This is a genomic window from Mesorhizobium sp. M1428 (assembly GCF_040317515.1).
Taxonomy (GTDB): domain Bacteria; phylum Pseudomonadota; class Alphaproteobacteria; order Rhizobiales; family Rhizobiaceae; genus Mesorhizobium.
The window spans coordinates 333675-390134 of sequence record NZ_JAMYKT010000002.1 but is presented as its reverse complement, the minus strand read 5'-3'; the positions used below and the strand labels follow the sequence as shown (position 1 = coordinate 390134).

Genomic DNA, 56460 nt, shown 5'->3' with positions numbered 1-56460 from the left:
GCCAAGAACGGACCGTCGCAAGCCGTGGATCAGCCGACCTCGATGTTCATCTCGGCGATCAGACGTTCACGCCCGGCTAGCGAGTTCAGCGCCTTGTCGCCGAGTTCCCGGGCGACAAGGTTGAGCAGCGCTTCGCAAAAAACGACATAAGCGCCCATGCTGTTCGAATAGAAGCTGCTGGCGTGAGGGATGAAAAAGGCATGCTCGGCAGGAGGAACGAGCGGCGAGGATCGGGAATCCGTGATCGCGATCACGGCCTGGCCATTCGCCGCCGCGATTCGAGCAACCTCTGCAACGCTGCGCGTATAGGGCGCACAACTTGCGACGATGACAATGTCGCCCCGATCAAGCTGCGACAGTGCTTCGGCGACGCCGAGCCGTGGCGCGTCCAGCAGTGCCACGTCGGAGCGCACCATGCCGAGGCAATAGGTGAGAAAACTGGCCAGGGAATGGAATTGACGCACGCCGTGAACGCGCACGCGGCGAGCGCTGGCCAGCAGCCTGGTCGCCCCCTGCAGCGAAACGCCATCCAACTGGCCGAGGAAGCCGTCGACATTTGCCGCCGTTTCCCGCGCCAGCCGCTCGAAGACCTCGATCTCCGCATTACCGACGGACCGCGTCGCTAGAAGTCGTCCGGCCTGGCGACTGTAGAAATACTGCTGGTCATTGGCGATGGCCTTGCGGAAGACGGCCTGGAAATCGCTGAAGCCTTCGAAGCCGAGACGCTTCGCCAGCCTGGTCAGGGTCGACGGATTGATGCCGAACTGATTTGCAAGTTCCGAAATCGAACGGACCGCCGACTGCTCCGGTGCTTCCACCAGCTTGGCGAAGACGTCGTGCGCCTTCGAGCCGAGTGAAAAGCCCGCCTGGTCACGGCCGACCGAGAGCGCGAGCGCCCTCAGATCCTCGATGGTGCGCGGCGGCTCGGCAACGGGTTCCTCTGGCATCGCACCGCTCCTGTTCACGTCGCGACAGGTACCAGCCCATCCCGCATTTCGAAGCGAGCTGCTTCATGCGGTCTATCGTAGACAGACCACTCGACCTTGTCAGCCCCGATGCGGAACACCGCGCTGGCCAGCGTGTTCTCGATGTCGCCGTCGTCCGGGTCAGTGCGGTAGATCGGCAATTCCGGGTCGACCGCGTCCCACAATATGCCAACGGCGCGCCTTTGCGGATCCGGCTCCGACGCTTGACCAAGCAGCATCTCGCCTCGCCGCTGGCGCGCGCCGGATGATCCGGTGACGACCTGCGATATGCGTCCGGTGTCGGCATGGATGAGATGGTTGGAATGGACGCGCGCCGCTTCGACCCGGTCGACGGAAAGCGCCTGAGCGGTGAATTCAACGCTGAGAAGCCGCTCGTCCCCGGCCTGGGCCAAGGTCAGGTGAAATGCGCCGGCGCGCGGCGCCGATTTGAGCAGCGCCGCCGCCGCGTCCAGGCTTGGCGCGTCGAGTATCGCCCGGGTCAGGACCATGCGCGGCGTGCCGGAGCCGCCAGCCAGCGGCCTGAGGTTGTTGACGGTCTGAACCAGTCCGGCCGACGTCGCGGCAAATGTGTGCCCAGGCAGCGAGCCGGGATAAACGAAAGCCGTGAACGTGCTGCCGCCTTCGCAAGCCACATGGGCCAGGGCACAGTGGCCGGCAAAGTCCGGGTCGCCATCCTCATTGTGCCCGACAACATGCGGGGAGCCGGGCAATTGCACGGTCGTGCAGCCATCCGGCGCCATCGCCCAGATGTCGCCGCGACAGTTCCACAGGAAGACATCGTCGAAAGGCAGTTCCAGGCCGACGGCAAGACCTTCCAACTCGGCCCAGCAGCGTGGAAACCGCTCGCGAACGATCGTTGCCATCAGGCCGATGCGCGGATCGGCGCGGCGTACGGTCAGTTCGCGCCATGCAGCAGAATGGCGCAAATGGCCATGCAGGGCGGCGCGACCGAAGCGACCGAGAGCCGCTCCGACATCATAGGGCGAACCTGCGACAGCGATAAAGGAAAGCCGGCGGCCGGCGTCAGGCGACATGCTGCAGAAACTCTTTCAAGCGCGGGTTTTGCGGGTTTTCGAGCAACTGCTGCGGCTCGCCGTCGACGGCGATCTTGCCGCCTTCCATGAAAATCAGCCTGGTTCCGACCTTGCGGGCGAAGGCCATCTCGTGGGTGACCACGATCATGGTCATGCCTTCCTCGGCCAGCGCCTGCATGACACGCAGTACTTCATGCCTGAGTTCGGGGTCAAGCGCCGACGTCGGCTCGTCGAACAGCATCAGCTTCGGCTTGACGGCCAGCGCGCGAGCGATGGCGACGCGTTGTTGCTGGCCACCGGAAAGCTCGCTCGGATAGTGGTGGGCGCGGTCGGAGAGCCCGACCTTGGCCAGCATCGCCATGGCCTGCTTGCGCGCCTCGTGGCGCGACTCGCCGCGCACGCGGTGCGGGCCAAAGGCAACGTTCTGAAGCGCCGTCATCTGCGGAAAGAGGTTGAACTGCTGGAAGACCATGCCGGCTTCCTGGCGGATCAGCCGGACCAAGCGGCCGCTGCCCTTGACGCTGATGCCGTCGACGATGAGATCGCCGCCATTGATCTCCTCCAGCGCATTGATGCAGCGAAGCAGCGTCGACTTGCCGGATCCGGAAGGGCCGATAAGAACGACCTTCTCGCCGGGCTCTATCGACAGGTCGACTTCGTCAAGGATCGTTACCTGACCGAAGCGCTTTGTGACTTTCCTGAACTCCACGATGCTCACAGGATGCGCATCCTCTTTTCGGTCACTCTCAGGATCAGCGTCAGCGCGCCGGTCATGATCAGATAGAGCAACGCCACGGCGGACCAGATTTCGACGGCGCGGAAGTTGGCTGCCATGATTTCCTGGCCTTGCCGCGTGAGTTCGCCGACGCCGATGACGATGAAGAGCGACGTATCCTTCAGGCTGACGATGAACTGGTTGCCGAGCGCCGGGATCATGCGACGGAAGGCGAGCGGGCCGATGATGTAGACAAGCACCTTCCAGAACGGCAGTCCAAGCGCCAGACCGGCTTCCCGCAATCCCCGGTGAATGGACAGAAATGTGCCGCGCACGATTTCAGCGATGTAAGCGCCGGCATTGACGATGATCGCGATGATGGCGGCTGCCAGAGGATTGATCCGGATATCGGCGAGCATCGGCAAGGCGAAATAGATGAACATCACCTGCACAATGATGGGGGTGCCTCGTATGATCTCGACATAGACGAAGGCCATGGCGTTGAAGACGACATTGCCGTAGGCGCGCGCCAGGCCGGCGGCGAAGCCGATCACCAGCCCACCGGCGAGCCCGGCCAGCGCGATCAGCACGGTGAGGCGAGCCCCTTTCAAAAGTTCCGGCAGGGCTTGCCAGATGACGGACCAATCAAAATCCATGAGAAGCTTTTCCTTCGAGGAAGGCGCGCCGGAATGCCGGCGCGCTGGGAAACCCTGGGGATCAGCTCTTCGGCGGCTCGGCGCCGAACCACTTCTTGTAGATGCTGGTATAGGTGCCGTCGCCCTTCAGCTTGACCAGCGAAGCGTTGACCTTGGCGACAAGTTCACTGCCCTTCGGAAAGGCAATGCCGTATTGCTGGGCCATCATCTGCGGACCGACGGTTTTCACTTTTCCCTGACCGTTGGTCTTGATGTAGTAAAGGACGTTTGGGGTGTCATGCATGGCGGCGTCGGCGCGGCCGGTCGCGACTTCGAGATAGGCGTTGTCGCTGTTCGGGAACAAGCGGAGTTCCGTTCCCTTGAAATTCTCCTTGGCGTAGTCGGTCGCCGACGTGCCGGTCTTGACGGCCAGCGTCTTGCCGACGAGATCCTCCGGACCTTTGATCTGGCTATCGATCGGCACCATCAGCAGGAAGCCGCTGTCGTAGTAGCCATCCGAAAAGTCGATGACCTTCTTGCGCTCGTCCTTGATGGTGATGCCGGCAAGTCCGACGTCGACCTGCTTGGTCTGGAGCGCAGGGATGATGCCGTTGAAGTCCATCGGCTGGAGCGTGTAGGTGACGCCGATATCCTTGGCGACGGCGTCCCACAGATCGATGTCGAAGCCGACATATTTGTCGCCCTCCTTGAATTCGAACGGGACGAAGGCGGTGTCTGTCGCAACGATCAGGTCGTCGGCACGGGCTGGCTGGCCAAGGATAAGCGTTGCCGCAACGGCGGCGGCGGTGAGACTTGCAAATGCGAACTTCATGTCCGGGTTCCCCTTTTTGTTGGAATTTGCGTTGAGAACCGTAACACCGTCACAATCGTCTCGCAAATGCAAAATGCATTGTCAAACCGTATGCATCAAATATTTGCATCGGACCCGGGTGAAAAACCGTCTAGGGAATCCGATGGTCTAGATGCCCGCCCAATGGACACGCAATGTGTCTGCGTCGGCGATCGCCAGCCCGCAGGCCTCGATTGCCTGTTTCGTGGCCGCTACCAGATCGTGATTGCCTGAGGCCAGCGCTCCATCCGGCAGGAACAGATTGTTCTCGAATCCAACACGCGCATGCCCGCCAAGCAGCGCGCCTGACGTCACGCACGCTGTCTCCTGCCGGCCGAAGGCACAGACCATCCAATGCCTGAATGCCGCAATGTCGGCCGCGAGGAACGGCAGCAGATCGGCGGGCCGGGACGTTTGCCCGACCGTGTAGCGACCGAGCACATAGAGCACCGGCAGGTTCTGGAAAGGAATCATGCCTCGCCTCGCGAGCGCCTGCAGATATGACGCCTCGCCGGCAGAATAGAGGATGATCTGCGGCACGATCCTCTCTGCGCGCAGCCATTCGAGGAACGATGAGAAACCCGCCTCATGCGTTTCGTCAGGCACGAATTCGCGCAATGCCAGCGAGACGGCTTCGGGACGCACCTCGCGCACCACCCGCATCTGCTGCTCGGGCGCGTAGACGCCCACGGCCTCGCTGGTGATCTGGATGACGAGCCTTTCGCCAATGCGAGCCCTGATCGCCGCGATCGAGGCCCGATAGGCCTCCGCGTCCAAGAGGTGGCGTCCGTCGCGGTCGCGGACATGGACATGGATCATGGCCGCCCCGGCATCGAGCGAGGCCGCGGCAACCCTCGCCAACTCGTCGGAGGTGATCGGCAGGGCGGGATGATCCGCCTTGGTGCGTCTGCCGCCATTCGGGGCGACGGCGATGGTGACGGGGTCTGCCTGCACGGGCGCCCCCGGTTGATTTGACGTATCGCTCACCGCCTGCTCCGTTTGTTGCATATGCAAAATTGATGCTACGTATGTTGCATAGTCTTGCGATCGCGTCTATGCTTGCGCCATGATCCGTGCGCCGCTCACCGATGCCATTGTCGAGGTCTTCGACACGTTGCCTACGCAGCTTCAGGGCGCGGCCCGCTATCTTCTCGACAATCCCGAAGACATCGCGCTGCTGTCGATGCGCGAACAGGCGCGCCGCGCCGGTCTGCAACCCTGGACGATGACACGTCTGGCAAAACGGCTGGGCTTTGACGGCTACGAGCCGCTGCGCTCGCTCTATGCCAACGCCATGCGGCAGGGGGAACTCGGCTTTGCCGGCAAGGCCGGCACGCAGCTTTCCCGACAAAAACAAGTCGGCGACCGGGCATTGGCCGCCGAGATGATCGCGTCGCTGTCAGCGCAGGTTGCTGGTCTCGGCGACCCAGACGTGCTCGATTCGCTGGCTGCCGCGGCTGGACAGCTTCACGCGGCGCGCCGGATATTCTGCCTTGGACTGCGGTCGAGCCACCCGGTTGCCGCCCACTTCGCCTATGTCATGTCCTTCCTCGGTGAAAAGGCAGTGATGCTGGACGCCGCAGCAGGAGCCGGCACCGACGCCATCCGCCTGGCCACCGCCAAGGATGTTCTGTTCGTCGTCGGCGTCGCCCCCTACACCAGGCTCACGGTCGATCTTGCCCGCCGTGCCGCGGCCAACGGCGTTCCGCTGATCGCAGTCACCGACAGCGTCGTGTCACCGCTTGCAACTCTGGCCGGGCTGTCGGTTCTGGTTTCGACAGACAGCCCGTCCTTCTTCCACACCATGTCGCCAGCCTTCATCATCGGCGAGATTCTCGCCGCACTGATCGCCGGCAAGGGTGGGGAAAAATCGCTCGCCGCCATTCGCCGCACCGAAGACCAGCTGTCGCAGCTCGACATCCACCTATTGCCACCGCGTGGCTGGAGAAAAGCATGACTCATATTCTGCACCGCCAGATACACGCCACGCTCCCCGTCGCCAGCGGCGGCAAGGGCATTGAACTGTTCGATACCGATGGCCGCGCCTATATCGACGCCTCTGGCGGAGCCGCCGTTTCGTGCCTCGGTCACGGCCATCCTGACATCCTCGCCGCCATGCACCGGCAAGCCGACACGCTGGCATATGCGCATACCAGCTTCTTCACCAGCGAGGCGGCGGAGGCCCTGGCTGACCGGCTTGTCACCAACGCTCCGGCCGGCATCAGCCGCGCCTATTTCGTCTCCGGCGGCTCGGAAGCGGTCGAGGCAGCGCTCAAGATGGCGCGACAATATTTCGTCGAGACCGGTGCGCCGCAGCGACGCAATATCATCGCGCGCAGGCAAAGCTATCACGGCAACACGCTCGGCGCCCTGGCGACTGGCGGCAACGAATGGCGGCGCGCGCAGTTCCGGCCACTGCTCATCGACACACACCACATCGATCCATGCTTCGCCTATCGCTTCCAGGAAGCCGGCGAGACGGACGAAGACTATGCCAGCCGCGCCGCGCAGGCGCTGGAGGACAAGATCCTCGAGCTCGGCCCCGAAACGGTGATGGCCTTCGTTGCCGAGACTGTGGTCGGCGCGACGGCGGGCGCGGTGCCGCCGGTGGCCGACTACTTCCGTCGGGTCCGCGACATCTGCGACCGCCACGGTGTTCTTCTGATCCTCGATGAGGTGATGTGCGGCATGGGCCGCACCGGAACGCTTCATGCCTGCGAGCAGGAAGGCATTGCCCCCGATCTGATGACGATCGCCAAAGGGCTGGGCGGCGGCTACCAGCCAATCGGCGCGGTTCTGCTCAGCCAGAAAATATTCGACGCGTTTTCAAGCGGCTCGGGTCTCTTCCAGCACGGTCACACCTATGTCTGTCACCCGATGGCCTGCGCGGCAGCACTTGCCGTTCAGGACGTCATCACCCGCGACAAGCTTCTCGACAATGTCAGAGCCATGGGCGTGCATCTGTCGCGTCGGCTTGGCGAGCGTTTCGACAACCATCCCAATGTCGGTGACATTCGCGGGCGCGGCCTGTTCATGGGCGTGGAACTGGTGGAGGATCGCTCGACCAAGGTGCCCTTCGACCCCAAACGGAAGCTGCACGCGGGGATCAAGAAGGAAGCTATGGCGCGCGGCCTCCTAGTCTATCCAATGGGCGGCACGATCGATGGGATCAATGGCGACCACGTGCTTCTGGCTCCGCCGTTCATTTGCGACGTACCGGCCATCGACGCGATCGTGGAACGGCTCGGCGATGCCATCGAGGCGGCATTGCGAACATCACCAAACTAGACCGGAACTGCGTTTGAAGGCAGCGACGTGACGTCAGCTCATCCACCGTTAGGCGACTTCGTTCTCCGGCCCCACTCAGGACCTCTGCACGCTCGACGTAAAATGTCCGTTTCTAGCGCTATCAATAGCGTCACGTAGCACACTGCAGGCGCTTCTCGTTCCGCCATCCTAGACGCCTTTGAGCGAGGCGCGTTTGGTGGGACAAAAACATTGAAAAATATTGGAACGGATTTGAATGCAGCGTGGTCCCACCGGATTCTAACTGCTTGATTTAGCTTCTTTTCCAAACATCCTCCGGGCCCACCATGACCATTGATTCCATTTATAAAAATTGGCGTTTGCCCACGGCTTGCCCACGCTTTGCCCACGGCGCGCTCAGCCAAGAAGAAGGCGACCAAAGGCGCTTTCACTAATCGCTTGGAGATTCCATCTCACCGCACGATCCGCAAATTCGCCCGCCGCTTCATCTGATCGCGCTTTTCCTCACGCTGGTTGATGGCTCTCGCTATGTCGACGGCTATCCGTTTCTTGTTAGCATCGCGCACATAGTCATCAGTCACCGTCATCGAGGAATGGCCCATAGCCTCCATGATGGCGCGCGCTTGGATATTGCATTCTGCCAAATAGGTTCCGAAGGTGCGGCGTAGTCCATGAAGCGTATAGCCGTCGGCGATACCTGCTTGCCGCGTCCAGTGCTGCATCATGCCTGTCAGGCTCTTTTCTGAAAACGGGTTGCCATAGCCGTTCTTCAAGACGGTTCCCCCCTTCGAGCGGTCTAGCGGGTCTAGCGCTGCCGCCAGCTTGTCCACCACAGGGATAAACATCTCCCGTCCGCCATGACGATTACGGTTCTTCTTTTGCCGGAAGGCGAACGCCTCGATCAATACCAAGGAACCGTCGAACAGTTCGATCTCCTCGGTCACGAGATCATCCCATTCAAGGTCAGCGATGTCGCCTCGTCGGTTGCCGAGCCAGAAACCAAGCGCATAGCACGTCCGAGCGGGCGTACCGATCGGATGCCGCTCTTCGTACTTTTCTCGGATCACAATTGGCCAAGCCGGGTTCTTGGTCGATTTGGGCACGCGTACGCGGATTGACAGCGACGGATCATCCTGCGGCTTCATCCATTTCTCGACTTCGATCGCCACCCACAGAAGCTTCTTGACGGCTACCAGCATGTGTTTGGCGACCGTCCGGTTTGTCTTGAAGATGCCTTCTATGATTGTGCGAAGCCTGTCGGCATCCATGAATTCGACCGGCACATCGCGCCATGCCAGCACATGCTGGGGCTCGACCGGCATATTGAGGAAGCGCTCAATCAAATTGCTGTTCTTGGCTCGGGTCGCCGGGTCGAAGTCAGCCCACTCCATTGTGGTTTCAAGACGCCGTGCTGCGTGCCCGAATGTGCGCGGCAGGACACGTCCAGGCATGTCGATGATTTCCGCCTTGCTTGTGCAACCTTCTATGGCACGCAGGTAAGCGGCCTCAAACGCTTCGTCGCCAGGTTGTCCAGGCAAGGCTATCTGCCGAGCATGGCGATTGGCACGAAAGCGCCAGTATTCCTTGCCGTTGACGACGCGGGACGAAGCCCCAGGGTAGTCAGGATGTTTAGCCATCAAACTCTCTTTCGAGGCTTCTGCCGGAGTTGCTCCCCACCCAGCACCTTCTCATGAACCAGGTCATGCGAAGCGGCGATACTTTCCATGGCGACGCGCAGAAGCACTGGGTACGGAAAGCCTCTGGCTTGCTCGATGCCTTCAAACGTGCGCTTCGGAATTCCCAGCACCTTGGCCGCGGCTTCGGCGGTGAATCCTCCCTTGGCCCGCCATTTCTTCACTTCTTGCGCAAGCTTCTCATTATCGTTCACGTCACACCATCTGCACAGGCGATCAATCCTACTACGCCATCAGCGTATATTCAAGAAAATTCGCTATGAACTCCTTGGCTCCCTTTTGCTTCGCTCCAGAAGTTCCTGCAGTCCATGGTTTTTGTCAGGCAAAGAGGTGAACGCCATATCCAGGGCCACGCGGTCCCAGACGGCGCGACTGTTGATGTGTTTAGGTCTCGGCATGCGTCCGTCAGCAACCATCTCGTCGAACAGCGTAGATCCGACACCAACATAGCGTGTCGCTTCAATACGAGAGAGGCCTCGCGGCGGGTACGAGATCGTGTCACTCCTCATAGGCGTCTCCTTGAGACTGCATGGCGCATGCGCGACGGCTGCCGTAGGTGGAAGTTCTTCGAAATGGCGTTGCTGCCGACAACGAACTTCACGCAGCTGCGCCTATAGCGCGAGCGTGTGCTGCCACATTCAGGGAACACGGCCTTGGGGCGGAAGTCCTGTCAACGGTTCGGTCGGCAATAGGAAGCTGTGGCGCGCAAATCGGATGAATGCCCGACCGGAATTTGCTTGCTGGCGGTGACTTGAAGGTCAGTGCCCGCGAGAGAGTGAGAGTGTGGAGCGGGTTTCCGCGACGGGTTGAAAGCCGGAGGAGAGGCCTCCGACGCCTGTCGCGGAGAACCGCGATGTCCAATCACGAAAATCCAGGCCGCGCCATTGCCGACCGGACCAACCTCTATGACGACATAACCAGGAAGATTATCGCCGAATTGGAAGCCGGTCGTTTCCCTTGGGTCCAGCCATGGGGAACCGCCGCCGCGAAGGCATCGCTGTGTCTGCCAAGGAATGCCAGCACCAGCAGGGCCTATAGCGGGATTAATGTACTTATCCTCTGGGGTGCCGTCGTCGAGCATGGTTTTCAAACGCAGAGCTGGCTGACCTTTCGACAGGCGCATGCGCTGGGCGGAAATGTTCGGAAAGGCGAGCGTGGCACCACTGTTGTGTTTGCGGATCGCTTCATTCCGGACGAGGAGAAAAAGCGCGCCAGCGAGATTGGCGAGGATGCCCGGGCGGTTCGATTCCTCAAGCGTTTCACGGTCTTCAACATCGAGCAATGTGAAGGTTTGCCCGACGGAATCGCAATTTCGCCTCCGCTGCCGGACGCGGGCCTGATCGAGCCACGTGTCGAAGCATTGATCAAGGCCACCGGCGTCGAATTCCGTATCGGTGGGAACAGAGCGTACTACATGCCAGCCTCCGACCACGTGCAGGTGCCGCCGCCACAGGCCTTTTTCGAACCAATCAACTGGCATCGCACGGCCTTGCATGAGCTTGGACATGCGACTGGTCATCGATCACGTCTCGCCCGCGATTTCTCCGGGTCTTTCGGCACCAGGAAGTATGCGTTCGAGGAACTTGTGGCCTTATCCTGACTCTGTAATCCTGTCTCAGAATCAGGCAATGGAAGCACCTTGCCGACGGTTCCGGTGAAGCTCGTCAGACGTCCGGGTCAAGCGTTCCCGCAGCGAAGCGAGGACAACGCTTTACGCGGCGGCGGCACCACAAGCTTGTTCATGGGGTGCAGGCTTAGTCCTGCACCCCTGCCACGCGGCGAGCGGGAGAGCGCGAGGGGAACCCCTCGCACATAAAGACAATAACTTGCGCCGCAGGCGCTCCGCTTAGGTCACGTGCGTGCAGCTGTACTTTACCGATCTTGGCGCCCTGTCGCGCCCGCTTCCTCTCGATGATTCCGCAACAAACCCCGCGCCCGGCGCGCTCGACGTGGCCGAGCGCGCCGGGCTGATCGACGGCATGCCGTTCATCCTGACGGATGACGGCAGCTACGATCTCAATCTCAACCGGTTCTTCCGGGCCTGTCCTGGCATGGGTGCGCGCTCGCCGAACACCTGGCGCTCCTACGCCCGCGACATCCTGGTCTGGGCGCGCTTTCTTGCCGAGCGGCGCGACGGCAAGACGGTCTGGCAGGCCGACCGCCACGATGTTCTGGCCTTTCATCGGGCACGACGCCTGGCGGCGGCTCCCTACCGCATCTCGGCGGCAAGCTGGAACCGAAGCATCGCCGCGCTCGACAAGCTCTATCGCTGGGCCATAGAGGAAGGGATAATCACCGTTTCGCCCTTCAGCTACGGCGTCACCCTTCGTAGGGCCGCCGGCAGCCGGGCCGTACTCGCCGTGACGGCGAACCGCGCCCGCGAGCGCGCAGCGCGCCGGCACGACACCCGCTATGTCGATCTCGGCCGTTATCTCCTGTTCCGCGACGTCGGGCTGCGCGGCCGGCTTCCCGACGGCTCTGAAGATCCGGCGTGGCGCGGGCGGAACGGCGAGCGCAATGCGCTCTTTGCCGAACTGCTGGTCACGACCGGTTTGCGGCTGACAGAGGCTGGCAGCCTGCTTCTGGCCGAGCTTCCGCGCCTGACCGAGCCGGGATCGCGCTCAGTTCCATTCGATCTTCCCGGTCCGATCGCCAAGGGCGGACGGCCACGTCGCATCCGCATTCCGCGCCGGGTGCTGGCGCTGATCTCCGACTATGTCGATCTCGAGCGCACCATCTCCGCCGCCCGCTCAAAGCCTTCAGTGCCCAATCCGCTCTGGCTGATGCCGGAGAGCGGGAAGGTCGCTGATGCGTCGGGTAAGCGGGTCCGGCTTGACCGCCTGACGCCGGGCGAACGACGCCGCGTGCTGATCGGGGCGCCCGGCCGAGCGCAGCAGGGCTTGCTCTGGCTCACCGAAGGCGGCCGGCCCGTGCCCTCGGCGACCTGGGAAGCGGTCTTCCGGCGCGCCTGCGTCCGCTGTCGCCGCTTCGGCATCGAGATCGAGGTGACGCCGCACACTCTGCGGCACACCTTCGCCGTCAACATGCTCTCCATGCTGATCCGCGAGCAGATCGGAACCGTGTTCGATCCGCACGACCGGCACGGCGCGGTCTATCGCCGGATGCTCGGCGACCCGTTGCAGAAGCTCCAGCAGCTCCTGGGGCACGCGAGCATTACCAGCACCTATATCTATCTCGACTGCCTCGCCGAGGCGCAGGAGTTGGTCGAAGCGGCCGCGGATCGCTGGGCCGACGATACGGCCGGTGATGCAGCATGACCGCCGTGACGACTGCCTCGGTACGGCGACCGGGTCGTCGCGCCCTCTTTCCCGAGGCGTTGCCCGATCCCGAGGGCGAGGCAGCCGCCGCGATCGCGTCGCTCCGCTTCACAGTCACGCTGGCGGACCGCAGCAGGAGGATCGATCTGACGATGCTCGCTGGCCGCAAGCCACTGGCCCGGACGTTTGCCGGCGCGCTTTGGCGCGCCTGCCAGGTCGGCGGTCCGGCCGGCTCAATCTCGACAGCCTATGCCTATGCCAGCGCGCTCAAGACATTCTGGCGCTATCTCGATTCCGCCAGAGTGCGCATCGTGTGCCTTTCCGACATGAGCGCTGCCTTGATCGACGGCTTCGACGCCTGGATGGAGGAGAGCGGCCTGCATCCCAATCACCGGCTGCATCGGATGAGCAAGGTGCTCAACCTGCTCCGCCTCGCCGAGGCGGCGGAGCCCGACCTTCTGCCACCCGATGCCTCGCGGCGGCTGATGCATACGAGCGACCGGCCGGGTGTGCGCGCCCGGCCGCGCGATGCCTATGGCGACGATGTCGCCACGGCATTGCGGATCGCCGCTCGCGCCGATCTCGCCGCCATCATCCGCCGCTTTGCCGTGGCAGATCGCATCCCGACCGTCGAGGATGCCGATCGGAGCCGCGTTCTGGCGGGGGCGCATGAACAGGTGATGGCGGTGATCGACGGGGAAGGCGTCATCGGGCACCGGCACCCGCTCTTCAAGCGCCTCTACACGCTGCGCCGTGAGAGCGACCTGCCGAACGATAGCCTGATCCACGATCTGCATGGCCGCCAGCATCTGATCGCCGCCGACCTCGTGCCGCTCATAGTCCTCATTTCGCTCGACACGGGTCTCGAGATCGAAGCGATCAAGAGCTTGCGGGCGGACTGCCTGAAGAACCCGTCCGGCGGCTATGTCGAGATCGAGTACTGCAAGCGGCGGGCACGCGGCGCCGAGTGGAAGCGGCTGCGCGTGCGCGACGGCGCCTCCTCGACACCGGGTGGCCTGATCCGCAAGGTTCTGCAGTGGACCGGTCCGGCGAGAGGCTGGCTTGGCGCCGACACGCTCTGGGTCCACCGCGCCTGGGGTCGTCTGACCCCGAGGGTGCTCAGCCTGAAGGAACCCGTCGCTTCATGGATTGCTCGACATGGCATCCTCGACGAACAGGATCAGCCGCTCCGCCTCAACCTGACGCGCCTGCGCAAGACCCACAAGGCGGCGTGGTATCGGCGTACGGGCGGCCAGCTCGACCGCTTCGCCGTCGGCCACAGCGTCGCGGTGGCGGCCAACCACTACGCCGATGTCCCCGCGCTTCGCCATCTGCACGAGGCGACCGTTGCCGACGCCATGAGCGATGCGCTCGACGCCGCCCTGCGGCCGTGCATCCTGTCGTCGGAGCAGGAGGAGGCCGTTCTGGCCGATCCCGAGCAGGCAACCAGTCTTCCCGTCGCCGGTACCGCCGCCATCGACGCGCTGCTCGGCGGCGAGCAGGATGTCTGGCTCGCCAGTTGCGCCGGCTTCTACAAGAGCCCGTTCGGGCTGGAAGGGGAAGCCTGTCCGTCGCCCTTCTGGGGCTGTCTCGAATGCAGCAATGCGGTGATCACCGCCCGCAATTTGCCTGCGCTTCTGGCCTTCCTCGACTTCATTCGCGCGCAACGGCAGGCGCTCAGCGAAGGCGACTGGATCGCCAAGTTCGGCCGCGTTCACGGACGCATTGCCGATCAGATTCTGTCCCGGTTTGCCGACGCGGAGATTGAGGAGGCTCGCCGGATTGCGGCGTCGGACCCGGCGCTCATCTACCTGCCGCCCGAAGCGGCAGCGCCATAATGCCCGGTTCCATCAAGCTCTCGCCGCGGCCGTCATTGCCGTCGGCCATCTACCGCGACGGCGAGCCCGTGCTTGCCGGTGTCGCGGTCAGGGACGATGTCGACCGCGCTGAGCTTCCCCGCTTCGGCGACGATCTCTGGGATTTGGGCGCCGCCATCTTCCGGGTCAACGCCCGCCACAGCAATTACCGGCTCGATTTCGCCCGCATCGCCGATCTCGCCACGCGACGGCTGGCAAAGGAATATGTGGTCGCCCGGCTGCGCATCCATGTGCCGGGATATCGAGCGCCCTGCGGCGCGACCTCGGCGATCCGCCTGCTGCGCTACGTCCAGCATTTCGCTGCGTTCCTCCGCGCGCAGACTGGCGCCGTCGATCTCGGCCGCGTCGATCAGGCGCTGCTCGACGCCTACCTGGTGCATGCCCGTGACGGCGGACAGCGAACGCCGCACGAGACGGTGAAGTATGTCGAGGTGCCGATCGATCTGCATCACCTGGCGCCGTGGCTGACCGGTGGTGGCATCGGCGTGCTCCCCTGGCGTGGGCGAGCCGCCCACCGCGTCGCCGGACGGCCGCCGGCACCCGCCGAGAACGCCACGCCGCGCATTCCCGAGCCGGTCATCGGCGCCATGCTGCGCTGGGCACTCAGGTATGTCGAGGTCTACGCGCCAGATATCCTTGCCGCCCGTGCAGAGCTTGACTCTCTCGAAGCCCGCTGCGCCCGATTGATGACGCGGGACGCGCGGACCGGCCGGGCCGTCGCCAGCACCTATCGCGCCCGTGTGGCGAAGTGGCTCGACGTGCGCCGGGCCACGGGCCGAGGCGTGCCGATCTGGGAGCGCGCGCCTAACGTCGCCCGCCGCATCGATCCGCTCACCGGCGACGAGACGCCGCCCTACAATCTTCATCTGATGCGCCTTCACGTCGGCGCGCGCGAGAGCGGCCGCGTCAGCCAGTCCGAGCCGACCGCGCGGCTGATCGACGAGGCAGCGACAGAACTTGGCACCGAGATCGGCGGGCTCGACACACCGATCTCGACCGATCCGGACACCGGCTTGCCCTGGCGCGATCGCTTCGACGGCCTCAGCCTGGCCCGCGAGGAGCGGATGCTGCAGGGCGCCTGCTATATCGTCTGCGCCTATCTGACCGGCATGCGCGACAGCGAGGTGCAGGCGATGCAGCCGGGCTGCGTGTCGCCGGTGCGCAGCGCCGACGGCCTGGTCGAGCGCTACCGGCTGCGCAGCACCGTCTACAAACGCCATGGGGCGCGCGGCGCGGCGGCCGACTGGATCACGATCGAGCCGGTCGCCCGCGCCGTTGCGGTGATGGAAGCTCTCTCGGCGCGCAATCGCCGCGACAAGGGATTGTCATCCTTGTGGGTGGCGCTGAAGGACTGGCCCTGGAGCAACGATCACCTCGGCATGGGCGCGACGCCAACGCTCAACCTGTTCCGCGACGGGCTCGATGCGCGCGCCAGCGACGGACCGGTCATCCCACGCATCGACGACGAACCCTGGAAGTTCACGACGCGACAGCTGCGCCGCACGATCGCCTGGTACATCGCCAACCGGCCGTTCGGCACCGTCGCCGGCAAAATCCAGTACAAGCATGCGTCCATAGCCATGTTCGAGGGCTACGCTGGATCGGCCCGGGCCGACTTCCGAAGCGTGGTCGAGCGCGAGCGTGCGCTCGGCCAGCTCGACGATATCGTCGCCCATTACGAGGCGTTTCTTCGCAATGACGGGCCGGCGGGACCGGGTGCGACGCGACTGCGCCGCGAGTTCGCCCGCGTGCAGGACGAACTCGGCGATTTTCCTGGCCGGATCGTGGACCGCAAGCGGCTGCGCACCATGCTTGCCCATCTCGGGCGGACTTTGCACGTCGGCTTCCTCAATGATTGCCTCTTCGACGCGGCGACCGCGCTCTGCCTTAAAGATGCGCCGGATGACGAGCGGACGGCGCCGGCCCTGTCGCGCTGCAGCCCCGACCGTTGTCCCAATGCCTGCCTGACCGCCCGGCACCGCGAACCATGGCAGGCTTCGATCGCCGAGGGCGAAGCGCTGCTGGCCGACCGGCGCCTGTCGCCGCTGCAGCGCACGGCGATCCTGAAGGACAATGAGCGCAAGCGCCGTCTGATCGCTCCTCTCGTGGACGGTGATGCATGACCGCGCTTGGGCCGAAGAGCGAAGCCGCGCTGAGGTCGGCCATGCAGCGGCTGCTCGACGGTCGCGCCGAGCGCACCGACGGGGCGCTGACCGTCGCCAACCTGGCGCGCGAGGCCGGCGTCAGCCGGGCGACGGCGAACCGGGCCGGCGCTCTTCTCGCCGAGTTCCGTGCCGCCGAAGAGCGCCGCCGGGGATCCTCCCCCAGAGTCCTCAAGGAGCGCATCCGCGCCCTCGAAGCCGAGCTCCGCGCCGTGCGCGGCGCCGAGATGGCCGAGTTGCGGGCGTTCGCCCGCACGCTTGCACAGCACATCCAGGTGCTGACGCTGCAGGTCGCCGAGCGCGATGCGGTGATCGACGGCCTGCGGGAGGAACTGGCTCGATCGCCTGCGACCAGGGTCGTGCCGCTACGGCGCCCGTCTCACGACGGCGTTGGCTGAGAGCCGCGCAGCTTCGTAACCGATCCGGTCCGGCCGGGCCCGCCGATCATGGGTGCCTCCTGCGCTCGCCCGTCGAGGCAGGGGCTCGGGTTGTGGCAGACGCTGCCGGCCCGTCAACCCTGTTCCGCACCAGCACCGAGAACAGGGTGTGACGGGCCGGCTATCCGCGTCTGCCCCTGCCGCCGCGCCCTCGACGGAGAGGGCGAGCACAGGAGGCACCCATGACCACGGATCGCAACGTCCAGACCGAGACACGGAACGATATCTACGAGCGCGTCACCAGCCAGATCATCGCCGCCATCGAAGCCGGCGCCGCCGACTACCGGATGCCCTGGCATCACAATGGCTCGGCCATCTCCACGCCCGTCAACGTCAGCTCGCGCAAGACCTATCGCGGCGTCAACGTCATCGCACTCTGGGCCGCGGCGCATGCGACGGGCTATCCCGCCGGCATCTGGGGCACCTACCGCCAATGGCAGGCGCTCGGCGCCCAGGTCCGCAAGGGCGAACGCGGCCACCTCGTCGTATTCTGGAAGATCGCCGACCGCGACAGCGACACGGAGCGTCAGGACGGCGGCGAGGATCGCGACGGGCCGGCCCGACGCATGTTCGCACGCGGCTATACGGTCTTCAATTGCGCGCAGGTCGACGGCTACACGCCGCCCGAGATGCCGGTACTGCCCGAGATCGAGCGCATCGGGCACGCCGAACGGTTCTGCGCGGCGCTCGGCATCGACATCCGGCACGGCGGCTCGCAGGCCTGTTACAGCCCTGTCACGGATCACGTGCAGATGCCGGAGTTCGCCTGCTTCCGCGACGCACTCGCATACTACGCAGTGCTCCTCCATGAATGCGGGCACGCTTCGGGCGCCAGCCATCGCCTCGATCGCGATCTCTCCGGACGCTTCGGCTCGGCCGCCTACGCCATGGAGGAGTGCACGGTCGAGTTGCTCAGCGCCATGATCTGCGCCGACTTGAACCTCAGCGTCGAGCCGCGTCCCGACCACGCCAGCTACGTCGCCTCGTGGCTTGAGGTGCTCCGGTCCGACAAGCGCGCCATCTTCACCGCCGCCGCCAAGGCGCAAGAGATCGCCGACTGGATGCACGCCCAGCAGCCGTCACATTAGGCGGAACGCGGGCCGAAGATGATGATGGCGGCGCCGACGAGGCTGATCGCGGCGCCCAAAGTGTCCCAACGGTCCGGCCTCACCCCCTCGATCGTCCCGCAGACTTGCCAGCGAGGCGGCGATACAGACGCTGCCATAAGCCGCGTAGGCCCGCCCGGACGCGCTGCTGTCCACCAGCGCGCGCAGCCAGGCGACGCGACGAGCGAGACCAGCCCATGCGCCAGCCACCAGCTCGGCTTGGCCTCACTAAGCCACAGCCAGAAGCTGAAGCAGCCGGCGATCTCCGCGACGGCGGCGGCGACGAACATCCTGACAGCTTGGTCGATCGCCGGACGTATTGCCGCAAAACGGCGTCACTTCCCCTCGAATGTCCTTGAGATGATCATTGTCAATTTGCCAGCTAGCCGTTTAGGTGCGTTCGAGGAGCTGGTGAGCATCAGATGTGTTTCTCCTAGCTGCGGCAGTTTCTCATCGGCAAGCGTTCGCATTTGGTCCGTCAATGCGCTTTGCGGCAAGACGCCAATCGCGATGCCAGCTGCGATCGCAGCTCGAATCCCTGAAACGCTCTCACTGGTACAAACGATCTGATGCTCCAATCCGGATTTTCGAAGAAGATCGAGGCAGCGTTCCCTCCACCAGCAGGTTTTGTCGAATAGAGCCACCGGCAGGGGCCGTCGTGTTTCGATATTGTGGAATACCGAGCCGGCCCACACGGCGCGTTCACTATGAACAACAACGTCGTCCTTTGAGACACGCTCAGGTGAGTGGAGAGCGATGTCCAACTCGCCGGCGGCCAACGCATGTGGAAACTCCATGCTCGAACTGCAGCGCACAAAAATACGGCTTGTGGGCTCCTCTTCGGTGAAGGCTGCCAGGATAGACGGCAGGATCGTATCACCATATTCCTCGGGGATCCCGAGGCGGATTTCTTCCTCCGCTTGCGTTCCGCGCAGATCGGCGACTGTCTGATCCAGCATTTCGACAACACGGCGAGCGACGGGCAGCAACTGCTCGCCGGCAGCAGTCATGGTAACCCCACGGCCATGCCTTTCGAACATGCGTTGTCCGACAGTACCCTCAAGTTTCTGCACTTGCAGGCTAACGGCCGACTGTGTGCGGAGCAGGTGCGCAGCGCCGCCGCTGACACTCCCTGCTTTAGCCACCGCGAGAAACGTTCGCAGCAAATCGCTGTCCAGTTGTGTCGATTTCCCATCGTTCAAGCTCATAGCTGATATCTACGCTATTCGTTTTCCGTATGGAAGTCGGCAATGTATGATGTCAGCAAAGAGGATGTCGCCATGATTGTCACGCTCCCGAGGCCCCAAAGAATGCAGGTCATCTGGGCGACGGCTGCTGTTCTGACAGTCGTTGTCGCCCTTACGTGGCCGCAAAGGGCGCAGGAGACGCTTCGTTTCGTCGTGCAGAGCTTCCTGGATGTCGCGCTGATGATTGCAATTGGGCTAGTCATCTCCGCATGGGTCGCAGCCAGCGGAGCGGCGACCATTACGGCGCGGTGGTTTAAGGGCCGCCCTATCTCAACTGTCGTCATCGCGTCGGCAATCGGCACTGTGACACCTGTGTGCGGCGTAACGGTGCTGCCGCTTACGACCGGGTTCCTTGCCTCCGGCGTTCCGCTTGCGCCCATCATGGCATTTTGGCTTTCCTCGCCTGTTACCGGGCCCACCATGTTCGCTGCGACGTGGGCGCTGCTCGGCCCTGGATTCGCCATCGGAAAGATGCTTGCGGCTTTTGCGCTTGGAATCTTTTCCGGCGCGGGAACGGCTCTCCTCGCGCGCACGCAGATGGTTCAAAACCCGTTACGGCCACAGCGAATTATAGGTAATGGCCAGTGCGGCACGTGCACGCCAACGGATTTCTCTTTCCGAATCTGGCGAGAGCCAGCTCGCATGCGTGCATTTGGGGCGAACCTTATTTCCACAACAAGGATCGTCGTGATCTGTTTGATATTTGCTTTTTCGGCTGAGTTTCTGCTGCGTGACCTTCTACCGTCTCATCTCCTCACCACCTATGTCGGTAAGGATTCTCCATACGCTATCCCACTCGCGGTGCTGGTCGGTGCACCGATGTATCTCGATGGTCTTGCGGCACTGCCCTTGGTTCGAGGATTACTTGATCTCGGCATGTCACCCGGTGCGGCAATGGCACTCCTCGTTTCAGGCGGCGCCGTCAGTATTTGGGGCGTCTTGGCTGTGGCTTTGGTCCTTAGGCCGTCAACCATCGCCCTTTTCGTGGCGCTCGCAGTTTCGGGATCATTGGTGATCGGCTACGTCTTCCAGGCGCTCTGGACGTTTTTTTCGTGAGCATCGATTTCATCATGGAATCTGTCTCATGCCGATCCGCTGATCGAAAATCCGGGGAATTCTCCGGTCCAGCGCCAAGAAGGCCCACTGAGACAGGTTGACTGTTCAGATAAGTTGCCGAAATCAGCGCGGCCTTCTGCTGCGCAGCGCTCGGCATCGTGCCTACGGTACGGCATGCCGACTATGTCGGCTCCTGGCTCGACGTGCTGCGGGAAGACAATCGCGCCATCGTACGCGCCGCCAGTCAGGCCAGCAAAGCCGCCGATTGGCTCCTCGGTCACTTACCCGAGGACGTGACAGTCCCGATTGATGCCAATGCGGGCAACGAGAGGAGGGCGGCATGATCCTCCTCACGCCAGAGCTGCGCGAACGTCTTCTTGCCAATGGCCGCGACCGCGATGCTGACCATGTCCCGGTTGTCCGCTTCTTCAATCCTGTCGGCGCTGGCACTTGGCTCGCGACCGAACTCGACAAGGATGGCGATACGCTGTTCGGGTTGGCCGATCTCGGTTTCGGCTGTCCCGAACTCGGCAGCTTCAGCCTCCTGGAGTTGAAATCTGTCAGCTTGGCGTTCGGCCTGGGGATCGAGCGCGATCTCCTTTTCGTGGGCCACTTTCCGATTTCGGTCTATCGCGGTGCGCATGGCGTTCCGTCGCTGGGAGGGGACCGGCCCTCGGCCTTCCAGAGGGCGATCGGGCAGCAGACGGCCCGGACCGGCAATGGCTGCGCCCGGCTATTTTCCGGCGGCCCTATCCACCCCACGCGGCGGGCCGCGCGGGGTCCCCGGCTTCGGGCCTTTCCATCGCGAAACAAAATAGCCGGGCTCGCCATCCTCCACTCGCGTTTCGGCCCTGCGCTGACGCTGCGGGTGCAAGTCCGGGCCGCCCGCCGCCTTCGTCGCCATGAAGGCCGCGATTGGCGCGGCCGATCTGGCGAAGGAACAATCATGAGCAACTGGGACGATACCCACTTCGAAGCGCAACCCGCATCATCCCCGACCGATCATGTCCTCCAGGAACTCCAGCTCTACGGCTATCGTCCCTTCGAAGACGAACCCGATCCGCGCCCGCTTCCCGAGGGTGATGTCATCGCAGCCAGCGTCGGCGACATCTTCGACGCCCTCATTGTGGCGATGGCCGACACACGCCTCGAAGCCGATCTCGAGGAAATTCTCTGGGGCACGGTCAACTTGTTCCATCGGGCAACCAATCGGATCGAACGTGAACTCGACGAAAACGAACTCTCCCAGCAGCGCCTGCAGCGCGAACAGGACGGATCCGAGGTCAAGTCCGTTGAGCTCGAACGGCTCACCGCTCAAGGTCAGACGCTTCTCGAACGCCGCAGCGCCTTCGAGCTGATGCGCGACCAGGCCGCCGAGCACTACGAGCGTCAGACGCATTCCATCTGGCGACCGCGTTCGGGCTCCGTCGTCAACCATCGCAATCTCACAGCGGCAATGATCGATAGCCGCGATTTCCTCGCCGCCAAGAAGCACGCCGATAGCCACGCACTTGTGCCTGCCGGGCCAAAGGTCGCGTTCACCGGCGGGATCGACTTCAATGATCATCGCCTGATCTGGGCCAAGCTCGATCAGGTCCATACCAAGCATCCGGATATGGTTCTGCTCCACGGCGGATCACCAAGGGGGGCCGAGTTAATCGCCGCCAAATGGGCTCACCATCGCAAGGTGCCGCAGATTGCCTTCAAGCCTGACTGGACCAGGCACGCCAAGGCCGCTCCGTTCAAGCGCAACGATGCAATGCTGGACACACTGCCGATCGGCGTCATTCATTTCCCCGGCACGGGCATCCAGGACAATCTCGCCGATAAGGCCCGCAGACTTGGCATCCCGGTCATGAAGTTCGGCGCCGCATGAGGGCCGGACGAGGCCAACGCCATACGGCGCGATGCTCGTCTACTGGTGCGTTCGTCCCGGACGGCGGTCAGGTGATGGCGCTTGCCGGCACGATGGCGACGGATTCGGGCCAGCACACCTCTAGCTTCAGGTCTCCCCGGCTCCTGAAATTGAAAGCGCGAACCGATCCCCGCGTTTATCAGCGCAATTCCTTGGTCCGGTCCGAGGTCTGATGCCATCAACCGATGAAGGGTCGGACTACGCAAAGCGTGCCGCCGCTTCGGCTTCGCCTGCACGGTGATTGCGGCCCTCGGCCGAACACATCGGGTGCCTGTCACGCGGGGATCGATCCCCGCTTCCAAACAGGAGCCGGAAAGATGTCCCTCGTAGAAGCAAACGCCTTCGCCTTCAGCCTCGCCATCAGCCTGATGGTCAGCATTGTTATCTTTCGCGCCGGTGACGGTACGCTCGTCGTCACGCCGGCAGACGAGTATGACGGAGACCTCTCGGAGATCGTCGGCGAAATCGACCCCTACGCCGAATAACCGGCTTAGGATTGCCCGAGACCGGCGAGGTGGCGTCGAACTTCGACGCGCCTGATGATTGCCAGATGTGCCGGCCAAATTATGGCAGCCCCGCCAGACACTGACCAATAGGTGAGGCGAAGACGTCAACCGCGTGGCAGTCTATGAATTTCCAGCCTGACCGGTCCGCCCCTATCGCAACTTGTGCAGAATAGTGCTCTTTCAACGGAACTGAAAAGCGCGCCCTTGCCGTAACGTTGAACGAGGGCGGCCGGCTTTATCTCTGCGTGATGTGAGCAGTTTTTGCACCATGCACGCAGTTTGTGCCATTCGCGCAGATCGCCAAGCGACACGTCAAGACCAGCGTGCACGCTGCCATCCACCATGGCTTGCGGCGCAAGAGCAGGTTCGCCAGGCGCGACCATCTTTTCCATCACATGGCGGCCGTTGAGATGAATGAGCAGCATCCCAGGCCTGCGGCGGATGGCCGACTGCCACGCAGCTTGGCTCACGAAAGAATCCGGGGAGCGACAGATTGTTTCGATGAGAGCCGCTTCTTGCCGGTCCCACACCTCAATTCGAAAGTGATCCTCTTTGGTTTTTGCCATAGCTTCGCCGGTCAGCGCATAGCGCTTCGCCGCAATCCTCTCCTCGTCAATCACACCTGAATAGAGAACATATTCCTAGCCGGTCGATGGCTGCCTGACATTTTTGTTCCCATTTTGTTCACTGCGGCTAGGGTGAAACTCGACCTGCTCGCCGATCCAGACGGGCCACGCGATCTGTTCGGGCATGTTGCTGCGAGCGGCCCTGCAACCGGCAGCGTGAGAATTGCAATATCCGGCAGGCAAGTCCCACCGTTTCGGCCGGTTGCGTCTGCGCCAGCTTAACCGGGTGACGTTCATTAACTGCCGCGTTCAAGCGGCGGTCCGCAGCCATCTCCTACATCCGCCTGCCCCACGGCCACTGCCTCGATCAGCACCGACGAACGGGGCGGCAGTGGGAGAGGCTGGGCCGTTGCTTGTCACAGGCAAATGCGAACGGGAAATCGTGAAAGCATTCCATGGTCGACGCACATCGAGCGTCACGCCCCTTGCTGTCTGAAGGCGCGCCAGATCAGCCATATCTCCTTGACCCAATCCTGTCGTGGCGAGCACACCGGGAGCGGTCTCTTCGATTGGTGTTTCTTGTTCGAAGGACGGCTTCGCCTCGATCGCCTGTAACGCAACGGCACGTCGCGACTTTCTTCCCCTGCCGGCTTTGCCGTCCTTCCTCGCGCTACAACAAAGTCTCTCCCGCACCGTCCTCCGCTTTGCTTCGTCCCCTTGGGTGCGCCGGCGATCGCCTTCGACCTTTCGATCACCATCGAGACCGCAATGGTGCGGCTCGAAACAAACAGGATCAAGGAGAACTATCATGGCTACCATCGGAAGCTTCAAGAAGTCCGGCAACAACGATGGAAGACCATACTCCGGAGGCGATCCTCAATTTCTGGGGATGAAGCGGCGGGCTGATTCAGGGCTCATGCCCATATCAATCTCATGCTGCATGCCTCGATCAGGGCCGGCCGCAAATGCGCCAACAGGCCACACGGCAGCAATTCGATGGACAAAGGCGCCGACGCCTTACCCAGCATGGGTAGTTATCGTAGGCAAATCCGCTGTAGCCGAAGCGGAGCGAGCGGCAGCAAAAGCGAGGGGGTATCGCAAGGTATCCGTCGGCAGCTTCTATCAGTCTGTGGCGCGTGAAAAAGTGGACTGCGAATTGTGGAGCGCACCATAGGGCGGTGATGTATCAAGATAAATATTTGTATTTGCTTGTCTTTTTGACGTCGCCATTTGTGCGACTATTTTCATGCAAAACGGCCCTGCCGAGAGCGGCAACTCCAGGCAGGGCCTGCTGATTCGCGCACGTCGTTTCGACGCCGTCACGGCAGCTATTCGATTGGCCGCGCTCGATATGCCAAGGGCATGCTCACGGTCCGCTGCCCTTCGTCGAGCGGCTAGAAGACAAGTGCCGCTCGCCTGATCGGCGACGGCCTGAACTGCCGCTGTGGCGCCGTGAGAAAGCGTCGCCCACCGTTGATCCGCTACGACCGGGCCTCGCAGGCTTCCGTTTTCCGCGTGCGAGGGTTCGACCGGCTCGGCATCGGCTTTGGCAGGAGTAGTAATCGAGCCAACTACGTCAATGTTTCAGCTCGCCACTTCTCGACAGAAGGGCTGTCGATTTGTGGTCATTGTCCTATTCTCAACATCACCTTGCGCCCGTCGGAAAGGGTTCCCGTTCCTGTCCCGGCTGGGGGTTGTCTGCTGGTCAGCGAGAACACGAACCGGGATGAGAGTTGCCCGCAAACGATCGTTCCTTCTCCATGCGAGAACGTGAGATTGACGGTAGCCGTCCCTCGGCATTCGACCCCGGTATTGGTCTGTCCGCTAATAGTCCCGCGCCGTGTAATGCTGTTAACGGAAGCCGTCCCGGAAAAGGAGAGCGTCCCATCAACAGTCTGGCCAGAGACTGGTGCGGTGGTGGTGAGTGGACTTTGCGCCTGCGCGTAGCCGACAGCGTCTACGACACAATAAGCAATCAACATTGTCGCTAAGATTCGCTTGGTCGCGCCGAGGACTCCGCAATGGTATCTCAATTGAAGCTAGGCCAGCCCCGCGCGGCGGGCGCCCTCCCGGATCGCGGCAATAGCGGGAGGATTGGTGACTGGATAGGAGCCGATAAACCCTTCGGCCGAAATGTCTGCAAATTCTCTCGCCAACCGGTTGGTAATCTTCATTGCCTGAGGTGCTTCGCCGAGCATGGCGTGCGCCATGGCCTGGAACAGCAGCGTTGCAGGCGAGTCCGGCGGAGCTTGGCTGAACGCGGTCAGGCACTCCCTGTGGAGGCCAACAACGAAGCTCGATCGGCCCAGCATGCTATAGTACCAGGAAACATGTGGATTGAGACGGATCGCGCGCTTCGCCAGTTCATATCCTTCCTGCGGGTCGCCCGTCACGAATGCCTTTCCTCCGGCAAGCAAGGCGAGGGTATCGGCATCGTGCGGGGCGGCCGCTAACGCAAGATCATGTTCTCTTGCTGTGGCAACGAGATCGCCCTGCAAGGCTCGAAGCTCGGCTAGACATATGCGCGCATGGGTATCACCCGCGTCGAGCGCCAAAGCTCGTTCGAGACACAGTTTCCAGCGCTCCTTTGCGGCGGAAAGGTCATTGGCAAACGCATTGATGGCGGCGACGGCATGCGCCAGCCCCAAGACTGTCCAGGCTCTGGCAAGACCAGGGTCGAGTTCGATGGCACGCGTCAGAAGCCGCACTGCTTCCGCATTCGAAGCGTGCGTGTACAAATTGTGCTGCTCGACGCCGAGCAGATAGTAGTCATAGGCACGTAGGCTGGCGGGGTGTTTTCGCCGGACAACATCGCGTCGAAGTTTTGCGAGCTTGCCGCAACAGCTAGCAAGGACATTGACGACGTTTTCGGTGACCATGTCCTGCATCGCAAACAGGTCTTCCGCTGATCGATCATAGCGGGCCGTCCACAAATCGACTCCAGTGCGCGCGTCGACGAGTTGGACGCAGATCCGCAGCTGCTGCGCTGCCGCCTGCAAAGTCCCCTCAAGTAGGTAATCCGCCTTCAGTTCCCGCCCGATGGATCGCACGTCATCGCGCCGTCCCTTGTACGAGAGCATGGTCTGGCGGGCGATGACCGCAAGGTCGGGGTAGCGAGCGAGATCGACCATGATGTCCGCCGACAAGCCATCGGCCAAGCGGTTCCATGGCTCGTCCGCGCTCAGATTGTCGAAAGGGAGAACCGCAACGACTGTTGGCCCAGAGTCCTCTACCGAAAAGCCACCGGATGGTGCATGGCCGGTGTCTTGCCCGCGTTGGTCGGCAAGCAAGGTTGCAAGCGCCACTTTGCTGCGAATATCGAGTTTCCGATAGATGGCCGACAGATGGGTCCGAACGGTAGTCGGCGCTATGAAGAGCGTCTCGCCGATTTCACGGTAGGTCATCCCCTCGGCGAATTTTGCAGCGACCACCCGCTCCCGGTCCGACAGACTGGTCAGAGGATTGCTCACGGCGCTTAGCATCGCTTCAAGTCTCCGATCCGCTACGAGTTGTGGCCGACCCGGCACGGCAAAATACTACAGATGCGGTGTCGAAAACACTGCATTTGCACGATGCCATCCGACGGCCAGCAATTCTAGGACAGGGTTTCGTCGGTCGCAGAACCCTCGATCCATTCTGAACAGGAGGCGTCCATGACAAAGTCATCTATCTTCGCCGCAATGCTGGTATTGCCTTTGTCGGCTGGACCATGCTTGTCCGAAGGCACGCAATCCCGTGGCAAGCTGATTTCCGAGGATGCCATGAGGGCAGTTAGCGCCGAATTGTATTCCGACATTCTCATTCGAGCGTGCAGGAACGGATGGCGCTACCCTCGGAGCCAAATCGAGAGCGGCTTCAAACGGCATCTCAGGGAGCTGAAATTGCAACTGATCGATCAGGGTTACACGATCGTGCCTAGTGTGAAAGCGAACAATTCGCCCCGGAATCTCTTTGCAATGGCATTTGTCGCCAGGCGCCAATCTGTTCCGTCGCGCCAGTTCGGCTGTTTCCGCCAATACTGGCTCGACGAGTGACCGCTCCGTGGCTGTATGACAGAGCCAAGTCCTGCGGCCGGCTCGGTCGCGCCAGTTCCTAACATTAGCATTAAGCACACGAGCCGACGCAATCCGACCCGGAAGCCGGCATACGCCCGCCTCGCTTCAGGATGATACGGCGTTATTCCGGAAGTCCCGCTCTCCGAAGACCTTCGATATATCTATTCCGATCGTCCAATCGGCGAAACGGCGGCAGCACATCAGCGAGCTTCGAAAGCCGCAGAGTGGGAGCAAATTCGCAGAGGCGAGCGATCTCTTCCTGTGCTTGCTCAGGCCGCCCTGCAAAAGGCATGACTCGCCGCTGCGACCTGCATCGAGCTTGTGTAGTTGGGCTGGTGCCGCAATGCCCTTTCAGTCCACAGAACAGCGTCATCGTAGCGTCCGGCACAGAAGCAAGCGAGTCCGGTGCAAAACTGCCAAGACAACAGGCGTGGAAAGGACATATTCGCGCCGTGGCGTTCGTGGCGAACCGAAGCGGAACGGCCTATGCGGGCAGGCTCACGCCCGAGGAAACGGCCAAAGTGCTATCCAAGGCGTGTGGGCATTGGGGCACGTGCGCCGAGTACCTCTACCACACCTTTTCCCACCGCGCGGCACTCAGATACCGGCCATTCGCCAAGGGCAAGCCGAGCGACCAAAGTTGGCGCTGCGACCGCACGGCAATTGGCTCACCCAACTCCAGCGTCCAGCTCCAAAGTGTGGAGAAGTGTTCTGGCGGCCCGGAGATCGGCTGTGTCGAAGTCCTCGGCAAACCAAGATTGGACCAGCGAGAGGACTTCAAGGGCCTGAGCACTATGTCCTCGCTCGGCGTGTAGCCGTGCAAGGCTTGTGGCGGCGCGGAGCTCCCATGACTTCGCCTTTTGAGCCCGCGCGATCTCAACCGCTCTGCAGAACTCGATCTCAGCTTCCTTGACTGCGCCCCTTTGCCAGAGCAAGTCGCCGCGGAGGCGGTGAAGCTCCACCTCGTACGCTCTCTCGCCGTACTGGTCGACGGCCCGGAGTGCCTTCGAGAGTACGTCCATCGCCTCCCCGACTTTACCCGCCGACGCAAGCGCCCAGGCGAGGTGGCCGAGATGGGCCGTCCAAAGGATCCGAAAGTTGATCTTGTCCATGCCGGCCATCCCGGCACTCATCAGTTCGAGTCCGTTGTGGTGTTCTCCATGGCGCACTTGCGCCAGGCCGCAGTAGAATTGTCCCCATGAGATGTATGATCTGAGGTCGTGCTCCATGCAGAACTCGAGGGCCTCATCGGCGTCGGCGCCGCCCGACCGCGGCCCCTCCTGGAAGAAACCCCAAAGCACAGAGCCAAAGCTGAGGGAGAACCCGGTTGTCATTCCATGGTTGATCGCTCTCGCCCATTCCAGCGAGCGCACCGCTGCTTCAGTTGCCCGGTCGGGATGGCCAAGCGACCACAGCACCAAAGCCAGGACCGAGAGGGCCCAGACGGCATGGTCCTGTGAGTAGCGAAGGTCCGTGACGTTGCCTGATCCTGGCGCATAGAGCCTGACTGCTCGCTCAAGATGCGGCACGGCCTCCTCTAAGGATCCTGTCAACCAAAGCGCGATTCCGTTCATGCGGCTTGCGAAGGCAGCAGCTTCGGGGTCGTCATCACTTTGCGCCAGCGCGAACGATTGCCTGGCAATCTCCAGCGCGGACACCCAGTCTCCACGGACCGCGGGCACGGTCCAAGCGCCATACAGCACTGCCATTTGTTGCTTTACGGGGACGGTCTCGTCGAGGAGCGCGCGTGCGCGATTGTAGACCTTCAAAGTCTCGTCAGCCGCGTGTCCTTTCAGAGCCCTCGTCGTCGAGCCGAGCGCCATTTGTAGTGGCAATTCGCGACGGTTGCGCTCTTTACTTTCCGGCAACGTAACGAGCTGGCGGATTGCTCGCTCGAGATGCGCGGCCGCTTCTGCATTTGCAGAGCGCTCAAGGGCACGCTCGCCACCCTTGCGCCAGTAATCTATCGCAGCGTCGTCGAGGCCTGCCTCTGCGAAGTGATGGGCAAGGAGTTCGGGCTGTGAAGTTACGATTTCAGGGAAGCCTGCCTCGAGCACATGGCCGATTCTGGCGTGCAGATCCCGCCGCCGGGCGCGCAGGAGCGTGTTGTAGGCGGCGTCCTGCACAAGGGCATGCTTGAAGATGTAGCTGGCGTTCGGGGGCGTCCCGCGACGAAATACGAGGCCTGCCTCGGTGAGCTGGTCGAGTGCACCGGTCAGTTGAGCATCTGTACGGCGCGCAACTGCGGCAAGCAGTTCGTAGGAAAACTCGCGGCCGATCGCGGCGCCAATCTGCGCGATCTCCTTCACCGGAGCGAGGCGGTCGAGACGGGCCATAAGTGAAGCCTGCAGGCTGGCGGGAATCGCCAACGCCGGGAGCGGCTGATCGAGAACGAACTGTTCCTCCTCCTCTCGAAGCATCCCGCTCTCGACAAGCATGGAGGTCAGTTCCTCAGCGAACAGCGGTACTCCGTCGGTACGGTGAACGATGTGGCCCAGAATCTCCGGAGGCAATGGCTTGCCGCGTGTGACCCCTGCGATGAGCGCGCTCGTGTGGTGGGGCAGCAGCCTCGAGAGGGAGAGCGCTGAAACGGCAGGCTGGCCAATCCACGAGGGCTGAAAATCAGGTCGAAATGTCACGACGAGCAGGGCAGGAAGGCGAGCGATTTGCGACACCGCGCGATCGAGCACCTCAAGCGATGTCGCATCAGTCCAATGCGCATCCTCGAAGAGGACGAGCAGCGGTCGATCCCTTGTAAGCGCCTCGAACAGCCGAGGCCATAGCGAGAGCATCATCTCGCGCTTGCGCGGCGGATCGGCCGTTACCGGCGCGATGCTCTCATCGGCTATGCCGAGGAGGTCGGCCAGGAGGGAGAGTGTGTCAGGCGGTGCTGCGGGAAGGGCGCCGACCGAATTCTTCAGCTTATCGAGCCTGGCCGCCGGACGGTCATCCCGCGCAAAGTCTGACCAACGCTCCAACTGGGCGATGAAGGGATACAGCATGCTGTCGCGGTGATGCGGTGAACAGAAGTAGCGCAAGGTCGTGAGCGGATCGTCCCCGACGTTATCCTGTATTGCAGCGATGAGGCGGGACTTGCCAATACCCGCTTCGCCGGAGACAAGCACGACCTGTCCTTCGCCGGTCTTGGCACGCTCCCAGCGGCGCCGCAATAGGCCAAGTTCCTCGTCGCGCCCTATCATCGGAGTGAGCCGCGTCGCATGCAGTGCCTCGAAGCGACTGTCGATCATGCTCAGCCCAGCCACTTCCCACGCCCGTACAGGGGTCGGAAGGCCCTTGACCTCAACAGCACCGAGATCACGACACTCGAAAAGCTCGCCAACGAGCCTTCGCGTCGTATCGTCGCTCAGGACGTTTCCGGGCCTGGCCATTGCCTGGAGGCGGGCGGACAGGTTGGGCGTCTCACCCACCACCCCTCGCTCCTGTGCGCTGCCGTGGCCGATCAGATCACCTACGACTACTATACCGGTTGCTATACCGACTCGCGCTGAGAGCCTAGTCTCTCGCCATTCAAGACGGCCGATCCGCTCCACGAGGGCGAGACCGGCCCGCAGTGCCCGTTCGGCATCTTCCTCATGCGCGTGCGGATAGCCGAAATATACAAGAACGCCGTCGCCCATGTACTTGGCGACGAAACCGCCGAGTTTGGTGACTTCCTCAGTCACGGCGGCTTGGTAGTCGCCAATCACCTCGCGGAGATCCTCCGGATCGAGCTCCGCCGAAAGCGTCGTTGATCCGACCAGATCGCAAAACATGACTGTCAATTGGCGACGCTCAGCCACGTCGCCATCGGTGCCATTACCCCGGTCGGGATTCTCAGACTGGGTGTAGTTGCCGCTCGAGACAGGTCTGTCCGCGAGCGTGGCCATCGCGGCAAGCAGCTTGCGACGATGGCCGACGAGGGTGACGCCGAGCTCCTTGAGATCTTCGGCAGTCAACTCGCGCAAGGTTTCAGCGTCGACCGCGTTGTCTTCAAAGGCTGCAGCGTATTGACCAAGTCCCAAGCTGCGCAGCCAGCTGCCAACATCCATGGGTCTCCCCCATCGGAATTCGTCACGGCAAGTTGTTTCAGTCTACCTCAATATGCTGCAGAGCGAGCATAAAAACTCCAGGACACTGCGATGCCTTCGGTCATTTCTCGAGCGCTTGGCAATGCTGGGAGGATGGTTGGTGGGACTCCAGCCGCCAGATTGGAACAAGGCGGACCTTGCACGATCAGAATGCGAAGGTCCGGGTCGGGTCATTAGCGTGAATTTGGGCGAGCGCGAAAGAGCTTCCGCTTAGGGTCGTGAGCCGATATTCAACCGCGAAGTTACCCAACATTTTGACCCAGCGCAAAGCTGCCCCACCACAACCCCTGTAGAACATTGATCGCGGGGGCCCCAAGGTGGCGGCTAAAACCGAACTGACCCAATCCTAAGTGGCGAGGCTACGGCAATGGCTGCTGCCTTTTGCCCTCTTGGCTCCCAGATCCGCTGCGCAGCGCTTTTTGGCCCGACCTCACGAGATTCGGCTCTCATTTCGTCGCGGCCCTCCGGCCAGCCCTTCGCGAGCGTAAGGTCGGACATCGGAACGAAAGGCGGATTCGCGAATTCTACTGCTAGATAATTGGAATCGTTCGCCCATGAGGCTCGCGACCCTGCACCTTGAAACTGCGAGATACGGCGACGTATATCGCGCCTCAAGGCTTGCCCAGCTGAGGCGGCAAATGGTGAGGCACATCGAGCGCACGGACGCTTCGGCGCAGAAAGTCGAGCAAGCGCTGGCCAAGTTGGCCGAAGCAGACGCACTCATGGACCGGCTCGCGCGGCATCAGTAGCCCAACCTCATGCCCGCCTTCGGATCGGCACTATGTGCGGATTATGCGGTCCGTACATCATCACTGCTAACCTTGCTCTCATTAAGCGGTTCAATGCTCATTGTCGTGGGCCTGGTCACGCAATGTCTGTGAGCGGTAACTATGCGTTCAAGCCGATGCCACTTCGTGGCACGGCTCAACTTATTCGTTCGGCGTACGGGCGGGAGAATGGCCATTGACAGGCAATGGTTTTGAAAGGCGCGAAGGGCCGGAGCCTAATCGTTCCTCCGCTTGGGCCTGGGCGGCTCTGCTGCGCTGTTCGGGACCGGGGCTCTGCTGCTGTTCCTGACTACGCGGGTAGCCGTCCCCGCGTTGCTCTTCGCCACCGGGGCTGAGACCGTGGTGATGTGCCATGTCGAGAAGCATTTTTGCTCCGCGGCTTGAGCATAGGGCGGATAGCACTGCACGATGGGGATTTGATTCGTCGAGATGCCGAATTGTGCCATCGCGTCCCCATCATGATCGAGCGGGAAGGCACTAATCAAATCCCGATCCGCTCGGCTCGGCGTATGCCGATGGGCTCGCTTTAAACGGCATTTTCCTGCACCCGCACCGGTCTAACTCCGTCGGGCGCGATCCGATGAGGCTAGGCCGGATCGCATGGACAAACCTTGACGGAAGTCAGTTTTGGTCCGGACTTCGGCAGCCGTTATCTTTGGGTTACTCTGATCATCGTGCGCTTGTTGAATGCTGACGGACATCAAGCGTTTAAGGGGACTTCCCAGCAATGATCCTGGACCCTGCGCAAGCTGGCGACAGCCGCTAGTCGAAAAACATCGCGGCTAGCACCACGCAGAGCAAGGCGAAAACCGAACCAGTGCGGCGCCAGGCGAACTGAGCCATGGTGCTCGAAGCCTATCGGCAAAAACGCAACTTCACGGCCACGCCTGAACCGAAAGGCAAAAAGGCGCGCAAGCGAGGCAACAGGTTCGTTATCCAGAAGCACGACGCTCGGCACCGACACTATGATTTCCGGCTGGAGATGAACGGCGTTCTGAAAAGCTAGGCCATCACAAAGGGTCCAAGCCTCGTTCCGGGCGAGAAGCGGCTGGCGGTGCGTGTCGAGGACCACCCGTTCGAGTATGGCGACTTTGAGATCTACGTGCGGAATTACAATGAGCAGCGCCAACGGCTGGCAGCTGGTGCGACCAATGCTCGGATCACCCTTGAGATAAAGATCGCACGGGATTGAAGCCGAGCGCCAACGCAACATTGACTTAGTAGTCAAGGGAGTCATTGGGGATGACGACGCCCGGACGCATTGCCGAACTGAAAGGTCGACGCATCGAGGCCGAGGCAGAACTCGCCAATCTTGAAGAGGCGCCATCAACCCTTGCCGTACATCCAGCGGAGATAGAGAGGTACGTCAAAACGGTCGATGAGCTCGCTTCGGTCTTAGCTCATCACGCCGAGGCGAATGACGATCAGGGCGCGCTGGTGAAGAGCTTCCGCGCGCTCGTTCACAGTGTGAGGGTTCATCCCAAAGGGGCGCGACAGGGTATTGAGCTCGAGGTCAAAGGCAAGCTTGCCGCCCTTATCGGCGGCGACACATTTCCCCAAGCGCGCGATGCTGGGGAACGCGCGGTGGCCGAGGAGCGCCACAGGCAAGATCCCACTATTGCGTACGATAGTGGGTTTAGGGTGGTAGCGGGAGAGGGATACCGCCAATACAGTGCTGCTACTGAATTCACTTGCTAAATCGAGTCCCTGCGCCTGTTGGCGGTTCGAATCTCGTGCTGTGCGCCACTTTACGATTTTGCGCGATTTCATACCCTGCCGCGGACGGATGCCGCATCACGCCGCCGACAGCCGCACGTGGAACTTGCTGTCGGTTGCCGAAAATTGTGGCAATCCGGACAGACCCGTCGAAACAGGGTGTAGGCTTCCGCCTCCTGGGTCACAACCGCTGTTTGCAGGGTGGCCATGATCTTCTTGCCGTCGTCGATCGACAGGCCCAGGTCTCCTTCACGCAGACGCTCATCGCTTTTGTCGATCCGGACCTCTCGGCGACAGATGTCGCCGAATTCGTTCGTCCCTTCGATCGAAATCGTCCACTCCATTCCCATCACTACCTCCGAAACCAAAGAGATGGTGATGGCCCAGTCGACGCTAACAAATCGTGGCCGCGCTCACCCCAGAGAAGTCACCGGTCTCCACTGCACTAATGGGCGGTGTAAGCTCCGTCCACCAGATGGTAGCTCCCAGTGATAAAGCTGGCCTGGTCGGACAACAGGAAGCACACAAGAGCCGCTACCTCTTCCGGTTTCCCGCGCCTGCCCATCGGCTGAAGACCCGCCATGCGCCGGCTGGCTAATGCCTCCATTTGCTCCGATAAAAGAGGCGTTTCGATCCAGCCGGGGCCGACGACATTGATCCGGATGCCCATCCTAGCATATTCAATCGCCGCAACCTTGGTTAATCCAACGACCCCGTGTTTCGCTGCCGTGTAAGCGGACGCAGTTGGCAAGCCGACGGAACCGAGAACGGAGGACATGTTCACGATGGCACCTCCGCCTCGATCCAGCATCGCGGCGATTTCGTACTTCATGCTGTAGAAAACGCCATTGAGATTAACGTTTATCAGTTTGTGCCAGTTGTCGAGCGGATAGTCTGCCGTTGCTTTTCGAATGCCGTCGATACCTGCATTGTTTACCGCCATATCCAGTCCGCCGCATTTCTGGACAGTGAACTCGATCAGCTTTTCCACTGCTGCCGCATCCGTGACATCTACCGCAAAGTCGTAGGCCCTGCCTCCTTGCGAGCTTATTTCGGCGGCTGTGCAGCGCGCGGCCTCGGCATCAAGGTCGGCGACAACAATCTCGGCTCCTTCTTGCGCGAGTTGCCGTGAAACAGCCGCACCTATTCCGGAGCCTGCGCCGGTCACAATCGCGACTTTACCATGGAAGTCAGGCTTCATCGGCTCTGTCCTATGCCATTTCTGACATAACCGAACAGAGGCAGACGGTCATCGCAAGAAGTTTCGCTCCAATTCGTTTGTTTAATCCTGTGAATTCATTTTTGCCACCACACAGCGAGACTTGGCCCGCAGGCCTTGGAATGGTAGAGACGAGGGCGGCGGTAGATGACCAGTTTCCTAGCAGGTACAAATGGAAGAACACCACATTGCGCGCCGGGGGCTCGTGCTGGGTAGTCTGGCTCTGATGATCTCCGGATGCACGTCGATTTCATCCGCGTTCGGACCAAGGCGTGGCCTGAATCCTCGTTACCGACGGCAGCATGTGCGGTACGACGGAAACGAGCCGGCCGGAACGATCGTCGTCGATACTTCGCACCGTTTTCTCTATGCCGTCGAGTCTGACGGGTGGGCGACGCGCTACGGCGTTGGCGTCGGCGAGCAGGGACTTTCGTTCAAGGGTACAGCGACCGTCGGCCGCAAGGCGGACTGGCCGTCGTGGACACCCACCGCCAGCATGATGCAGCGCAAGCCGCGCCTGGTGCAGTATGCAGGGGGGGTCCCTGGCGGACCAAACAACCCGCTTGGTGCGCGTGCCCTTTATCTCTATCGAGACGGGCGCGACACCCACTTCCGGATACATGGTACAAACGAGCCATGGACGATAGGCACAGCGGTATCGAACGGGTGCATCCGTATGATAAATGACGACGTCATTGACCTCTACGACCGTACTCCTTTGGGCACGACGGTGGTGGTTGTTTGATGGTGGGCAGGCCTGATCTCCGTTGGATGGTGAACCCTGCCAGCACGTCACCGCAAAGGTGCCGCCGGCAACCGGGTACCAACTGTGTCATTTCTGCACTAGGCGTTGGTGTAGATCGCAGCTAACTTCGTGGGGCTGCATATCGTTTTAGTTGTGGCGATTCTATAGGCTATTCCGCCCCCGGGGAAAGGATTGCTTGATGAACAGGATATTGATTGCAATGGTTGCTGTGCTCGCCGTTGCCAGCCTGAGCGGCTGCGCGAACGACTGGATCGGCAAAGGAAAGGGTAAGGCTCCGGCACCCGCTCCGGTAGAGCAACCAGTGATTAAGTAAGGACCGGCTTGTATGGGGAAGGGGTGCCAAGCCCTTCCCCATACATACGCAGCCGGGGCTTTGGCCGGCTTCATAGCGTACGGCGCGGTTGGCGGGCATAGGCCGTTATTAGGTCTGTGCTTTGTGAAGTTCGGGAATGGACGCGGCGATGACGCTTCTAAGTAGCCGTCTCTTGCTTGTGGCGTTGGTGGCCCTCCCGGCAGCGGCATGTCAGACGAAAGACCTGCCGCCCCAGCCGAATTTCGTATCTTATGCCGATGGCGGAGCTGCGCCTCAAAAAAACGACGAGCGGTACTTCATCGAGTTCCGCTCCCGCTACGCCCTAAGCTACGGCCACACCTACGCAGTTTTTGGGCGCCTGGACCGGGCCGGGAGAATGATCGATCCCCAAGTCGCGGGCCTTCACCCGGCTTCGAACAGTGCGGTTCCCTATGTTCTGGGCCATGTCGTGCCGGTGCCAGCCGAAACCGGGTGGAGCGACGGTGATCTGGAAGAACCATACAGATCCGCAAGCTGGCAAATCATATTGACCCGGGCCGAATACGACAAAGTCGTTGCCTACATCCGCAAGCTGCAGGCGAGCTCGCATGTCTGGCAGGCGACGGTCTTGAACTGCAACGGCTTCGTGGCGGACATCGCGCATTCCATGGGATATAAGACTCCCGCCATTCAGCTCCGGCCGCAACAATTCATAACCGAGCTTCGGGAGATGAATACATAACCAAAATTCGAGGGATGAATGGGACCGAATGCGATCGGTACTGCCCTCCGGCTTTCGCGTCTGCGGATTAACTCGGGGAGGATCGCTGCGCCTGAAGGTCGGCCGGTGACGAAATCGAGGCAATGGGTGAAGTGGCCATACTCAGGGGCAGCGGCTACAGTCGCGATCGCAGAAAGGGCGCCGGTGACCTGAAGTGAGCATTGCGGCAGCCTCACTTGGCGAGGTCATTTGGGTGATCGGCATCGTTGCTTGGTACGTGATTCGGTATCCTTTCGAGCGCCGGGCGAGGCGCGTGCGAATTGTAACTGGCTACCGCTCACGTTCGGACATCGTCGGGCTTGCATCTGCTCTGTTCGGCCTCGCAATCCTGCCTGCCTTCTATGTTGTCACCGGCATGCCCGCAGCGGCTGACCACCCGGCCAGCGTTTGGGCCGTGGCTCTCGGCACAATCATCTTCTGCTCCGCGCTATGGGTTTTTCGCAGATCCCACAAGGAACTTGGCCGGAACTGGTCGATTACGCTGGAGATTCGCGAACGGCATGAACTCATCTGCGCCGGACCATACGCCTTGGTCCGCCACCCGATGTATACCTCGTTCCTGCTCATGGGCCTCGGCCAGGTCTTTCTGCTGGCGAACTGGATTGCGGGCATATCGGGTTTGATTGGGTTCACAGTCCTTTTCCTGCTGAGAGTGGATAAGGAAGAGCGTATGATGCTGGAGAATTTCGGCCCGCAATACCGTGCCTATATGGAAAAGACCAAGCGAATAGTCCCTTATCTTTATTAGAGGTACGTTTGATGCGAGGCCGAGCCCTCAAGCTTTCCGCGCCCCGGCGCCTTGTTGGCGATCTGATGAGGTTTTCGATCGGCGTGCCACGGGTCGCGGTGCAGCGTCAGATGAACCTCGGCCCACTCGTAAGGGCTAGAATGGCGCAGCAGACCAGGCCCTCCTGGACCGCGATCTTCCTGAAAGGATATGCGCTTCTTGCCCTAGAGATGCCGGAGCTGCGGCGCGCCTATGTCAAGTTGCCCTGGCCGCAGCTTTACGAGTATCCGGCAAGCGTAGCCTCGATTGCCCACGAGCGCGAATATGATGGCGAGCCGGCCGTTCTGCTGAGCTGCATCAAGTGCCCGGAGCGCTACTCCATCACGGAACTTGAGGGATCCATCCATGCGGCTCGATCACGGCCGATCCTGGAGGTCCCGGAGTTTCGGCGTGCCTTGCGGGTGGCAGGTGCGCCCGCGCCAGTCAGGTGGCTGCTTATGTGGCTAGGGTTGAACATCGCCCGGCAAAGGGCAAATTACTTCGGTACCTTCCAACTGTCCGTCTATTCTGGTCTCGGTGCGGAATCACTCAACCCGCTGACACCACTGACCACGCTTCTGAACTACGGTCCGATCGGCAAAGACGGATCGGTGAATGTCCGCATCCACTACGATCACCGGGTTATGGATGGAGCGAACGTCGCACGAGCACTGGAGAGATTCGAAAAGATTCTGAACGGCACTGTCGCCAATGAAGTCTTGCTGCTCGGTCAAGGTGTTTCCGCTCCTGCAAGACAGAGGAACGCGACGTGATTTCGCACTGTGAATTCCGGCCAGCTATCGTCGTGATTGGCGGCTCGGGTGGAATTGGCCGGGCGATTGCGAGCGTCGCTGCAAGGGAGCGCGGTGCGGTTGTGCTGGTTGCCCGCTCGCCCGAGGGTTTGGCCGCCGCGGCGTCTGAGGTTAGGGAGGCGGGCGGCGAGGCATTCACGCTCGAGTTGGATCTCGTGGCAGGCGATGCGCCAACGCGCCTGGAGGGCTTTCTGTCCACACACGGCCTGGTCTGTGATGTCCTGGTCAACAGCGCCGGCTATGGCCTGCGGGGCGCGACGACGGCGCTGCCTATTGATGGTCAACTGGGCATCATCGATCTCAACATACATTCCCTCACAGAACTGACCCTCCATTTCCTGCCGGGAATGGTGGCGCGCCGACGGGGCGGGGTGCTCAATCTCAGTTCCGTGGCCGGGTTCGTTCCCGGGCCTTATATGGCTCTGTACTTCGCTAGCAAAGCTTTCGTGCGCTTCTTCTCAGAGGCGCTTCACCAGGAATTGCGCCGAACCGGTGTGACGGTCACATGCGTTGCACCAGGCCCGGTGTCGACAGAGTTTCTCGCAAGATCAGGCGCCAATCAGACGGTGCTCTTCAACATCTTGCCCAAGGTGGATCCGGAGTATGTGGCCGAACGGGCGTGGCGAGGGTTCAAATCCGGTCGTCGCCTCGTCGTACCGGGAATCTCGGGCAAGTTGGCTGCCCTTGCGGCAGCGCTCCTGCCTTCAGCAGCGCTGCTGCCCCTGGTCGGCCGGCTGCAACGCGGCGGCAATGATCAATGTCCTTGCGGTTCAGGTATGAAGTTCAAGAAATGCTGCGGTACCCGCCAGATTCAGCTACGCCGGGGCCCTCGGGGAATTATCCCCTGACCGGACCAGCACGCCCGCTCGCTATTTCAGAAGTCGCCGATGGTCTTGGCAACGACCAAACGCTTTCCACCTGAACCGTTGCTGCGCTCGTGCATGAAGTCCCTCTCGGCCAGCGAGACAAAAGCCAAACCTTCCAGACCCTACCGCCCTCCAAGTGACCGCCATCTCGGCGCGGCCAGCGCTCGTTCATCTACTCGACTCTTCGAGTCACAGACGGCTCAGCACGGTCACTGCCGACGATGCAGCCTGCCAGCGAATGGAACCGGGTACAGCAGCCCATGTCCGAATTCTGATGCCAATAAAGCCATCGTCCGCCGCTATTTCGATATGTTCAATTCCGGTGAAAGGTGCGGTGCCCCCCGCCGCAGCGACAGCCTTCGCTATTCCTTCTTGTCGACCAGCGCCCGTAGTGCCGAGACGTCATGCAGCAATAACCTGCTGCCGCGCTTTTCGATCAGGCCTCTCTTGGCGAGGTCGCTCATTTCGCGCGAGACCGCTTCCCTGTGCGTGCTCATCGTTGCCGCCAGCTCGGAATGCGTCGGTGCCGGGCTTATGGATACCTCGCCGTCCACGAGTGCGGCTTTCTCCGCCCGATGCAGGAGCTCGACGATCAGCCGTTTTCGCACGACCAGAGTGCTGTATTCGAATACCCGCTCGGTCATGCGCCGGAGCTGGGCAGACAGATGCTCAAGCAGCATCCAGGCAAAAGTCGGGCGGGTCATCACGATATCCCGGAATGCTGTGCCGGACAGCCGTGCAGCGCGGGTTGCCTCCAGCGCGACTACGCTGGCAGAGCGTGCAATCCCGTCAATGCCTCCGAGCTCCCCGAAAATGTCACCCGGTTCGACATCGCGATACGCTATCTCCCTACCGTCCGCTGAAACCAGTGTCACGCGAGCCCGTCCTTCCAGCAGGAAGAAGACATCGCGACCAATGTCGCCGTGGGAAATGATTAGCTCGTTGTGTCGATAGCTGCGCTCGTGCCACCGTTTGGTCAGCGCGGCGAGGTCGGCATCGCAAAGTCTTGAGATGAAGGCCAGAGAGCCTGTCACAACGGTCTCTTGTTCAATCAAGTGTACTTCACCTTACTCCCTATCCAAGGAAATTTGATGGCCGCAGGCCCCGTTTTCCGGGATGCAAACTGGGAGCGGATTTCGCCAATGTTTTCCCCGGTGTGGGAATTCCCACAGCCGGGCCTGGTTCGACTGTCATATCCTTGTTGCAACGTCAGGCCCGCCGGCTCGTGTGCAAGCCGGCGAAGGGAAAGGGAACAGTCATGAAATTCTTGGCTCCCGTCACAAAACTTGCTGCGGGGTTTCGCAAATTCGTCGCGCCGCGCTACCGCCCGGAGCTTTATTACATGCGTGGCCCGGGGCCAGCCACCGCCCGCCGTATGGGCACGCCGCGGCAAAACCAATCCATCGACCACTACGCCTAATTTGCCTCGCGGACGGCTGACGCTCTCGCCGGGAGTGCCGTTCGCGCCGTTCCGTGCCGGTCAATTCAGATCAATGAAGGGACGATCTGATCATGGTTATAATTCATGCTGCCGCCATTGGTCCATTTCGCAGGTGGTTACGTCTCCGCGCCGAGCGAAAAGCTCTCTTATCGGCAACGGACCAGTTGAGCCGTTTACCCGATGACGTTCTTGGCGACATCGGCATCTCACGTGACGAAATCATGTGCGCTTTGCCAAGCCGTGCCATCCGTCATGCGGAGGCAGGCGCGGCCGGCACGACGATCGAGCGCACCAGGATCGCTTCGGCCTCGATCCCGAAACGGTTGGCCGCCGGCGGTGGCTACGCCTCGGCCGAGATCCCCTTTGGCTGGTTCACGAGCGCGCGATCGAGCCTTACATCGCGGCTTCGACAAGCAGCGGCGCGCGGACGGGAGCTTTGAACGGCACTACACCTGCGACCCCAAGGACTGAATGTTGACCGACGGGAGCTGGGGAGGATCTTAAAATGATCATGTCAGTTGTTAAGTGCCTCGCGCCTATGACGCTCGGCACCGTGCTGATCGCAATCAGTCCGGCTTCATTGTCGGCTTCTGACGCTCAGGACCTCACGTTCGCTCACGCTGACATGCCAATCAAACAGCTGAAAGACGTCTATTTGGATTGCGAGCGGGGAGGCCGCCGGTGCGCTGGGGCGGGAAGACGTGATGTACTGTTCGATGCGCGAGTTCCGACTAGGCGCGCGATAGCAGTTTGCGCATAATCAACGATGCATGGCCTTCTGCACCGTGCGACGCGGCCCTGCGATCGACCACTTCGAACCATGTTTGGACCGCGCACTTCGCCGATCAGCGCAGTAACCAAGCCGCGGAGTTCCGCGAGCGACAGCCTTCAAATGAATCAGTCGGTGGTAGCGTCACGCATAGAGTGAATCACGAACGCGCTCGCCTGCAAACCCCTTCGCCCGGAAATCTGCCCCGGTTACGCGGTTCGCCAGCAGACTGACAAGGAGCGGCTTCAGCCGATCGCCGATGCTATTTGTTATCTTTGTGCCGAATGGCAGCTTTGCGCCCCGATTTCGGCCGTTCGACTATATCGTTCGAACTGCCGAAAGGTGTCGGGGCTCCGGCCCTCTCAAACCCTCCGCCGCCGTTATCGCGCATGTGCCGCATGCCACCTGCCGTGCTTTCAGCGAGCCGACCTTAACTCCAGTCTGGAACCTGGCAGTCGCCCAACTGGTTCAACCTTCCGCCACGGCCGGGCAGGGGAGGGCGTGCAAAACGGTAGGCGCGACCTAAGAAACGGTCGCCGTTCGAGTCGGTAGAGCGCTACCGCCTTTCCCCCACCCACCCTCGCCGCGTTTTGCACTTCGTTACCGCGCGTAGCACGCGATAGGTTCAGGGAACGCCATTTGATTTGAGAAGTAGCGCAGAGACCACTCATGTGGCCACGCGTCCAGAAGCACATGCGAGAGCTGTTCACAGCGCGAGGCGGACGGTTGCGCGCATGGTACCCGTAAGCAGACTAGTCGCACCGAAGCGGGCACCAAATGAGAGGACACAGGTACAGATGTCGGTGGTCGTTGTGCTCTTGTGAATGGTCTCTAGAAGCTGGAAAGTTTCATCGAGGCGCTGACGCCAGTCGCGAGTCCAGCCTTTGGCCTTCTGACTGCCGGCTGCTTGGGGGAGATGGTTGTCTGAGGCCGTTAACTTGGCGCATTCTGATTGCGTCGGGTTGACCTGCCTTTGTATATTTCCCGTCCTCAGATAGAGATGACATTTGGCGGATAGCCCTTGATGACTCGGATTCACCCAAGGCCGTCAATTCACCCATCGATGAATTTGCTAATTCTGAGTGCTGGATCACAGGCTCGGCCGCCCCGCGGCGAGGCGATCTTCCTTCACTGCACCGAGCAGGCCATGCGGCCCTGGGTTCGCGATGACTGGAATCGCCTCATGCAGGCGCTTGGCATCGAGGCCTCGCCGCAGCCGACAGGTTGCTGCGGCATGTCGGGGGTCGCGACGCCGGCGAGGGCAGCGCCGCGGACTCAACGAGCGCTACTGTTATGACGGCAGGAACGAAGAAGCAGTCCTCATGGACCGATGCATGCCATGCATTGCTTCGATCACGCCCAGCACGTGCGGACATGGGCGAACTCCGGCGAAGAGTTTGACAGCGGAGATCAGCGCAAGATGTCCGACAGGCTCTCGGGCTTCTTCTCGCCGAGCGACAGATCAAGGCCCGACAGAAGGTCGACGAGATGACCTTGCATCAGGTCGGACGCGTTTTTTGCGTCGTGCTTTTCGATGGAATCAACGAGGGCGTGATGGGCGTGGCTTTCGCAGGTGGTTTCGCGGCGGCGCCAGTAGAGCGCGATGATCAGCGACGACCGCGACAACAGGTCCTTGACGAAGCCGGTCAGGATCGAATGGCCGGCGATTTCAGCGATGCCGACATGGAATTTTGCCGACAGCATTATGGCGTCGCTGTCGCGGCCGGCATGCAGGGCCTCGTGCTCTTTTTCGAGATGAAGCCGCAGTTGCGCGATCTCGGCCGGCTTTGCCACTTCGGCGGCAAGCGCCGCGACCTTGGGCTCGATCAGCGCCCGCGCTTCGAACACCTCGCGCGCTTCCTGCTTGGTCGGCTGAGCGACGAACGCGCCGCGGTTCGGCTCGAGCCGAGCCAAGCGGTCATGCGACAGCGCCTGCAGCGCCGCGCGTATCACCGCGCGGCTCACCGAATAGATCGAGGCGAGCTCGTCCTCGGGCAGCTTTGTGCCCGGTGCGAGGCGGTGGCTGACGATGGCGTCGCGCAGGCCGGCATAGACCGGAAACCAGCGCATCGTCGGCTTGTCGCCATCCCGTGTCTTTGGTCCAAGCAGGTCCATCGTCTCATTGTCCCGGCGGCCGGATCGCATAGCGGCGCGAACACCGCGTTTCCGGCCGGACATCGAACATCCTGTGTGGGAGTGTCAACAATTTTGCACGCATCAGGATACACGGCCGGAGGGCGAAAAGGGCGCAAAGATTCCGGCGAAGGATTTTTCGAGTGGAACCTGGTAGCCGCCGCGCTTCGAGGTCGACAGGCCAAGGCTGACGAGGCTCTCGCAGAGTTGTACGGCGCAGGCGACGCCGTCGAGCACAGGAAGGCCATGTTCGCGGCTGAGCGCGGCGGCGAGGTCGGCCATGCCGGCGCATCCCAGCACAATCGCTTCGGCCCGGTCGTCGCGGATGGCGCGCTCGATCTCCTCCGAAATTCGATGGCGGGCGTTGGAGCCGGGCACTTCGAGCTCCAGAACGGGAACGTCGCTTGCCCGCACCCTGGCGCAGCGGCTGGCGAGGCCGTAGCGCACCAGATTGTGCTCGATCGCCGGCACCGAACGCGACAGCGTCGTCACCACGCTGAACTTGCCGGCAATTAGGCTCGCCATGTGAAACGCCGCTTCGCCGATGCCGACCACCGGCATCTCGCCGACGCAGCGTACTGCGTCGAGGCCGGTGTCGTCGAAGCAGGCGATAACGCAGGCGCTCGCCGCCGGATGTCTCTGGATCTCGCCGATCATTCCCGGGATGGCGAAGACCTCGTCGAAATAGCCTTCGACGCTGGGCGGCCCGTCCTTCGGATTGACGGCGATGATCCTGGTGCCGGCCGAAGCCGCGCCGCGCGCCGCCTCGCCGATCTTTTCGGTCATGGACGCGGTGGTGTTGGGATTGACGACGAGTATGTCCATTTGCGCTTTCATATTTCCCCGCCGAGATAGAGTTTCTTGACCCGGTCGTCGCCAAGCAGCTCGGCCGAATGTCCGGCCAGCGCGATCTTTCCGGTCGTCAGTGCGTAGGCGCGCTGTGAGATGCGCAGCGCCATGCGCGAATTCTGCTCGACCAAGAGAACGCTGACCTTTTCGTCGCGATTGATCGCCACGATGGAGCGGGCGATGTCCTGGACGAGCTTCGGCGCGACGCCGAGCGAGGGTTCATCGAGCAGCAGAAGCTTCGGTTTGGCCATCAGCGCCCGCCCGATCACCAGCATCTGCTGTTCGCCGCCGCTCATCGTGCCCGCCGTCTGGGAATAGCGTTCCTTCAGGCGCGGAAAGCGCCCGAGCACCATGTCCAGCGTCCTGGCGATTTCGGACTTGTCGGTGCGGGTGAAGGCACCCATCATCAGATTGTCGCGCACCGTCATGTAGGAAAAGACGCGCCGACCCTCCGGCACCATGGCGATGCCCATCCTGACCAGCTCGTCCGGGCGCGTTCCGTCGATGCGGTGGCCCCGGAAATGAATCTCGCCGCTGCGGACTTTCTTCAGGCCGGTGATGGCGCGCAGGATCGAGGATTTGCCCGCGCCGTTCGCGCCGATCAGCGCGACGGTCTCGCCCTCGTTGACGTTGAGCGACACGCCCTTCAGTGCATAGACATGGTCGTAGTAGAGTTCGACGTCGGAGACTTTCAGTAATTCGCTCATGGCTAAAATCCGATCGCCTCATCTTCGGCGCCGAGATAGGCCTCGATGACCTTTTCGTTCTCCTGGATTTCCTTCGGCGTTCCCTCGGCGATTTTCACACCGAAGTTCAGGACGACGATGCGGTCGGAAATGTTCATGACGGCGGGCATATCGTGCTCGACCAGCAGGACAGTCACGCCGCGCTTCCGCACGTCGCGCACCATCTCCACCGCGCGCACGGTTTCGTCATGGTTCATGCCGGCGAAGGGCTCGTCGAGCAGAAGCACGGTCGGGTTGGTAGCGAGCCCGATGGCAATCCCGAGCGCGCGCAGATGGCCGTGCGGCAGCGTGCTGGCGATCTCATGCCGTTGCGCGCCGAGATCGAGGAAGTCGATGATCTCGTCGGCCGAGCGGCCGAATTCATCCTCGTCGCGCCGTGCGGTGTTCGTGCCGAGATAGAAGCCGGCAAGGCTGGCGTTGGAACGCAGGTGATGCGCGATGATGACATTGTCGCGCACCGTCATGCCCTTGAAGATCGTCGTCTCCTGGAACGTGCGCACCACGCCCTTCCGGGCGACGATATGCGGCGCCAGCCCTGAAATCCGCTCTCCCCGGAATAGCACTTCGCCCGAGGTCGGATTGAGGAAAGAGGAAATCAACTTGAACAGCGTCGACTTGCCGGCGCCGTTGGGGCCGATGACGGAGAGGATTTCGCGTTCGCGGACCGCGAAGGAAACATTGTTGACCGCGACCAGCCCGCCGAAGCGTTTGGTCACGGCCTTGATCTGAAGAAGCTCAGTCATGGTCCTAGCCCTGCTTCTTGCCGAACAGCCTGAGGCTGAGCAGGCCGTTGGGAAGGAACAGCATCAGCGCGATCAGCACCGAAGAGAAGATCAGCAACTGGAACTCGCCGGTCTCGAACAGGAAATCCCAGCCGAAATAGAGCACGAAGGTGCCGATCATCGGCCCGAAGACGTGGCCGAGCCCGCCGAGGAAGCAGTTCAGCATGAAGTTCACCGAGTCGGTGACGGTGAAGCTCGACGGATAGATCGACTGCGAGATGGCGACGAACATCGCACCGCCGAGACCGCCGAGGAATGAGGAGAAGGCGTAGGCGATAACGCGCAGATAGGCGATGTTGACGCCGATCGAGGAGGCCAGTTCCTCGTTCTGCTGCAACGACTGGCAGAGTTTGCCAATGCGCGAATGGACTAGGCGGTAGAGCGCCGCAAAGCACAGCACCATCAGCACAACCGACACCAGATAGAAGGCGGGACGCGGATTGGCGAGCGTCGCGAAATCTGGAAGGATGGTCAGCCCGAAGATCGAGATGCCGCCGGGGAGCGGAATGCTGACCATGCCCTTGGCGCCGTTGGTGATCGGCAGCGCCAGCGCGAGCAGCCGCGCCACTTCGGTTAAAACCAGCGTGACCATGGCGAAATAGACGCCGCGAAGCCGGAGGATGGGCAGTCCGATCAGCACGCTTGCAGCGGCGCAGAATAGCCCAGCCAGCGGCAGTGTCAGCCAGAACGACACACCATACTGGACGACAAGAATGGCCGAAACATAGCCGCCCATAAGCGCGAAGGCCCCCTGGCCGATATTGATGCGGCCGATGTAGAAAGTCACCCACACCCCGGCGCTGGCGATGCTGAGCAGCGCGACCGAGGTCAGCGTGTAGTAGAGGTCGAGCCGACCGGTCGCCTCGATCAGCCAGGGCACGCCGACGAGTACGACCAGCAGGAAGACAGCGACGGCGAGGATGTTGCGTGTACGCTTCATGTCCATCATCCCCACGGCTTGCCCATGAGCCCGTTCGGGCGGATGCTCAGGAACACCATCAGCGCGGCGAAGATGACGAGATAAGTGACGTCGCCATATTGGCGTAGGACCGTCAGGCCGACCGATTCCATCATCCCGAGGATGAAGCCGCCGGCGATCGCTCCGCTGACCACGCCGGCCCCGCCGATCATCACCATCAAGAACGCCTTGATCGAGATCGGCCCACCGATGCCCGAATTGACGCCGGTGATGGCGACCAGCAGCCCCCCGACTATGCCGGCAAGCATGGCGCCGAGCGCAAAGCCGATCATCGAATAGCGGTCGACCTCGACGCCCATCAGCTGCGCCGCGACCCGGTCCTGCGCCAGCGCCCGCATGGCGCGTCCCGGCTTGCTGTACTGCATGAAAAGCACGAAGGAGGCGATGAACAGTATGGCGAGTGCGCCGACCAGCAGCCGGTCGTAAGGCATTATGAGGCTGTCGGAGACGAAGACGCCTTTGACGATCTTCGGCACGCCGCGCTGCTTTTCGCCGAACAGGAGGAGGATCACGGCGTCGAGGAAGAATGCGACCGCCGCCGCGAGAAGCATCGTACTTTCCTCCCGCACGCTTCGCTTAATCACCGTCCTGAACAGGAATTTCTCGACAAGCGCTCCAATGACCAGCAGCGTGATCCCGGACGCGACGAGCGCGACGACGAATGGCATGCCGAGCTGGCCATAGACGGTGTAGGTGACGAAGCCGCCGAGAACGTACATCTGCCCATGGGCAAAGTTAAGCACGTTCATCAGCGCGAAGATCAGGGTCAGACCGAGCGCGATCAAGGCGTATTGCGCGCCAAGATAAAGCCCGTTGGCGATGACTTGTTCCATCAGGATGGTTCCGGCCGTTCAGAGGCTGAAGACGAATGCTCGAGCCTCTGCGGCAATCCGCTTCGGTGCAGTTGCGTCAATCGACTTGAGCGACGAAGAGCGTCTCGAACTTGCCGTCGCGGTATTCCGTGACCACCATCGGGACCGAAAGCTGGCGCTTCTGGCCAAACGACGTCATTCCGACATAGGTCAGCTTGGCATCGCCCTTCAGATAGGGATTGGGCGCCGAGAAAGTGTCGATCGTCTTCTTGAACTCCTCGACATTGTCGATCGCGGCCGGGTTCGCCTTCAGCGTCTCGATGATGTATTCGAGCGCGTAGACCTTGGTGTTGGACTCGTCATTGTATTCGCCGAACATTTTCGTATAGCGTTCGACGAACTCCTTCATCGTGTCGGACGCGATTTCGGGCGTCGATGCGCCGCCGACCGAGATGAAGCCGTTGGCCAACTCGCCCGCGCCCTCTTCCAGCACCTTGGCATCCTGCGCCGTTTCGGTGGAGATCAGGCCTTCGTAGCCGAGCTCGCGCGCGGCGCGGATCAGCAGCGGCGCATTGCCCGGCGCGACGCCCGAAAGCACCAGCAGGTCCGGTTTTTGCAAAACGATCGGCGTCAGTACCGGCGTGAAATCGCGGGTATCGTTTTGGTAGACATCCGTGGCAGCCACAACCTCGAGCCCGAGCGCCTTTGCCGCGGCAACACCGCCATCCCGCTGGCTCAGCGGATCGGATTCGTTGGCGGCGACAAAGGCAACTTTTTTCACGCCCCTGTTTTCCATGAGATATTTGTAGATCGCCGGAGCCGACTGGTAGTTGGCGATCATGCCGAGCACGGCGTTGGACGCCGGCGGGGTGTAGAGTTCCTTCGGGAATGCGTAGGGAAAATAGATGATGCCCTTGGATTCTGCCACGGGACGCACCGCCGCCGCGCCGTCGTCGACATTCGGACCGACGACATAGTGGATGCCCTCCTGGGCCATCTTCTCCATGCCGGCGATCGCCCGCTTCGGGTCCTTCTGATCGTCGAAGGTGACGATTTTGATGTCATAGGTCTCGTCACCAATCTTCACACCGCCGGTTTCGTTGATCCAGGCGGCGCGCGTCTGCATCGAGCGGACGTTGGATGTGCCCCACGCAGCGGCCGCGCCACTCGTCACGCCGACAAAGCCGATCTTGAGTTCCTTGTTGGCGGCGTGCACCGCGATTGTGCCGCCGGCCATGATTGCCAGCGCGGAGACGGCGCCGCGCGCCGCGGATGTGATTATTGAACGTCTGTTGATCATTGTTCTTTCCCCTTTGGAGGCCGCGCATTGTTGCGACAGAACTCGATCGATACGCGGACTTTTGTGAGTGAAGGCTCAAATCAATCACCTGTCAACAAAACTTTCTCAGATTGTTGACAATCTTGTGAGCGGCCGTAGACGAAGAACGTAGGACCGATCGCGGTTCGGTGCTTTGCTCGAGAGGTTCGTGGTGTCGGAATTCCTGAAGCTCGCATGGTGGGGGGCCAATAGTGCGAAACCCGCTTTCCAAGCCGTTTGCCGATCCAGAAGGACAGCCAGTCCCCCAGTGCCGCGCCAATGGCGGCGGCAAGCCATCACGAAATTCCGGTTCTTCTCAGCAGCGCCACGCGGGCTAACGCTGATTATCGTATGGCCGGCCTGCAGCGCGAATAGCGCTGCTGGCTCGCCCAGGTTCGGTCATCGAAATCGCCAGATCACGCACGATCAGCACGGGATGGAGCCGGTGAGCGACAGCGCAGGGTTCGGCGTCGTTTTGGCCTTCGGCCTATTGGTGCTCAACTGGCTGGCGATCCGCTATATCGATGTTGTCGCCTGGCTGGCGAGCTTCTGATGCGCACGCCGTTCCACCCTGTGCGAGGAACGGGAGAGCACCAAGGACGGCGACGAAATAGCAGGGCGGTACACCCCCCAACCGAAGCCGCGTTCTCGACGACATGGTTACTGTGACAAGACGAACAGGGTATAAGGCTATAGGCAGCAGACTGGTTGAGGAGCGCCCCACCGTCATGAAGCCGATGAACGAAGAGCACCTCGCGGTTCTACGCAGGCACATGGTCGAGATGATTGCAATTCACACCGATCTTGCAAGCGAAGAACTTGGCAAGGTGGCGCTCGATGAGCGGGTATTGGCGGCGATGAGGCGGATACCGCGGCACCTCTTCGTGCCAGCATCAGTTGCGCCTTATGCCTACCAAGACATGCCGCTGCCGATCGGCTTTGATAAAACCGTCTCGCAGCCCTTCATCGTTGCTCTCATGACCGATCTCCTTGCGCCGCAACCGCACGAGGTAGTGCTCGAGATCGGCACCGGCCTAGGCTACCAAACCGCAATCCTCGCGGACCTTGCCGGGCAAGTTTGGAGCGTCGAAATCATCGAGGAATTCGCAAGCCAGGCCGAGGCTCTCCTGCGGGGTCTCGGCTTCTCCAATGTCGGCATTCGTGTCGGAGACGGGTCTCGCGGCTGGCCTGAGCACGCCCCATTCGACAAGATCCTGGTCACCGCGGCCGCTGAGCGGACACCGCCGGCTTTGCTTGAGCAGCTCAAACCGGGGGGACGCCTGGTCCTGCCCGTGGGACCTGGAGAAGCGCAGTTGCTGACGGTCATCGACAAGGATGCGGCAGCGCAACTGAAGACTCGCAAACTCATCCCGGTTCGGTTCAGCCGTCTCGAAACGGTCTAATGAGGGGTGCGGCTGCGCGGAGCCGTGCTGGAAGATCAGGATAACGCGCGCCGCATCGATCACACAGGCGCTGGATGGCATCGCCGATCTTTTGACATCCATGCCGCAACGCTACTCGTCGAGCACGCCTGCAGCGCCGGTCGCAGCCGCTGGCGGTCATGTCGGCGCGGTCGTATTGCGCGCTTCTCAAAGACCCCTTATCCAACCTACTGTGTGCCTGCCAGACGGCAAATGGGTCGCTCATCTGGGAAATGACGGCCAAAGGCTCAAGGAATTCGCCCAGTGGCCAACATGTAGCGGGCAGGAGGTAACGATGGATCTCAAGGACAGGCGCCTCTGGTACGGCGTGGTATCCGTGATCGTGTCAGCACAGACTCTGCCCGTCGATCACCTCGATCGGCACGGACTCCAGACCGACATCGTCGAACAGCCGCGCATTTGACCGCGTTCGCCAAATTAATGGCCGGATCTTTGCGAAGCCTCCGCATTTTCGTGCGGGGAAGCCCTCCCAGCATCATCGTGATTGGACTTCACGATCGGTCGGAGTCACGCTGGCCGCAGGTATAAGAAGGATATGGGTGGGCCAACTATCGTCCGAATAGGAGGCTAAAATGAAGCACCAGACGCTTGAGCAACTGCAGATCGTCGCCGAGATCGATCAGGACTACCTGCGCCAGGCCATGTCGCGCAGCGAACGTCTTGAACGCTGGGCGGAGCTCCTTGAACGGAACCCTGACCGGCGACTCTCGACGCTACACCAGACCGAGTATCAGCCGGTTAGATCACGCGGGGCCATGCGCGGCGACGGCTCGCCGATCTCAGTCGCTTTCGAGGATCCTGTCCTCCGCGCCGCCGGGTTGGAAAACGACAACTACGGCGAAGCGAAGCGGTTCTTCGAAGTGACCGACAGGCAATTGCATGAGATCATTTGCTATTGTCATTTCGGCGCGACGGTGAGCGCCTTAACGGCCGCCCGTCACATCCGTGCGGCGATTGCCGGGAGACAGCCCGGCATGTTCGCTCGGATGCGTGAGGCGTTCGTCGGATAAAGCCGGAGCCGTTTCGCAGCATCATTTTTGAAGCGGCTCGCATGGAAAGCCGCCGCCGTAGTGCAGGCAAGCGTTCCCCACGCAGGGAGGCTGCGTTGCATGAGGGGTGCGGCTTTCCGCAGGAGCACGCCGACCTGCATCTTTTCCATCCGAACCGGAAAGATCCCAATGCTGCCAGTACATCCGTGGTCAGCGCGGTGGTTCAAAGGCTCGAACAGAGCGACATGCGCGCCGGATATGCACTGTCGTCCGCAGCACCATGACAATGATGTCTGCATGCTTGGCTCACCCATTCGGCGTCGGCTATTTGCGCGGAACCTCCCACACATGGTGAATGGCGGGCGCGCTCCAGCAGCACGATCTTATCCGCTGATCCAAGGTTTCCGGGAAGCTGCGCGCATCGCTGATCAATGGTGCGGTTTCCATTCCGACGCGCTCTCGGCAGGGAGCGGACGAGGCGAGCGCCCTCCATTCGCCGGTTTTCGCGCACGGGCGACATCCGGAATGACGTTGCAATGCGTAGCGACCGTGACGCGAATGTTGCGGCAGAGGCAGTGTTCGCGGCGATTCATTCGCCCAACAGTTGGTCGCCGACGAACGTTGCCGTAGTTGACTTAACTGCGGTCGAGCCTCAGCCCGATAGCTTGTGTGTCCGGCTGCGAGACCCGCCGCAGATAGCCTGTTTGTCCAGTGCCGGCACCCCAGCGATCTTCGGTGCGAAGCCCATATTTTCGGCCACGCTCATATGCGGATAGGGCGCATAGGACTGGAACACCATGGCCAACCCGCGCGCGGACGGGTCCATGTCGTTGGCGCGCACGCCGTCGATCATGAGGTCGCCCGCGCTGATCCTTTCCAGCCCGGCGATCATGCGCGGCAGCGTGGACTTGCCCAAACCGGACGGGCCGACGAAGACGATGAATTCGCGGTCCTCGACGTCGAGGTCGATGCCCTTGATGATCTCGGCGGCTCCATAGAATTTGCGCGCACCGCGCAGCTTGAGCTCAGCCTTGGCTTACCTCCCTGGCCCCGGTTTTCGGCTCGTCGTCCTGCACCATCGCCAGCGCCGTGCCAGGTTCGCCCTCCCACAAGATCAGGCTCGCCGCGCCGACCAGGCCCGCCCGATCGCCGAGCTCGGCCGGCACGATTGGCACGTCGCGATAGGCTTGCATTGCGCGCTCCTCGACGGTCGCCCGGATCGTCGGCGCCAGGAGATCGAAGCCGTTGGAAAGGCCGCCGCCCATCACGATCAGGTCGGGCGAATAGAGATGCAGGAGGTTGGTGAAGCCGATGCCGAGCCACTTGGCTTCGGCCTCGACCAGTTGGCGAGCCGCCGCATCACCCGTCCGCGCGGCATCCACGACATGCCGCGCCGAGACATCGCCATTGTTCGAAAGGCGCCTGAGCAGCGAGCCGTCGCTCGGCGCGGTCAGTTGTGTCGCCCGCCGTCCAAGCGCGGTGCCGGAGGCGACCGCCTCGAAGCAGCCGACGGCACCGCAGAAGCAGCGGTCCCCTTCGCCGGTGATGGTCATGTGGCCGATCTCGGCCGCCAGCCCGCGCCTGCCGTGATAGATGTGACCGTCTGCGACGACGCCGCCGCCAATGCCGGTCGACACGGTGACGAACACCAGCGATCCGGTGCCGCGGCCGGCTCCGAAGCGCCATTCGCCGAGGGCTGCCGCATTGGCGTCGTTCTCCAGTCGCACCGGCAGGCCGAACTGCCGGCTGAGGATGTCGATCAGCGGCACATTGTGCCAGCCGGCCAGCGTCGGCGGCCCGATGACGATCCCGGCTTTGGGATCGAGCGGTCCCGGCGCACACATGCCGATGCCGACCACCTTTGCCCGCGGATGCTCCGCCAGCAGGGTGCCTGCCAGCACGATGATCTGGCCGATCACAGCCTCCGATCCCGAGCCTGCCATCGTCGGTGCCGAAACCCGGGCGATGACATCACCGCTGCGTTCAACGAGCGCGCCGCGCAGCTCCGTGCCGCCGAGATCGAAGGCAAGCGCAAGCGTGCTCATCAGGCGGCGACCTTCAGTCCGTGCAGCCAGGCCATGCGCTGCGCGAGGTCGGGATCGCCGAAGGCAAGCGAGCCCAGCACAACCGTCTCGGCGCCGGCGGCGCGCAGCAGCGGCACTGTCTCGTGGCGGATGCCGCCATCCGCGGCAAGCACGATGTCGGCCTCACGGCCGGCCTTCCGCATCAGCGCGCGTGCCTCGATCAGGCGCGGACAGGCCTGGTCGGACAGGCGCTGCCCTTTGACGCCGATGGAGGTGCCGAGCAGCGTCACGAACGCCACTTGCGACAGGAAGGGGGTAACCGCCGCGACCGGCGTTTCCAGCCTGAGCACGACGCCGGCTTCGGCGCCAAGCTCATGCGCCAGCCGCACGGCGCGAAGCCCCGCTTCACCATTCTCGGCATGCACGCTGATCAGGTCAGCGCCGGCCCCGATGAACTGCCGCGTCTGCTCCTCGACGATCTCTGCCTCGACCATCAGATGCACATGGATAGGCCTTGTCGTCAGCCTGGCGATCCGCGCCACCAGATCAGGAAAGAACAGGAAGCCGGGGGTGAAACGGGCGTCGGCGACATCGATGTGATGCAAGTCGACGTAAGCGTCGATGCGCTTCAGGTCGCGCTCCATATTGGCAAGGTCCGCCGACCACAGGGAAAATTCGCCGAGCAGCCGGTTGCGCGGCAAGGCGGCTATTGCCGAGGGGCCGGACAGGGATTTGGTGGTCATTAGGGAACAAGGCTCCGGAAATTGGCGTGGGCGTGAAGGAAGGCGGTGATCTCGGCCTGCAGCTCGGCGAAATGCCTGGCGCTGTCGAGCGCCTTGGCAGGGATTTCGGCAAAGGTCGCGCCGGGAATGGTGGCCGCCAGCGTATAGGCGGAAGACAGCGGATGCACGGCATCCATGGCGTTGCCGATGACCAAAGTCGGAATATCGAGAGACTCGGCATCCCTTGCCGAGACGCCCGGTCCGTCGGCGGCGATGTCAGCGAGCACTTGCGCGAACGTCATGGCGTCCGGCCGGTCGAAATAGCCCAGCAGCGAAGCGAGATTGTCGGGCGCCTCGCGATAGAGGCGTAGGGCGGTCTCGGACTGCGCGAAAAGCGCCCGCGCTTTGTCCGGGCCGTGATCCAGCATGAGGCCGGCGACTTCCGCGATCGGCCGCATGTTCGCCGGTGCCTTGCCAAACGTCCAGGCCGGGCGCACCAGCACGAGGCCGGCGACGCGATCGCGATGGCGGCAGGCGAGGCGCAGCGCGATTCCCGCGCCCATCGACACGCCGCCGGCAACGAAGCGCTCGAGGCCGGCCTGGTCGGCGGCGGCGAGCACATCGTCGGCGAACATCTGGAAGGAGAATGGCCGATACTTGCCGAGTGCCGAGCCGCCATGCCCGCGGCATTCGAGCGTGACGCGCCGCAAGCCGGTGCCGGCCGGGAAGGACTGGGCGACCTGAGCCTCGCCGCCGCCAAGACCATGCTGGAAGACGACCGCCAGCCCGTCGCCCGCGTCGGAAACCCGTAGCGTGCCACTATCGCGGAGCAAGGTCGTCGGGCGCTTCATCACAGGAGCCCTTTCAGAAAGCCGGCGACGCCGGGCGCCTCTTCGGCCGAAAGCCCATGCGTCACCAACGGACCGTCGAAGCCTGTCGCCTTGAGCCGTGCGATGAAATCGGCGAAGTCGACGACGCCTTGCCCGGCGGTGGCGAAGCAGCCGTGGGCAAAACGGTCCTTGGCGTGCGCCATGGCGACATGGCCGGCCGTGGTTTCGATGGCGGCGGCGACGATGGCGCGGGCCTGCGCGGCATCCGCCTGCTCGAACAGGTTCGCCGGATCGAGCACGATGCGCAGCCGCTTCGAACCCATTTCGGCGATCAACTGCATCGCGTCCTGCGCCGACGTCACGATGTTGGCCTGTTCCGGCTCGATGCCGAGATCGACGCCGTGGCGATCGGCGAGTTGCAATGCCTTTTCCATTTCGCGCGCCATGTCGGCCCAGGCCGAGGGATCGGCATTGTCGGGATGATGCGCCCACTGGTCATCGCGGTTGCGCGTTCCCGTGCACAGCGTGACGAGCGGCGTGGAAAGCTTGGCGGCGGCCTCGATCACCACCTTCAGCCGGCGCAAGCCATCGTCGCGCACGGCGTTGTCCGGATGCGCCATGTTGTAGGTGCCTGACAGTGCCACCAGCGCGACACCGGAGGCATCAGACGCGGCTGCAATGGCACGGATGACATCGTCCGGGACCGCATCCGGCGTCGACGGCAGCCCGGCGCAGGCGAGGTTGAACTGGGTGACGGCAAATCCCGCGTCGCGCACCGCGGCGAGCACGCCGCCTGGCTCGCTGCCAGGAAAAGTCTTGGCGAACACCCCGATCTGCATCAGACCGCTCCCGTCACGCTGGCGATCTCGACGCGTTCGCCGCTTTCGACCGAGCGGGCGATCGCCACCATGGCGCGGATCGAGGCAAGGCCGTCATCGACGTTGGCGCCGCGCATCGGCTCGCCGTCGAGCACCGTCTCGGCGAGGCCCTCGAGCTGGCGCCGGAAGAAATGGCCGTCGGCGCCAAGCGGCTTGCGCGACGTCGCATCCTTCTCGTGAAAGATGTCGACCTCGCTGGCGCGGAAATACCAGGGATTGAAGGTCTTCGCGATCACCGAGCCGTTTTCGCCGTAGAGCTGGAAACC

Annotated in this window: 52 protein-coding genes and 5 pseudogenes (1 of these 57 cut by a window edge); 27 read left to right on the top strand and 30 right to left on the bottom strand. The window is 62.1% G+C overall.

What is annotated here, in order from left to right:
- Positions 1–29: 29 nt before the first annotated feature.
- From NKG60_RS05145 to NKG60_RS05120, 6 genes are all read right to left on the bottom strand, one after another.
- The gene (locus tag NKG60_RS05145) at positions 30–947 is read right to left on the bottom strand and encodes a MurR/RpiR family transcriptional regulator (RefSeq protein ID WP_352974277.1); all 918 of its coding nucleotides are present in this window, start codon (positions 945–947) and stop codon (positions 30–32) included.
- Between the two features lie 14 nt (positions 948–961).
- A complete protein-coding gene (locus NKG60_RS05140) occupies positions 962–2020 on the bottom strand; it encodes a C45 family autoproteolytic acyltransferase/hydrolase (protein WP_352974275.1) in 1059 nt (352 codons plus the stop codon).
- Positions 2010–2738 (bottom strand): glutamine ABC transporter ATP-binding protein GlnQ, encoded by a 729-nt coding sequence (gene glnQ / locus NKG60_RS05135; protein ID WP_352974272.1) that lies wholly within the window; start codon positions 2736–2738, stop codon positions 2010–2012. The genes NKG60_RS05140 and glnQ overlap by 11 nt, the downstream gene beginning before the upstream one ends.
- Positions 2735–3391, bottom strand: coding sequence for a glutamine ABC transporter permease GlnP (glnP, locus tag NKG60_RS05130; protein ID WP_352974270.1), 657 nt, complete (start codon positions 3389–3391; stop codon positions 2735–2737). The genes glnQ and glnP overlap by 4 nt, the downstream gene beginning before the upstream one ends.
- Before the next feature lie 61 nt (positions 3392–3452).
- A complete protein-coding gene (gene glnH / locus NKG60_RS05125) occupies positions 3453–4202 on the bottom strand; it encodes a glutamine ABC transporter substrate-binding protein GlnH (protein WP_352974268.1) in 750 nt (249 codons plus the stop codon).
- A 147-nt stretch (positions 4203–4349) separates the two neighbouring features.
- Positions 4350–5207 carry a beta-keto acid cleavage family enzyme gene (locus NKG60_RS05120; RefSeq protein WP_352974266.1) on the bottom strand — a complete coding sequence of 286 codons (858 nt, stop codon included), beginning with the start codon at positions 5205–5207 and terminating at the stop codon, positions 4350–4352.
- 79 nt (positions 5208–5286) lie between these two features.
- On the opposite strand from NKG60_RS05120, the gene NKG60_RS05115 reads away from it, so the two are divergent.
- Positions 5287–6177, top strand: a complete 891-nt coding sequence (locus tag NKG60_RS05115; RefSeq protein ID WP_352974263.1) for a MurR/RpiR family transcriptional regulator — start codon at positions 5287–5289, stop codon at positions 6175–6177.
- The gene (locus NKG60_RS05110) at positions 6174–7508 is read left to right on the top strand and encodes an aspartate aminotransferase family protein (protein ID WP_352974261.1); all 1335 of its coding nucleotides are present in this window, start codon (positions 6174–6176) and stop codon (positions 7506–7508) included. The genes NKG60_RS05115 and NKG60_RS05110 overlap by 4 nt, the downstream gene beginning before the upstream one ends.
- A 431-nt stretch (positions 7509–7939) precedes the next feature.
- Here the strand turns inward: NKG60_RS05110 and NKG60_RS05105 are convergent, their stop codons facing one another.
- The 3 genes from NKG60_RS05105 to NKG60_RS05095 all read right to left on the bottom strand — a co-directional run bounded on the left by NKG60_RS05105 (position 7940) and on the right by NKG60_RS05095 (position 9690).
- Positions 7940–9124, bottom strand: coding sequence for a tyrosine-type recombinase/integrase (locus NKG60_RS05105; RefSeq protein ID WP_352974259.1), 1185 nt, complete (start codon positions 9122–9124; stop codon positions 7940–7942).
- On the bottom strand, positions 9124–9375 hold the full coding sequence (locus NKG60_RS05100; protein ID WP_352974257.1) for a helix-turn-helix domain-containing protein: 252 nt from the start codon (positions 9373–9375) through the stop codon (positions 9124–9126). Before NKG60_RS05100 ends, NKG60_RS05105 begins: the two co-directional genes overlap by 1 nt.
- 63 nt (positions 9376–9438) lie before the next feature.
- The gene (locus tag NKG60_RS05095; protein WP_352974255.1) at positions 9439–9690 is read right to left on the bottom strand and encodes a hypothetical protein; all 252 of its coding nucleotides are present in this window, start codon (positions 9688–9690) and stop codon (positions 9439–9441) included.
- A 344-nt stretch (positions 9691–10034) separates the two neighbouring features.
- Between NKG60_RS05095 and NKG60_RS05090 the strand changes: the two are divergent.
- The 6 genes and pseudogenes from NKG60_RS05090 to NKG60_RS05065 form a co-directional block, all read left to right on the top strand.
- A pseudogene (locus NKG60_RS05090) lies at positions 10035–10772 on the top strand (ArdC family protein); the annotation flags it as partial.
- A gap of 268 nt (positions 10773–11040) precedes the next feature.
- Positions 11041–12459, top strand: a complete 1419-nt coding sequence (locus tag NKG60_RS05085) for a tyrosine-type recombinase/integrase (RefSeq protein WP_352493619.1) — start codon at positions 11041–11043, stop codon at positions 12457–12459.
- A complete protein-coding gene (locus NKG60_RS05080; RefSeq protein ID WP_352974253.1) occupies positions 12456–14297 on the top strand; it encodes a site-specific integrase in 1842 nt (613 codons plus the stop codon). Before NKG60_RS05085 ends, NKG60_RS05080 begins: the two co-directional genes overlap by 4 nt.
- Positions 14297–16459, top strand: a complete 2163-nt coding sequence (locus tag NKG60_RS05075; protein ID WP_352974251.1) for a hypothetical protein — start codon at positions 14297–14299, stop codon at positions 16457–16459. The genes NKG60_RS05080 and NKG60_RS05075 overlap by 1 nt, the downstream gene beginning before the upstream one ends.
- Complete coding sequence (locus tag NKG60_RS05070; protein WP_352493616.1) at positions 16456–16896, top strand: hypothetical protein; 441 nt, start codon at positions 16456–16458, stop codon at positions 16894–16896. The genes NKG60_RS05075 and NKG60_RS05070 overlap by 4 nt, the downstream gene beginning before the upstream one ends.
- A gap of 221 nt (positions 16897–17117) precedes the next feature.
- Positions 17118–18023 (top strand): ArdC family protein, encoded by a 906-nt coding sequence (locus tag NKG60_RS05065; protein WP_352493614.1) that lies wholly within the window; start codon positions 17118–17120, stop codon positions 18021–18023.
- Here NKG60_RS05065 and NKG60_RS05060 read toward each other — a convergent pair.
- A complete protein-coding gene (locus NKG60_RS05060; protein ID WP_352493613.1) occupies positions 18020–18331 on the bottom strand; it encodes a YnfA family protein in 312 nt (103 codons plus the stop codon). The genes NKG60_RS05065 and NKG60_RS05060 overlap by 4 nt on opposite strands.
- Positions 18332–18376: 45 nt before the next feature.
- Positions 18377–19249 (bottom strand): LysR family transcriptional regulator, encoded by an 873-nt coding sequence (locus tag NKG60_RS05055; RefSeq protein WP_352493612.1) that lies wholly within the window; start codon positions 19247–19249, stop codon positions 18377–18379.
- Positions 19250–19291: 42 nt separating this feature from the next.
- Here NKG60_RS05055 and NKG60_RS05050 point away from each other — a divergent pair, with 42 nt between their 5' ends.
- The 5 genes and pseudogenes from NKG60_RS05050 to NKG60_RS05030 all read left to right on the top strand — a co-directional run bounded on the left by NKG60_RS05050 (position 19292) and on the right by NKG60_RS05030 (position 22744).
- Entirely contained in the window at positions 19292–20344 is a 1053-nt protein-coding gene (locus NKG60_RS05050; protein WP_352493611.1) for a permease, read from the top strand.
- A 113-nt stretch (positions 20345–20457) separates the two neighbouring features.
- Positions 20458–20688 (top strand): annotated as a pseudogene (locus tag NKG60_RS05045) (zincin-like metallopeptidase domain-containing protein); the annotation flags it as partial.
- Positions 20685–20918: pseudogene (locus NKG60_RS05040) on the top strand (DUF2958 domain-containing protein); the annotation flags it as partial. The pseudogenes NKG60_RS05045 and NKG60_RS05040, both read left to right, overlap by 4 nt.
- Positions 20919–21290: 372 nt before the next feature.
- Entirely contained in the window at positions 21291–22220 is a 930-nt protein-coding gene (locus NKG60_RS05035; RefSeq protein WP_352974290.1) for a DUF2493 domain-containing protein, read from the top strand.
- 356 nt (positions 22221–22576) lie between these two features.
- Entirely contained in the window at positions 22577–22744 is a 168-nt protein-coding gene (locus NKG60_RS05030; RefSeq protein WP_352974248.1) for a hypothetical protein, read from the top strand.
- 125 nt (positions 22745–22869) lie between these two features.
- Here NKG60_RS05030 and NKG60_RS05025 read toward each other — a convergent pair whose 3' ends face one another.
- Both NKG60_RS05025 and NKG60_RS05020 read right to left on the bottom strand, forming a co-directional pair.
- The gene (locus NKG60_RS05025) at positions 22870–23331 is read right to left on the bottom strand and encodes a hypothetical protein (RefSeq protein ID WP_352974246.1); all 462 of its coding nucleotides are present in this window, start codon (positions 23329–23331) and stop codon (positions 22870–22872) included.
- Between the two features lie 2039 nt (positions 23332–25370).
- Positions 25371–26813 (bottom strand): LuxR C-terminal-related transcriptional regulator, encoded by a 1443-nt coding sequence (locus NKG60_RS05020; protein WP_352974244.1) that lies wholly within the window; start codon positions 26811–26813, stop codon positions 25371–25373.
- 231 nt (positions 26814–27044) lie between these two features.
- Here NKG60_RS05020 and NKG60_RS05015 point away from each other — a divergent pair, with 231 nt between their 5' ends.
- Entirely contained in the window at positions 27045–27365 is a 321-nt protein-coding gene (locus NKG60_RS05015) for a hypothetical protein (RefSeq protein WP_352974242.1), read from the top strand.
- 689 nt (positions 27366–28054) lie between these two features.
- Here the strand turns inward: NKG60_RS05015 and NKG60_RS05010 are convergent.
- On the bottom strand, positions 28055–31435 hold the full coding sequence (locus NKG60_RS05010; protein WP_352974239.1) for an ATP-binding protein: 3381 nt from the start codon (positions 31433–31435) through the stop codon (positions 28055–28057).
- Positions 31436–33103: 1668 nt separating this feature from the next.
- On the opposite strand from NKG60_RS05010, the pseudogene NKG60_RS05005 reads away from it, so the two are divergent.
- Both NKG60_RS05005 and NKG60_RS05000 read left to right on the top strand, forming a co-directional pair.
- Positions 33104–33454 (top strand): annotated as a pseudogene (locus NKG60_RS05005) (DNA polymerase ligase N-terminal domain-containing protein).
- 50 nt (positions 33455–33504) lie between these two features.
- A complete protein-coding gene (locus NKG60_RS05000; protein WP_352662206.1) occupies positions 33505–33960 on the top strand; it encodes a hypothetical protein in 456 nt (151 codons plus the stop codon).
- Between the two features lie 68 nt (positions 33961–34028).
- On the opposite strand, the gene NKG60_RS04995 is transcribed toward NKG60_RS05000, so the two are convergent.
- Both NKG60_RS04995 and NKG60_RS04990 read right to left on the bottom strand, forming a co-directional pair.
- The gene (locus NKG60_RS04995; protein WP_352662203.1) at positions 34029–34328 is read right to left on the bottom strand and encodes a hypothetical protein; all 300 of its coding nucleotides are present in this window, start codon (positions 34326–34328) and stop codon (positions 34029–34031) included.
- A 95-nt stretch (positions 34329–34423) separates the two neighbouring features.
- A complete protein-coding gene (locus tag NKG60_RS04990) occupies positions 34424–35179 on the bottom strand; it encodes an SDR family NAD(P)-dependent oxidoreductase (protein WP_352503877.1) in 756 nt (251 codons plus the stop codon).
- A gap of 190 nt (positions 35180–35369) precedes the next feature.
- On the opposite strand from NKG60_RS04990, the gene NKG60_RS04985 reads away from it, so the two are divergent.
- From NKG60_RS04985 to NKG60_RS04960, 6 genes are all read left to right on the top strand, one after another.
- The gene (locus tag NKG60_RS04985) at positions 35370–35942 is read left to right on the top strand and encodes a L,D-transpeptidase (RefSeq protein ID WP_352503876.1); all 573 of its coding nucleotides are present in this window, start codon (positions 35370–35372) and stop codon (positions 35940–35942) included.
- A 199-nt stretch (positions 35943–36141) separates the two neighbouring features.
- Positions 36142–36276, top strand: coding sequence for an ABC transporter (locus NKG60_RS04980; protein WP_352503875.1), 135 nt, complete (start codon positions 36142–36144; stop codon positions 36274–36276).
- A 148-nt stretch (positions 36277–36424) separates the two neighbouring features.
- A complete protein-coding gene (locus NKG60_RS04975; protein ID WP_352662404.1) occupies positions 36425–36997 on the top strand; it encodes a hypothetical protein in 573 nt (190 codons plus the stop codon).
- A 199-nt stretch (positions 36998–37196) separates the two neighbouring features.
- Positions 37197–37784: a protein-S-isoprenylcysteine O-methyltransferase gene (locus NKG60_RS04970; RefSeq protein WP_352662401.1), complete on the top strand. Its 588-nt coding sequence runs from the start codon at positions 37197–37199 to the stop codon at positions 37782–37784.
- 11 nt (positions 37785–37795) lie between these two features.
- Entirely contained in the window at positions 37796–38575 is a 780-nt protein-coding gene (locus NKG60_RS04965; RefSeq protein ID WP_352662200.1) for a hypothetical protein, read from the top strand.
- Positions 38572–39462, top strand: a complete 891-nt coding sequence (locus NKG60_RS04960; protein ID WP_352662197.1) for an SDR family NAD(P)-dependent oxidoreductase — start codon at positions 38572–38574, stop codon at positions 39460–39462. The genes NKG60_RS04965 and NKG60_RS04960 overlap by 4 nt, the downstream gene beginning before the upstream one ends.
- A gap of 380 nt (positions 39463–39842) precedes the next feature.
- Here the strand turns inward: NKG60_RS04960 and NKG60_RS04955 are convergent, their stop codons facing one another.
- A complete protein-coding gene (locus NKG60_RS04955) occupies positions 39843–40535 on the bottom strand; it encodes a Crp/Fnr family transcriptional regulator (RefSeq protein ID WP_352974236.1) in 693 nt (230 codons plus the stop codon).
- Positions 40536–40738: 203 nt separating this feature from the next.
- Here NKG60_RS04955 and NKG60_RS04950 point away from each other — a divergent pair, with 203 nt between their 5' ends.
- Both NKG60_RS04950 and NKG60_RS04945 read left to right on the top strand, forming a co-directional pair.
- A complete protein-coding gene (locus NKG60_RS04950; RefSeq protein WP_167522729.1) occupies positions 40739–40900 on the top strand; it encodes a hypothetical protein in 162 nt (53 codons plus the stop codon).
- 185 nt (positions 40901–41085) lie between these two features.
- Positions 41086–41361 carry a hypothetical protein gene (locus NKG60_RS04945; RefSeq protein WP_352662191.1) on the top strand — a complete coding sequence of 92 codons (276 nt, stop codon included), beginning with the start codon at positions 41086–41088 and terminating at the stop codon, positions 41359–41361.
- A gap of 1739 nt (positions 41362–43100) precedes the next feature.
- Here NKG60_RS04945 and NKG60_RS04940 read toward each other — a convergent pair.
- The 7 genes from NKG60_RS04940 to NKG60_RS04910 form a co-directional block, all read right to left on the bottom strand.
- Positions 43101–43805, bottom strand: a complete 705-nt coding sequence (locus NKG60_RS04940) for a GntR family transcriptional regulator (RefSeq protein WP_352662398.1) — start codon at positions 43803–43805, stop codon at positions 43101–43103.
- A gap of 102 nt (positions 43806–43907) precedes the next feature.
- Positions 43908–44648: an aspartate/glutamate racemase family protein gene (locus NKG60_RS04935; protein WP_023722329.1), complete on the bottom strand. Its 741-nt coding sequence runs from the start codon at positions 44646–44648 to the stop codon at positions 43908–43910.
- Between the two features lie 8 nt (positions 44649–44656).
- Entirely contained in the window at positions 44657–45379 is a 723-nt protein-coding gene (locus tag NKG60_RS04930) for an ABC transporter ATP-binding protein (RefSeq protein ID WP_254022275.1), read from the bottom strand.
- A 2-nt stretch (positions 45380–45381) separates the two neighbouring features.
- A complete protein-coding gene (locus NKG60_RS04925) occupies positions 45382–46161 on the bottom strand; it encodes an ABC transporter ATP-binding protein (protein WP_352488882.1) in 780 nt (259 codons plus the stop codon).
- Positions 46162–46165: 4 nt separating this feature from the next.
- Complete coding sequence (locus NKG60_RS04920; RefSeq protein WP_292659991.1) at positions 46166–47140, bottom strand: branched-chain amino acid ABC transporter permease; 975 nt, start codon at positions 47138–47140, stop codon at positions 46166–46168.
- Between the two features lie 5 nt (positions 47141–47145).
- Positions 47146–48012: a branched-chain amino acid ABC transporter permease gene (locus tag NKG60_RS04915; RefSeq protein WP_352466754.1), complete on the bottom strand. Its 867-nt coding sequence runs from the start codon at positions 48010–48012 to the stop codon at positions 47146–47148.
- Positions 48013–48088: 76 nt separating this feature from the next.
- Positions 48089–49291, bottom strand: a complete 1203-nt coding sequence (locus NKG60_RS04910; RefSeq protein ID WP_352466755.1) for an ABC transporter substrate-binding protein — start codon at positions 49289–49291, stop codon at positions 48089–48091.
- 746 nt (positions 49292–50037) lie between these two features.
- Between NKG60_RS04910 and NKG60_RS04905 the strand changes: the two genes are divergently transcribed.
- The 3 genes from NKG60_RS04905 (at position 50038) to NKG60_RS04895 (ending at position 51761) form a co-directional block, all read left to right on the top strand.
- The gene (locus NKG60_RS04905) at positions 50038–50712 is read left to right on the top strand and encodes a protein-L-isoaspartate(D-aspartate) O-methyltransferase (RefSeq protein WP_352662185.1); all 675 of its coding nucleotides are present in this window, start codon (positions 50038–50040) and stop codon (positions 50710–50712) included.
- A 313-nt stretch (positions 50713–51025) separates the two neighbouring features.
- Positions 51026–51154, top strand: coding sequence for a hypothetical protein (locus NKG60_RS04900; protein WP_352662182.1), 129 nt, complete (start codon positions 51026–51028; stop codon positions 51152–51154).
- A gap of 169 nt (positions 51155–51323) precedes the next feature.
- Positions 51324–51761, top strand: a complete 438-nt coding sequence (locus NKG60_RS04895; RefSeq protein WP_352662179.1) for a hypothetical protein — start codon at positions 51324–51326, stop codon at positions 51759–51761.
- Between the two features lie 694 nt (positions 51762–52455).
- Here NKG60_RS04895 and NKG60_RS04890 read toward each other — a convergent pair.
- From NKG60_RS04890 to NKG60_RS04865, 6 genes and pseudogenes are all read right to left on the bottom strand, one after another.
- A pseudogene (locus NKG60_RS04890) lies at positions 52456–52758 on the bottom strand (ATP-binding cassette domain-containing protein); the annotation flags it as partial.
- Between the two features lie 7 nt (positions 52759–52765).
- Positions 52766–53785, bottom strand: a complete 1020-nt coding sequence (locus tag NKG60_RS04885; protein ID WP_352866073.1) for an ROK family protein — start codon at positions 53783–53785, stop codon at positions 52766–52768.
- The gene (locus NKG60_RS04880; RefSeq protein WP_352662170.1) at positions 53785–54507 is read right to left on the bottom strand and encodes a ribulose-phosphate 3-epimerase; all 723 of its coding nucleotides are present in this window, start codon (positions 54505–54507) and stop codon (positions 53785–53787) included. The genes NKG60_RS04885 and NKG60_RS04880 overlap by 1 nt, the downstream gene beginning before the upstream one ends.
- On the bottom strand, positions 54507–55337 hold the full coding sequence (locus tag NKG60_RS04875) for an alpha/beta fold hydrolase (RefSeq protein ID WP_352662167.1): 831 nt from the start codon (positions 55335–55337) through the stop codon (positions 54507–54509). Before NKG60_RS04875 ends, NKG60_RS04880 begins: the two co-directional genes overlap by 1 nt.
- Positions 55337–56155, bottom strand: a complete 819-nt coding sequence (locus tag NKG60_RS04870; RefSeq protein WP_352662164.1) for a sugar phosphate isomerase/epimerase family protein — start codon at positions 56153–56155, stop codon at positions 55337–55339. Before NKG60_RS04870 ends, NKG60_RS04875 begins: the two co-directional genes overlap by 1 nt.
- On the bottom strand, positions 56155–56460 hold the 3' end of the coding sequence (locus NKG60_RS04865; RefSeq protein ID WP_352662161.1) for a Gfo/Idh/MocA family protein. It continues 771 nt past the right edge of the window; the window shows 306 of its 1077 coding nt (coding positions 772–1077); its start codon lies beyond the right edge, outside the window; the stop codon is at positions 56155–56157. Before NKG60_RS04865 ends, NKG60_RS04870 begins: the two co-directional genes overlap by 1 nt.

What these genes read in the sequence shown, in the direction of transcription:
- NKG60_RS05145 (WP_352974277.1), bottom strand. Translation starts at nt 947, where the DNA reads ATGCCAGAGGAACCCGTTGCCGAGCCGCCGCGCACCATCGAGGATCTG.
- NKG60_RS05140 (WP_352974275.1), bottom strand. Translation starts at nt 2,020, where the DNA reads ATGTCGCCTGACGCCGGCCGCCGGCTTTCCTTTATCGCTGTCGCAGGT.
- glnP (WP_352974270.1), bottom strand. Translation starts at nt 3,391, where the DNA reads ATGGATTTTGATTGGTCCGTCATCTGGCAAGCCCTGCCGGAACTTTTG.
- glnH (WP_352974268.1), bottom strand. Translation starts at nt 4,202, where the DNA reads ATGAAGTTCGCATTTGCAAGTCTCACCGCCGCCGCCGTTGCGGCAACG.
- NKG60_RS05115 (WP_352974263.1), top strand. Translation starts at nt 5,287, where the DNA reads ATGATCCGTGCGCCGCTCACCGATGCCATTGTCGAGGTCTTCGACACG.
- NKG60_RS05110 (WP_352974261.1), top strand. Translation starts at nt 6,174, where the DNA reads ATGACTCATATTCTGCACCGCCAGATACACGCCACGCTCCCCGTCGCC.
- NKG60_RS05105 (WP_352974259.1), bottom strand. Translation starts at nt 9,124, where the DNA reads ATGGCTAAACATCCTGACTACCCTGGGGCTTCGTCCCGCGTCGTCAAC.
- NKG60_RS05095 (WP_352974255.1), bottom strand. Translation starts at nt 9,690, where the DNA reads ATGAGGAGTGACACGATCTCGTACCCGCCGCGAGGCCTCTCTCGTATT.
- NKG60_RS05080 (WP_352974253.1), top strand. Translation starts at nt 12,456, where the DNA reads ATGACCGCCGTGACGACTGCCTCGGTACGGCGACCGGGTCGTCGCGCC.
- NKG60_RS05075 (WP_352974251.1), top strand. Translation starts at nt 14,297, where the DNA reads ATGCCCGGTTCCATCAAGCTCTCGCCGCGGCCGTCATTGCCGTCGGCC.
- NKG60_RS05070 (WP_352493616.1), top strand. Translation starts at nt 16,456, where the DNA reads ATGACCGCGCTTGGGCCGAAGAGCGAAGCCGCGCTGAGGTCGGCCATG.
- NKG60_RS05065 (WP_352493614.1), top strand. Translation starts at nt 17,118, where the DNA reads ATGACCACGGATCGCAACGTCCAGACCGAGACACGGAACGATATCTAC.
- NKG60_RS05060 (WP_352493613.1), bottom strand. Translation starts at nt 18,331, where the DNA reads ATGTTCGTCGCCGCCGCCGTCGCGGAGATCGCCGGCTGCTTCAGCTTC.
- NKG60_RS05055 (WP_352493612.1), bottom strand. Translation starts at nt 19,249, where the DNA reads ATGAGCTTGAACGATGGGAAATCGACACAACTGGACAGCGATTTGCTG.
- NKG60_RS05050 (WP_352493611.1), top strand. Translation starts at nt 19,292, where the DNA reads ATGTATGATGTCAGCAAAGAGGATGTCGCCATGATTGTCACGCTCCCG.
- NKG60_RS05035 (WP_352974290.1), top strand. Translation starts at nt 21,291, where the DNA reads ATGAGCAACTGGGACGATACCCACTTCGAAGCGCAACCCGCATCATCC.
- NKG60_RS05030 (WP_352974248.1), top strand. Translation starts at nt 22,577, where the DNA reads ATGTCCCTCGTAGAAGCAAACGCCTTCGCCTTCAGCCTCGCCATCAGC.
- NKG60_RS05025 (WP_352974246.1), bottom strand. Translation starts at nt 23,331, where the DNA reads ATGGCAAAAACCAAAGAGGATCACTTTCGAATTGAGGTGTGGGACCGG.
- NKG60_RS05020 (WP_352974244.1), bottom strand. Translation starts at nt 26,813, where the DNA reads ATGCTAAGCGCCGTGAGCAATCCTCTGACCAGTCTGTCGGACCGGGAG.
- NKG60_RS05010 (WP_352974239.1), bottom strand. Translation starts at nt 31,435, where the DNA reads ATGGATGTTGGCAGCTGGCTGCGCAGCTTGGGACTTGGTCAATACGCT.
- NKG60_RS05000 (WP_352662206.1), top strand. Translation starts at nt 33,505, where the DNA reads ATGACGACGCCCGGACGCATTGCCGAACTGAAAGGTCGACGCATCGAG.
- NKG60_RS04995 (WP_352662203.1), bottom strand. Translation starts at nt 34,328, where the DNA reads ATGGGAATGGAGTGGACGATTTCGATCGAAGGGACGAACGAATTCGGC.
- NKG60_RS04990 (WP_352503877.1), bottom strand. Translation starts at nt 35,179, where the DNA reads ATGAAGCCTGACTTCCATGGTAAAGTCGCGATTGTGACCGGCGCAGGC.
- NKG60_RS04985 (WP_352503876.1), top strand. Translation starts at nt 35,370, where the DNA reads ATGGAAGAACACCACATTGCGCGCCGGGGGCTCGTGCTGGGTAGTCTG.
- NKG60_RS04980 (WP_352503875.1), top strand. Translation starts at nt 36,142, where the DNA reads ATGAACAGGATATTGATTGCAATGGTTGCTGTGCTCGCCGTTGCCAGC.
- NKG60_RS04975 (WP_352662404.1), top strand. Translation starts at nt 36,425, where the DNA reads ATGACGCTTCTAAGTAGCCGTCTCTTGCTTGTGGCGTTGGTGGCCCTC.
- NKG60_RS04965 (WP_352662200.1), top strand. Translation starts at nt 37,796, where the DNA reads ATGCGAGGCCGAGCCCTCAAGCTTTCCGCGCCCCGGCGCCTTGTTGGC.
- NKG60_RS04950 (WP_167522729.1), top strand. Translation starts at nt 40,739, where the DNA reads ATGAAATTCTTGGCTCCCGTCACAAAACTTGCTGCGGGGTTTCGCAAA.
- NKG60_RS04940 (WP_352662398.1), bottom strand. Translation starts at nt 43,805, where the DNA reads ATGGACCTGCTTGGACCAAAGACACGGGATGGCGACAAGCCGACGATG.
- NKG60_RS04935 (WP_023722329.1), bottom strand. Translation starts at nt 44,648, where the DNA reads ATGGACATACTCGTCGTCAATCCCAACACCACCGCGTCCATGACCGAA.
- NKG60_RS04930 (WP_254022275.1), bottom strand. Translation starts at nt 45,379, where the DNA reads ATGAGCGAATTACTGAAAGTCTCCGACGTCGAACTCTACTACGACCAT.
- NKG60_RS04925 (WP_352488882.1), bottom strand. Translation starts at nt 46,161, where the DNA reads ATGACTGAGCTTCTTCAGATCAAGGCCGTGACCAAACGCTTCGGCGGG.
- NKG60_RS04920 (WP_292659991.1), bottom strand. Translation starts at nt 47,140, where the DNA reads ATGAAGCGTACACGCAACATCCTCGCCGTCGCTGTCTTCCTGCTGGTC.
- NKG60_RS04915 (WP_352466754.1), bottom strand. Translation starts at nt 48,012, where the DNA reads ATGGAACAAGTCATCGCCAACGGGCTTTATCTTGGCGCGCAATACGCC.
- NKG60_RS04910 (WP_352466755.1), bottom strand. Translation starts at nt 49,291, where the DNA reads ATGATCAACAGACGTTCAATAATCACATCCGCGGCGCGCGGCGCCGTC.
- NKG60_RS04905 (WP_352662185.1), top strand. Translation starts at nt 50,038, where the DNA reads ATGAAGCCGATGAACGAAGAGCACCTCGCGGTTCTACGCAGGCACATG.
- NKG60_RS04900 (WP_352662182.1), top strand. Translation starts at nt 51,026, where the DNA reads ATGGATCTCAAGGACAGGCGCCTCTGGTACGGCGTGGTATCCGTGATC.
- NKG60_RS04895 (WP_352662179.1), top strand. Translation starts at nt 51,324, where the DNA reads ATGAAGCACCAGACGCTTGAGCAACTGCAGATCGTCGCCGAGATCGAT.
- NKG60_RS04885 (WP_352866073.1), bottom strand. Translation starts at nt 53,785, where the DNA reads ATGAGCACGCTTGCGCTTGCCTTCGATCTCGGCGGCACGGAGCTGCGC.
- NKG60_RS04880 (WP_352662170.1), bottom strand. Translation starts at nt 54,507, where the DNA reads ATGACCACCAAATCCCTGTCCGGCCCCTCGGCAATAGCCGCCTTGCCG.
- NKG60_RS04875 (WP_352662167.1), bottom strand. Translation starts at nt 55,337, where the DNA reads ATGAAGCGCCCGACGACCTTGCTCCGCGATAGTGGCACGCTACGGGTT.
- NKG60_RS04870 (WP_352662164.1), bottom strand. Translation starts at nt 56,155, where the DNA reads ATGCAGATCGGGGTGTTCGCCAAGACTTTTCCTGGCAGCGAGCCAGGC.